Origin of the sequence: Paenibacillus sp. LBL, assembly GCF_029893715.1 — a bacterium.
Lineage (GTDB): Bacteria > Bacillota > Bacilli > Paenibacillales > Paenibacillaceae > Paenibacillus_AQ > Paenibacillus_AQ glucanolyticus.
Genome location: NZ_JARXYU010000005.1, coordinates 1 through 57,671, shown reverse-complemented (window position 1 = coordinate 57,671; position 57,671 = coordinate 1). Strand labels below are relative to the sequence as shown.

The 57,671-nt window shown below is 48.9% G+C and carries 45 protein-coding genes and 1 other annotated feature (1 of these 46 running past the window's edge); of the genes, 38 read left to right on the top strand and 7 right to left on the bottom strand.

The genetic code is table 11. From position 1 onward, the window contains the following. From M2277_RS13610 to aac(2')-IIb, 10 genes are all read left to right on the top strand, one after another. Window positions 1–1,709 carry the 3' portion of a glycoside hydrolase family 2 TIM barrel-domain containing protein gene (locus tag M2277_RS13610; RefSeq protein WP_280754956.1) on the top strand. Its footprint begins 1,762 nt before the window's first position, so 1,709 of the gene's 3,471 nt are visible here — the last part of the coding sequence; the start codon falls outside the window, past its left edge; the stop codon is at window positions 1,707–1,709. Window positions 1,710–1,856: 147 nt separating this feature from the next. Further along, window positions 1,857–2,624, top strand: coding sequence for an alpha/beta hydrolase (locus tag M2277_RS13605; RefSeq protein ID WP_280754955.1), 768 nt, complete (start codon window positions 1,857–1,859; stop codon window positions 2,622–2,624). Between the two features lie 107 nt (window positions 2,625–2,731). Further along, window positions 2,732–5,116, top strand: a complete 2,385-nt coding sequence (locus tag M2277_RS13600) for a polyprenyl synthetase family protein (protein WP_280754954.1) — start codon at window positions 2,732–2,734, stop codon at window positions 5,114–5,116. Window positions 5,117–5,214: 98 nt separating this feature from the next. Further along, window positions 5,215–5,421: a hypothetical protein gene (locus M2277_RS13595; RefSeq protein ID WP_348537776.1), complete on the top strand. Its 207-nt coding sequence runs from the start codon at window positions 5,215–5,217 to the stop codon at window positions 5,419–5,421. A gap of 243 nt (window positions 5,422–5,664) precedes the next feature. Beyond that, window positions 5,665–6,900, top strand: coding sequence for an RICIN domain-containing protein (locus M2277_RS13590; RefSeq protein WP_376167044.1), 1,236 nt, complete (start codon window positions 5,665–5,667; stop codon window positions 6,898–6,900). 125 nt (window positions 6,901–7,025) lie between these two features. Then, a complete protein-coding gene (locus M2277_RS13585) occupies window positions 7,026–8,624 on the top strand; it encodes an amidohydrolase (protein WP_036642689.1) in 1,599 nt (532 codons plus the stop codon). Window positions 8,625–8,761: 137 nt separating this feature from the next. Then, the gene (locus M2277_RS13580; protein ID WP_036642687.1) at window positions 8,762–9,415 is read left to right on the top strand and encodes a phosphatase PAP2 family protein; all 654 of its coding nucleotides are present in this window, start codon (window positions 8,762–8,764) and stop codon (window positions 9,413–9,415) included. A 208-nt stretch (window positions 9,416–9,623) separates the two neighbouring features. Further along, window positions 9,624–9,887: a binding site (T-box leader), on the top strand. Between the two features lie 192 nt (window positions 9,888–10,079). Next, a complete protein-coding gene (gene asd, locus M2277_RS13575; RefSeq protein ID WP_006210037.1) occupies window positions 10,080–11,165 on the top strand; it encodes an aspartate-semialdehyde dehydrogenase in 1,086 nt (361 codons plus the stop codon). 274 nt (window positions 11,166–11,439) lie between these two features. Beyond that, window positions 11,440–12,816: a Na+/H+ antiporter NhaC gene (nhaC, locus tag M2277_RS13570; protein ID WP_280754953.1), complete on the top strand. Its 1,377-nt coding sequence runs from the start codon at window positions 11,440–11,442 to the stop codon at window positions 12,814–12,816. Window positions 12,817–12,978: 162 nt separating this feature from the next. Further along, entirely contained in the window at window positions 12,979–13,698 is a 720-nt protein-coding gene (aac(2')-IIb, locus tag M2277_RS13565; RefSeq protein ID WP_148247447.1) for a kasugamycin N-acetyltransferase AAC(2')-IIb, read from the top strand. Between the two features lie 2 nt (window positions 13,699–13,700). On the opposite strand, the gene M2277_RS13560 is transcribed toward aac(2')-IIb, so the two are convergent. After that, window positions 13,701–13,922, bottom strand: coding sequence for a hypothetical protein (locus M2277_RS13560; protein ID WP_036642683.1), 222 nt, complete (start codon window positions 13,920–13,922; stop codon window positions 13,701–13,703). Window positions 13,923–14,080: 158 nt separating this feature from the next. Beyond that, window positions 14,081–14,935: a protein kinase domain-containing protein gene (locus M2277_RS13555; RefSeq protein ID WP_280754952.1), complete on the bottom strand. Its 855-nt coding sequence runs from the start codon at window positions 14,933–14,935 to the stop codon at window positions 14,081–14,083. A gap of 154 nt (window positions 14,936–15,089) precedes the next feature. On the opposite strand from M2277_RS13555, the gene M2277_RS13550 reads away from it, so the two are divergent. Further along, window positions 15,090–15,281 (top strand): hypothetical protein, encoded by a 192-nt coding sequence (locus M2277_RS13550; protein ID WP_006210042.1) that lies wholly within the window; start codon window positions 15,090–15,092, stop codon window positions 15,279–15,281. Window positions 15,282–15,362: 81 nt separating this feature from the next. Here M2277_RS13550 and M2277_RS13545 read toward each other — a convergent pair whose 3' ends face one another. Beyond that, window positions 15,363–16,826 (bottom strand): 4-hydroxyphenylacetate 3-hydroxylase family protein, encoded by a 1,464-nt coding sequence (locus M2277_RS13545; RefSeq protein ID WP_148247445.1) that lies wholly within the window; start codon window positions 16,824–16,826, stop codon window positions 15,363–15,365. 194 nt (window positions 16,827–17,020) lie between these two features. After that, window positions 17,021–17,812, bottom strand: coding sequence for a M15 family metallopeptidase (locus M2277_RS13540; protein ID WP_172963954.1), 792 nt, complete (start codon window positions 17,810–17,812; stop codon window positions 17,021–17,023). Window positions 17,813–18,012: 200 nt separating this feature from the next. Here M2277_RS13540 and M2277_RS13535 point away from each other — a divergent pair, with 200 nt between their 5' ends. The 16 genes from M2277_RS13535 (at window position 18,013) to nikC (ending at window position 43,465) form a co-directional block, all read left to right on the top strand. After that, complete coding sequence (locus M2277_RS13535; protein ID WP_280754951.1) at window positions 18,013–18,987, top strand: phosphotransferase enzyme family protein; 975 nt, start codon at window positions 18,013–18,015, stop codon at window positions 18,985–18,987. A gap of 268 nt (window positions 18,988–19,255) precedes the next feature. Beyond that, window positions 19,256–20,476: an amidohydrolase gene (locus tag M2277_RS13530; protein WP_280754950.1), complete on the top strand. Its 1,221-nt coding sequence runs from the start codon at window positions 19,256–19,258 to the stop codon at window positions 20,474–20,476. Window positions 20,477–20,551: 75 nt separating this feature from the next. Further along, window positions 20,552–22,012: a sensor histidine kinase gene (locus M2277_RS13525; protein ID WP_036642678.1), complete on the top strand. Its 1,461-nt coding sequence runs from the start codon at window positions 20,552–20,554 to the stop codon at window positions 22,010–22,012. Window positions 22,013–22,021: 9 nt separating this feature from the next. Next, entirely contained in the window at window positions 22,022–22,717 is a 696-nt protein-coding gene (locus M2277_RS13520; RefSeq protein ID WP_063479414.1) for a response regulator transcription factor, read from the top strand. 134 nt (window positions 22,718–22,851) lie between these two features. Continuing rightward, the gene (locus M2277_RS13515; RefSeq protein ID WP_280754949.1) at window positions 22,852–24,342 is read left to right on the top strand and encodes an S-layer homology domain-containing protein; all 1,491 of its coding nucleotides are present in this window, start codon (window positions 22,852–22,854) and stop codon (window positions 24,340–24,342) included. 745 nt (window positions 24,343–25,087) lie between these two features. Continuing rightward, window positions 25,088–30,556 carry a S8 family serine peptidase gene (locus M2277_RS13510; RefSeq protein ID WP_280754948.1) on the top strand — a complete coding sequence of 1,823 codons (5,469 nt, stop codon included), beginning with the start codon at window positions 25,088–25,090 and terminating at the stop codon, window positions 30,554–30,556. A 243-nt stretch (window positions 30,557–30,799) separates the two neighbouring features. Continuing rightward, window positions 30,800–32,512 carry an alpha,alpha-phosphotrehalase gene (gene treC / locus M2277_RS13505; protein ID WP_280754947.1) on the top strand — a complete coding sequence of 571 codons (1,713 nt, stop codon included), beginning with the start codon at window positions 30,800–30,802 and terminating at the stop codon, window positions 32,510–32,512. Window positions 32,513–32,538: 26 nt separating this feature from the next. Then, window positions 32,539–34,560: a PTS system trehalose-specific EIIBC component gene (gene treP / locus M2277_RS13500; RefSeq protein WP_148247437.1), complete on the top strand. Its 2,022-nt coding sequence runs from the start codon at window positions 32,539–32,541 to the stop codon at window positions 34,558–34,560. Window positions 34,561–34,622: 62 nt separating this feature from the next. Then, window positions 34,623–35,360, top strand: a complete 738-nt coding sequence (gene treR, locus M2277_RS13495) for a trehalose operon repressor (RefSeq protein WP_006210055.1) — start codon at window positions 34,623–34,625, stop codon at window positions 35,358–35,360. 139 nt (window positions 35,361–35,499) lie between these two features. Continuing rightward, on the top strand, window positions 35,500–36,282 hold the full coding sequence (locus M2277_RS13490; protein WP_280754946.1) for an SDR family NAD(P)-dependent oxidoreductase: 783 nt from the start codon (window positions 35,500–35,502) through the stop codon (window positions 36,280–36,282). A 34-nt stretch (window positions 36,283–36,316) separates the two neighbouring features. Then, complete coding sequence (locus M2277_RS13485) at window positions 36,317–37,294, top strand: N-acetylglucosamine kinase (RefSeq protein ID WP_280754945.1); 978 nt, start codon at window positions 36,317–36,319, stop codon at window positions 37,292–37,294. 440 nt (window positions 37,295–37,734) lie between these two features. Then, complete coding sequence (locus M2277_RS13480; RefSeq protein ID WP_280754944.1) at window positions 37,735–38,724, top strand: ABC transporter ATP-binding protein; 990 nt, start codon at window positions 37,735–37,737, stop codon at window positions 38,722–38,724. Continuing rightward, on the top strand, window positions 38,721–39,719 hold the full coding sequence (locus M2277_RS13475; protein WP_280754943.1) for an ABC transporter ATP-binding protein: 999 nt from the start codon (window positions 38,721–38,723) through the stop codon (window positions 39,717–39,719). Before M2277_RS13480 ends, M2277_RS13475 begins: the two co-directional genes overlap by 4 nt. Before the next feature lie 131 nt (window positions 39,720–39,850). Next, complete coding sequence (locus M2277_RS13470) at window positions 39,851–41,515, top strand: ABC transporter substrate-binding protein (protein WP_280754942.1); 1,665 nt, start codon at window positions 39,851–39,853, stop codon at window positions 41,513–41,515. Between the two features lie 38 nt (window positions 41,516–41,553). Next, complete coding sequence (locus M2277_RS13465) at window positions 41,554–42,558, top strand: ABC transporter permease (protein ID WP_280754941.1); 1,005 nt, start codon at window positions 41,554–41,556, stop codon at window positions 42,556–42,558. 10 nt (window positions 42,559–42,568) lie between these two features. Next, the gene (gene nikC, locus M2277_RS13460; RefSeq protein WP_063479423.1) at window positions 42,569–43,465 is read left to right on the top strand and encodes a nickel transporter permease; all 897 of its coding nucleotides are present in this window, start codon (window positions 42,569–42,571) and stop codon (window positions 43,463–43,465) included. 118 nt (window positions 43,466–43,583) lie between these two features. Here nikC and M2277_RS13455 read toward each other — a convergent pair whose 3' ends face one another. Continuing rightward, window positions 43,584–44,024 carry a hypothetical protein gene (locus M2277_RS13455; RefSeq protein ID WP_280754940.1) on the bottom strand — a complete coding sequence of 147 codons (441 nt, stop codon included), beginning with the start codon at window positions 44,022–44,024 and terminating at the stop codon, window positions 43,584–43,586. A 255-nt stretch (window positions 44,025–44,279) separates the two neighbouring features. Between M2277_RS13455 and M2277_RS13450 the strand changes: the two genes are divergently transcribed. The 3 genes from M2277_RS13450 (at window position 44,280) to M2277_RS31735 (ending at window position 46,538) form a co-directional block, all read left to right on the top strand. Continuing rightward, the gene (locus M2277_RS13450; protein ID WP_280754939.1) at window positions 44,280–45,362 is read left to right on the top strand and encodes a Gfo/Idh/MocA family protein; all 1,083 of its coding nucleotides are present in this window, start codon (window positions 44,280–44,282) and stop codon (window positions 45,360–45,362) included. A gap of 156 nt (window positions 45,363–45,518) precedes the next feature. After that, on the top strand, window positions 45,519–46,034 hold the full coding sequence (locus tag M2277_RS13445) for a DUF3189 family protein (protein ID WP_280754938.1): 516 nt from the start codon (window positions 45,519–45,521) through the stop codon (window positions 46,032–46,034). Window positions 46,035–46,340: 306 nt separating this feature from the next. After that, window positions 46,341–46,538: a GNAT family N-acetyltransferase gene (locus M2277_RS31735; protein WP_338842212.1), complete on the top strand. Its 198-nt coding sequence runs from the start codon at window positions 46,341–46,343 to the stop codon at window positions 46,536–46,538. Between the two features lie 100 nt (window positions 46,539–46,638). Here the strand turns inward: M2277_RS31735 and M2277_RS13435 are convergent, their stop codons facing one another. Further along, window positions 46,639–47,535, bottom strand: coding sequence for an AraC family transcriptional regulator (locus M2277_RS13435; RefSeq protein ID WP_063479424.1), 897 nt, complete (start codon window positions 47,533–47,535; stop codon window positions 46,639–46,641). A 92-nt stretch (window positions 47,536–47,627) separates the two neighbouring features. Between M2277_RS13435 and M2277_RS13430 the strand changes: the two genes are divergently transcribed. Then, window positions 47,628–48,947, top strand: coding sequence for an ADP-ribosylglycohydrolase family protein (locus M2277_RS13430; RefSeq protein ID WP_280754937.1), 1,320 nt, complete (start codon window positions 47,628–47,630; stop codon window positions 48,945–48,947). Between the two features lie 121 nt (window positions 48,948–49,068). Here M2277_RS13430 and M2277_RS13425 read toward each other — a convergent pair whose 3' ends face one another. Further along, complete coding sequence (locus M2277_RS13425) at window positions 49,069–49,875, bottom strand: phytanoyl-CoA dioxygenase family protein (RefSeq protein ID WP_006210071.1); 807 nt, start codon at window positions 49,873–49,875, stop codon at window positions 49,069–49,071. Window positions 49,876–50,008: 133 nt separating this feature from the next. Between M2277_RS13425 and M2277_RS13420 the strand changes: the two genes are divergently transcribed. The 7 genes from M2277_RS13420 to M2277_RS13390 all read left to right on the top strand — a co-directional run bounded on the left by M2277_RS13420 (window position 50,009) and on the right by M2277_RS13390 (window position 57,584). Beyond that, the gene (locus M2277_RS13420) at window positions 50,009–50,818 is read left to right on the top strand and encodes a helix-turn-helix domain-containing protein (RefSeq protein ID WP_006210072.1); all 810 of its coding nucleotides are present in this window, start codon (window positions 50,009–50,011) and stop codon (window positions 50,816–50,818) included. A gap of 212 nt (window positions 50,819–51,030) precedes the next feature. After that, complete coding sequence (locus M2277_RS13415) at window positions 51,031–51,936, top strand: DMT family transporter (protein WP_006210073.1); 906 nt, start codon at window positions 51,031–51,033, stop codon at window positions 51,934–51,936. A 474-nt stretch (window positions 51,937–52,410) separates the two neighbouring features. Further along, window positions 52,411–53,370: an ABC transporter permease gene (locus M2277_RS13410; protein WP_006210074.1), complete on the top strand. Its 960-nt coding sequence runs from the start codon at window positions 52,411–52,413 to the stop codon at window positions 53,368–53,370. Between the two features lie 35 nt (window positions 53,371–53,405). Then, a complete protein-coding gene (locus tag M2277_RS13405) occupies window positions 53,406–54,302 on the top strand; it encodes a carbohydrate ABC transporter permease (RefSeq protein WP_280754936.1) in 897 nt (298 codons plus the stop codon). 74 nt (window positions 54,303–54,376) lie between these two features. After that, window positions 54,377–55,972, top strand: a complete 1,596-nt coding sequence (locus M2277_RS13400; RefSeq protein WP_280754935.1) for a type 2 periplasmic-binding domain-containing protein — start codon at window positions 54,377–54,379, stop codon at window positions 55,970–55,972. A 187-nt stretch (window positions 55,973–56,159) separates the two neighbouring features. Further along, the gene (locus tag M2277_RS13395) at window positions 56,160–57,287 is read left to right on the top strand and encodes a GntR family transcriptional regulator (RefSeq protein ID WP_006210076.1); all 1,128 of its coding nucleotides are present in this window, start codon (window positions 56,160–56,162) and stop codon (window positions 57,285–57,287) included. 69 nt (window positions 57,288–57,356) lie between these two features. Then, on the top strand, window positions 57,357–57,584 hold the full coding sequence (locus M2277_RS13390) for an RNA ligase family protein (protein WP_481857772.1): 228 nt from the start codon (window positions 57,357–57,359) through the stop codon (window positions 57,582–57,584). The last annotated feature ends 87 nt before the right edge of the window (window positions 57,585–57,671 follow it).

The window sequence follows — 57,671 nt, the reverse complement described above, 5'->3', positions numbered from 1 at the left end:
AAATGATCGATGTTCGCATTTGCTCAAACGCGCCGAGAGTTGAATTACAGCTCAATGGCATAACCATGGGGACCCATGATATTGACCATGAACACGGAAGGGAGTTATTGGGTTGGTGGAAGATCCCTTATGTCGAAGGGGAGCTGAAAGCGATAGCTTACGACGAAGCGGGTCGCATCATTGCTACGGATGTTCGAACCTCATTCGGTGATGCCAGGAGGATTGTTCTGAACCCGGATAAAGAAAATCTGATCGCGAACGGTACAGACCTTGTGTTCGTCGAAATTGCGATGGAAGATGAGGCTGGCCACGTTGTCGAGAACGCTAATAACCGGGTACAGGTACATGTGACGGGTGCGGGGCGCTTGCTCGGTCTGGACAACGGGGACAGCACGGATTACGATCCGTACAAGGGTCAGAGCAGAAGACTGTTCAGCGGCAAGCTGATGGCGATCATCGGCTCCACCTTGGAGCAGGGCCAGATCCGGATTGAAGTGTCTTCCATGGGTCTGGACAGCCAATCTCTTACCTTGAAATCCACAGCCGCACAGAATGAAGGAACGGAAGGGATTGCGGCCAGCACGAAGAATGAGAACCTGCCAAGCTTAACAGGGTGTGTGGAAGAGCTGCCGCTTCGGAAGATTGAGCTGATCAGCGAAAGGGGGCAATCGTTTGATTCGTCCAATCGTGAGAAGGTGGTACGTGCCAGACTGCATCCGCCAGAAACCTCTTATCAGGAGGTCCAATGGGCTGTCGTGAACGATGCGGGGATCGAATCCAATATTGCAAGGGTAGAAGCCGATGGGCATGAAGCCAAGGTAACGGCTTTGGGTGACGGCGAATTTCGTCTTCGGTGTACAAGCCGAAACGGTACGGATAAAATCAAGCTTATATCCCAGCTGGAATTCAAAGTCGACGGTTTGGGGGCCGCTTACAAAGACCCGTACTCTTTCATATCTGCCGGACTTTATGATTACAGCCAAGGCGAAGTAGGGAACGGGAATGAAAGAGGTGTTGCTACCAGCAGAGACGGCGAGACGCAAGTCGGATTTCGGGACATCGACTTTGGTCCTCACGGCTCCGATACCATCACGATCCCGATATTTGCCCTCTCAAGCGAGGAGTACTCTTTGCAAATCTGGGAAGGCATGCCTGGTGAAGAAGGCAGCTCACAAATAGCCGATTGTATTTACCAAAAAGAGTCCAAGTGGAATGTCTATCAGGAAGAAACCTATCGGTTGTCGAAGAAGCTGCGGGGCGTTACTTCGATTTGTTTTATCCTTCATCAGAAGGTGCATATCAAGGGTTTCTATTTTCATGAAGGGAATAGAGCATTTGAGCAGAATTTTGCAGCGGATTGCGACCGAATTTATGGGGATACCTTTACCATTGTGGACAACAAGGCCGTTGAAGGGATAGGAAATAATGTTTCCCTGGAGTTTGAACAGATGGATTTTGCAGAAGCAGGCTCATCGAAATTGATCGTTAACGGCAGCTCTGCGATTGACAAGAATACGATTCATATCCGCTTTGAGAGTCCAGAAGGAGAGAGCAATCAGCTGGTAGAATTTACGCAGACCAAAGGGTACGAAGAGCAGGTATTTGATCTGGAACCTATCGCCGGTTGTTACAAGGTGACATTCATCTTTCTTCCGGGAAGTCAGTTTGATTTTGGTTGGTTCCGGTTTGTGCGGGTCGATGGATCATGAACGGGTTTACGAGGTTGCTGAGAAAATCGGCAGCCTTTTTTTATATACATGAGTAAATGCTTCCGTGCGGAGGTTCAATAGAAAATTAATTAACCCTGCGGTATAATTCGCTCACGAGTAAATGGACCCGAAGGGATCGTGAAGAGCATGAAGAAGTTCATTAACCAGGGGAACAAGAGCTGGCGGAGGATAACGATATGGACTGTAACTATCCTGTCCCTTGCTGTTATCGCATGCCTTCTCATTCTGGATTCACTTACGTACAAGCCGCTGGATGAAGCTGAAGCCGTGTTTCATAGCAACACGGAAATCGGTGTCGAACAGCTGACAGACGGTTACCGCTTCGAGCCCGTGACCGGGGATAGCCTTCCACCCGACATCATCTTCTATCCGGGCGGTTTAGTGGAACCTAAGAGTTATGCGCCTTTTTCCAGGAAAATGGCTGAGAAAGGATACCGGGTGTACATTGCTGCCATGCCCTTGAATCTGGCCGTGTTCGGACAAAATAAAGCCGACTCTTTCATTGAGGAATACCCAGACAACCGATATGTGATCGGAGGACACTCCTTGGGTGGTGTGTTCGCTTCTAGGTATGCGGCTGAACATTCAGATGCCATTGACGGTGTTTTTTTCTTGGCATCTTACGCTGACGATAAAGGGGCGCTGAACGGTTTGAACATGTCCGTGCTTCAAATTACCGGCACACAAGATGGGGTATTGGATAGATCGAAATGGGAGACTGCCAGGACGAATTTGCCTGACGATACCATGTATGTAGATATTGCAGGGGCTAACCATGGGCAGTTCGGTTCTTACGGTTTCCAAAAAGGTGACAGGGAAGCCTACTTAACCGCAGAGGAGCAGTTGCAAGAAGTAACGGAAGCGTTAGACCATTGGATTCAGGAAATGGATTAGATTTCAGCTATCTTAACGAGAATGTAACCCGATTGAAACTTCTGCGTATAAAGGTTATAAACATGGGTACATGTTTAACACCAATAGAAGTTGAGGGATTCCATCATATGAATGTTGCGTATACAGATCAAGCCGATACGGGATATCGGCTGGCTGAGCAGAAGGCGGCTCAGTATTTTGCATCACTTTATGTACAGGTTAAGGAAAAGACATATGTGCCGATCCTGACAGAAGACATTCTAATGTGGAAAAGGAAGCATGTTCGTCGTGATTCATGGCTATCCTTTTTTTCCTCGGGAAAGAGAAAACCTGATACCCGGGACTATCATAGATATATCGGGTGGCTCCATTATACAGGTAAACTGGATGGCTACTTGGATCGAAGCATTTCCTATATTTATATGAGGGATCTGGGCAAGGCCCTGGACTCGCCAGACACGAAAGCCAGCATTCATCGCATGGTTGCGGATATAAAAAAACATCTTCTTCAATCCACCAAATCGGATGGAGGAGGTACGCCGGATGGTATGAGTTTAGCCGGGTTATACCGGTGGGGCCAGAAGGAAGGCATCGAGAATGCCGTGATATGGGTCATCCATAAGCTGAAGCAAGTAGCAGGCCATATTCCGAAGGAGATGAATGCAGAGCATGCCCAGCGCAAATTAATGAAGATCATTGTGGGCGTTGTTCTGCATGTCATTGAAGATATGGATGATTCGGTATTGCCTGCGGAACGTTCAGCTCGTCTCGATGATGCCATCAGGCTCGGTTACTCCTATGGTCTAACCTATCCCTTTATCGACGATTTACTGGACTCGGGCGTCTTAAATGAGCAGGAAAAAGAACAGTATTCCCATATGATACGCACTGCGCTGCTTACCGGAACGGTACCGAAGCCAGGTGATTGGGGCGGTAATAACGTGGAGCTGATCCGTTTCGTGCACGCGGAGCTCCGTGATGCCTTTGAGTATATTAAGGGACACCAGCGTCCGGAAACGCAGGAGACGTTTTTCGAGCAAGCCAACGTGTTTTTTCATTCGCAGCATATCGATCGTATCAAGGATCTTTCCAATGCCCGATACACCAATGAAGAGTTATATTTGCCGATCATTCTAAAATCGTCATCTTCCCGCTTGATTGTGCGGTCAGTTCTAAGCGCTCAAGCGGATGAAGGCTTTGATGAACGGACCTTCTTTTACGGCATCTACAATCAGTTGGCCGATGATTTTGCGGATATGTTTGATGACATGGAGGACGAGGCCGTCACCCCTTACACCTATTATCTGAAATATCGCGGTCAACGCGCCGATCTGATCAACCCCTTCGAATTATACTGGGCCGTCATTTCCCATCTGATCCACAATGTATATGACTCGGATGCCAAGACGCGGGACGTGATTCTGGATCGGGCCATTAATGGTTTGAAGCGCTGTAAAGCACGGATCGGGATTGAGAAATATAACGAAATCATGGAGATATTCTCCTCGGGGAACCCTGACTTCAATCGACTGATTCAGAAGATGGTGCGGAAAGCAGATCATGTGGATTTTTTTGATAAGTTGCTGCGGGATCAGATCATCACGGTGTTAAGGAACAACCGCCAAGAGAAGGAATGCTTTTCGAACACCTTTGCAACTGTCCGCGATGAGATCAACAGCCAATTGCAGATCAAGCAGCCAAGCGATACACCGCCCATGCAAGTGTCGCTGATTGACACGGCCAACTACACGCTTGAGGGAGATGGCAAGCGTTTAAGGCCGATTTTAACTTGGGTCATGGGGGTAAATGAATACGGATTGGAGCCTTCCGCGATTGTGCCGCTCCTCCGATCCCTGGAATATATGCATACCGCATCCTTGATTTTCGACGATCTGCCCTCACAGGATAACGCATCTACGCGCCGCGGGAGGCCAACCCTGCATCAGGTCCATAACAGCGCCACGGCAGAAATAACGGGTCTGTATTTAATTCAGAAGGCGATCGAGGAGCAGTCGTCGCTTGTGGGATTTGATGCTAGCTCTGTCGTTTCCTTAATCCAGTATTCGTCTAAACGGGCTGGTGAGATGTGCATGGGGCAAGCGATGGATTTGGATTCCAAAGGGAAGAGGCTGACCCTGGAGCAGTTGAATATGATCTGCTTTTACAAAACCGGTATTGCATTCGAGGCCTCATTGGTCATGCCTGCCATTCTGGCTCAGGTAAATGAGGCAGAAATCGCCTTGTTGAAGAAGTTTGCTTATCATGCAGGCATAGCCTTTCAGATTAAGGATGACTTGCTTGATGTGCAGGGAGACCTGGAGCGGCTCGGCAAGCCCACCGGTCAGGATGCGGAGAACAACACGTCAAACTTTGTGACGATCCTGGGTCAGGAAGGCGCCAGCCAAGAGATGTGGGAACATTACTGCCAGGCTGTGGAGGCCTTGCAAGAGATGCCGCGGAACACTGCTTTTCTAAAGCATTTATTAAACTATATGGTTAATCGGGATAGTTAGTTCATTAATTTGTATAGGTTCAAGAAGGTCAACCAGACTCAACGGGTTGGCCTGTTTTTGTGGCTTGATTGTCCTGTTGCAGGAGGCAATACACTTGAGTGCTGGGAATAGCGGAGGCGGAATGCGATATTCTGAACGGACATTTATGTCCTCTGCCCATGCAAGGTACAGGGGTAATAGTGGATACGATGCCGAAGTGGGGAGGGGAGCGATCGGAAGGTGCTCCGTCTATTGATACACCGGCATTTATGCTGCTCGTAAAGCACGTGGGAAGATGTGAATTTAAAGAAGAAACGAAGATGTAAAATAATATAAATATAGGTTGATAGTGGTATATGTTAGGCATATAATGAAAATGTAAGCGCATTAATATATGTAAGTTTTTATTAAGCAACAAGTGAATGTTCATCATAGATCGGTTTTTGGGCAATGAATCATGAACAGGAGGAGAGGTGATTTCAGCTTCAGTGGACCGTCCGCTGGAAGAACAGCTGTGTATGTACACTAGGTATCTATGAAACCTTGATCCGAAAATAATAGGAGGGAACATGATGCTAAGAAAAGGAATATGTGCAGTGATACTGTTCAGTCTTCTGGTCGTTCTATTGCCTGGCAACACAACAAACGCGGCGCCGAACTGGAATCTGGTATGGAGCGACGAGTTCAACGGAACTTCGCTTAACAGGGCGAATTGGACTCCTGAAATCGGTACTGGCAGCGGCGGATGGGGAAATAATGAACTGCAATATTATACCGACCGTGCGCAGAACGTGCAGGTTACCGGCGGCAATCTGGTGATTACGGCGCAAAAGGAATCCTACGGCGGGATGAATTACACCTCTGCCCGGATCAAAACGCAAGATTTAAAAACCTTTACTTACGGGAAGGTAGAGGCCCGAATCAAGCTGCCATCGGGTCAAGGGCTTTGGCCTGCATTTTGGATGCTTGGAAGCAACATCACCTCGGTGGGTTGGCCGAAGAGCGGAGAGATTGACATTATGGAGCGGGTGAATAATAACCCTTACGTGAATGGAACCGTACACTGGGACGCAGGAGGACACGCGGAATACGGACGGGTATCGGGCAATCTGGATTTCTCGCAGTTCCATGTTTACAGCATGGAGTGGGACTCTAAATATATTCGCTGGTTTGTGGACGGTGTGCAGTTCAATGAATTTTATATTGAAAATGGGACCGGCAATACCGAGGAGTTCCAGCGCCCGTTCTTTATTCTTCTGAATCTCGCAGTCGGCGGGAATTGGCCTGGCAGTCCGAATAACGCAACGCCGTTCCCGTCACAGATGCTGGTGGATTATGTACGTGTTTATCAGGACAATGGGGCATCGAACGTGATTAGTGACGGCATCTATACGATAGCTGCCAAGGCAAGCGGCAAGGTAATGGATGTTGTGGATGTATCCACGGCAAGCGGAGCTAAAATCCAGCAGTGGACCAACTACGTTGCCAATAATCAGAGATTCAGGGTTGAGAGCACGGGAGACGGATATTACAAGCTCACAGCTGTACACAGTGGAAAAGTGCTCGACGTACCGAACTCATCTACTGCGACTGGTGTCCAGCTGCAGCAGTGGGATGACAATGGGTCGAATGCACAGCGATGGAGGATTGTAGATGTGGGTGGCGGTTACTACAAAATCATATCCAAAACCAATGGGCTGGTCGTTGACGTTGCCAGCGCCTCTACAGCAGACGGGGCTGCTATTCAGCAGTGGAGTGATAACGGCTCCGATGCGCAGAAGTGGGCATTTACCAAAATCAACTGATCATAACAGGCAGTCCCTCCGGGGGCTGCTTGTTTCATTTTTTTCGAAGTATCCTTACATTGGCACAGGCTGACGCGTGACGGCATGTTTGGTATAATAATGAAAAAATCAGGAGGAGTTCGGATATGCAGCCTGTTCTATTCACTAACGGCCAGCTTTTTTTACCTCATGCCGCTTCACCTGCGGATTCCGTATACGTGGAGGATGGAGTCATACGTGCCATTGGAAAAACTGCCGAGCTGCGGCTGCAGCTGGCGGGCAGGGACTATCGAACGGTGGATTGGGACGGAGGCTGCGTGCTGCCCGGCCTGGTCGACGCCCATATGCATCTCGGCATGCATGGAATGAAGCTGGGCATGCTTGATTTTACCGAAGCGGCTTCCAAGGAAGAGATGCTGGCCATGCTGCGGGCGCGGGCAGCCGTTACGCCGCCCGGAGAGTGGATTCTGGGACTCAACTGGAACGAGAACAACTTTCCTGACGGGAAGATTCCACACCTGCTGGAGCTGGATGAAATCACAACGGAGCATCCGGTGTATCTGACCAGAACCTGCTTCCATGCTTATCTTGGGAACTCGGAGGCTTTCCGCAGAGCGGGTGTCACAGCCGATACGCCTGATCCGGAGTCAGGGGCATTTGGCCGCGGTGCGGATGGCCGGCTAAACGGCTGTATCTACGAGAACGCTTCGGCCCCTTTTGCCGATGTCCAGCCAGTGCCTGATCCGTCCATGCTGAAAACGGTGATGTTTCAGGCCTGTCAGGATGCGCTTCGGCTCGGCCTTACTGGAGCACATACCGAGGATCTTCGTTTGCTGGGCAGTGTTGAAGCTATGCTTCGCATCCATCGCGAGCTCAAAGAGGAGGGCCTTTACTTCCGAACGCATCAGCTGATGTATCATGGCTTTCTGGATGAGATGGAGGCACTTGGTATCCAGGCAGGCAGCGGAAGTAACTGGAACCGTATCGGTGCCGTCAAGCTTTTTGCTGATGGTGCGATCGGAGGCAGAACAGCGCTGCTTAAGGAAGCCTATTATGATGCTCCGTATACCCGAGGCCTGGCCATGCATTCTCCGGAGGAGCTAAGGGAAATTGTCGGCAGAGCACGCAAGCTTGGTTATCCTGTTGCATTCCATGCAATTGGAGACGGTGCGGCTGAAATGATGACAGAGGTGCTGGAGCAACTTCCGCTGAGTAGGGAAGCCGGGCTGCCGGACCGCTTCATCCATGCTCAAGTTGTACACCCGGATACGGTGAAGCGAATGAGCAAGCTGAATTTAGCCGTTGACCTGCAGCCTCGTTTCGTAGCCAGCGATTTTCCATGGGTGCTGGAGCGTGTTGGCCCTGATCGGACAAGCTGGCTGTATGCATGGAAAAAATGGCTGCTTACCGGGCTGCCTTGTTCAGGCGGCAGCGATGCACCCATTGAGCCGCTGAACCCGCTGCTCGGAATTCACGCCGCCGTCACGAGACGCAAGCCGGAAGAGAGTCATGAGGGGTATATGCCGGAAGAGAAGCTGAGCATAACGGAAGCGATCCAGCTGTTTACAAGCGGCAGCGCGGGCGCCGCAGGAGAAGCGGGTCAGCGGGGAAGTATTGAACTCGGCAAATACGCGGATTTTACGGTTGTGGATCGTAACTTGGCTGATGGAATGGACCCGGATGACCTGCTTCGCACAAGTGTCAGGATGACGATTGTCAACGGGAAAATCGGTTATACGGCTTAAGAATTAACGACAAGCAAGCAGCGAGCAGTCCGTTATCGGGCTGCTTTTTGTATTTTGAGATGGCAAACAGGTGTGTAGACGTGTCTCTGCTTCATATAATGGTATCGACCGAAAGTGCCGAGGAAGGGGGAAAGTCTGTGAACCGGAAATGGAAAACCTATCTCCCGATGTTGTGGATTCTCATGATTCCTGCGCTCAACATTTTTTATGGTATCCTGAATCAGGCGCATACGCCGGTGTACAGTCTGATGACGGATCTGGATGCCGCCATTCCATTTATGCCGATTTTTATTATTCCCTATCTGATATGGTACCCATTTATAATTATTATGCTGTTTCTGTTCTGTGCCAGAGATCGAAGTGTGTATTATCGGACGCTGCTGTCGCAGTGCATCGGTTTAATCGCTTGTTACATCACGTTTTTCTTGTTCCAGACAACGGTTGATCGGCCACTGATCATGGAGGCGGGGATTCTTGACTGGCTAGTGAACCTGGTGTACAGCACGGATAATCCTTACAACTGCTTTCCAAGCATTCATGTGCTGACCAGTTATTTGATGATCAAGGGTGCGGTCACCAGTGCCGGTTTTTCCAACAGGGAACGGACTGCAGTGAAAATATGTGCGTGGTTCATCATTGGATCTACCTTGTTCGTGAAGCAGCATGTTCTGCTGGACGTAGCGGGTGCAATCGCGGTGGTGGAGGTTCTGTGGTATTGGGTTGGAAGAGGGTTCCACGGACAACGTTCTGAGCCAACAGCGGAATTCGTCCGCGAGGAGAACTTATCTTGAGGCTCCGTCAATATTAAAAGTCAATCAGAGACAGATCAGGCTGAGGGCCCCGGGCGGCTCCGCAGCTGGTTTGCTTGCAAGCAAAGTGTTCAAAACCGAATCGTAGTGAACATCGTAACTGAAATAAGATACCCTCAATGGATCATCCTTTCCGAAAATTTTATAAATAAGGTTTACCTGCGATATGGTTTTATATATAATGATTCTAATAAATGCGATGAAGAGACGAGTAAATAAATGAATTCTTGCACAGAGAGCTCCGGCAGTTGAGAAGGAGTGAAGCGTTCTTTATTGAAAAAAGACTCAGAGCAGCACATGGAAACCTCATGAGAGGTGGATGATGTGCCAGGAGCTCCTGTTACAGAGCTAGGGTATATGCATTACGTTGTAATGCCGTACTCGACGAGGCGAATATGGCGACATATTTGCAAATTTGGGGTGGTACCGCGAGTGTAACAATCTCGTCCCTGAGACTACGGTCTTGGGGGTGGGATTTTTTGTTATATCAGAAGAAAAACGAAGGCTCAAGGTAGGAATCCTACACCAATTCAGACGAGTTGAATAGTTATCTAAGAAGAAGCTTATTGCATGCCATTATCCGTACTCTAGATTAGAACCGATGTATGGGGAACATGACGCCACTATGGAAGGATATGAGCAACGAATGTCAGAAAAACTTAAAGTTGGTATTGTTGGTGGAACAGGTATGGTTGGTCAACGTTTTGTACAATTGCTGGATGGACATCCATGGTTCCAGGTAACCTCTATTGCGGCAAGCAAGAGCTCTGCTGGCAAAACCTATGAAGAATCCGTGCAAGGCCGCTGGAAGCTGGCTACCCCTATCCCGGATCCTGTGAAAAGCATTGTCGTACAGGATGCTTCACAAGTGGAGAAGGTTGCTGCAGAGGTCGATTTCGTATTTTGCGCAGTGGATATGAAGAAGAATGAAATACAAGCACTGGAAGAGGCTTATGCCAAGACAGGCACGCCGGTCATTTCCAACAACTCGGCACATCGCTGGACTCCGGATGTACCGATGGTCATTCCAGAAATTAACCCGGGTCATATGGATGTCATTGCTGCACAGAGAAAACGGCTGGGGACTTCGAGCGGGTTCATTGCGGTTAAGCCTAACTGCTCCATTCAGAGCTATGTCCCGGCACTTCATGCCTTACTCGATTATAAGCCTACCCACGTGGTTGCCTCGACGTATCAAGCGATTTCCGGAGCCGGCAAGAACTTTACCGATTGGCCGGATATGCTGGATAACGTGATTCCGTACATCGGCGGCGAGGAAGAGAAGAGCGAGCAGGAGCCGCTGCGCATCTGGGGAAGCGTGGCAGATGGCGAAATCGTTAAAGCAAGCTCACCTCTGATTACGACGCAATGTATTCGTGTCCCTGTAACGGACGGCCACTTAGCTACTGTGTTTGCATCGTTCGAGAACAAGCCGGCGAAGGATGAAATCCTGGACCGGTGGCGGCAATTCAAGGGTAGACCGCAAGAATTGCGTCTCCCGAGTGCGCCAGAGCAGTTCATCACGTATTTTGAGGAAGATAACAGACCTCAGACCAAGCTGGACCGTGACATCGAGCGTGGTATGGGCGTCTCGGTAGGAAGATTGCGCGAGGATTCGATCTACGACTATAAATTTGTCGGACTCTCGCACAATACACTGCGCGGCGCTGCAGGCGGCGCTGTTCTGATCGCTGAGCTGTTGAAAGCGGAAGGATATATTCAAGCTAAATAACGCATAGGGATTTCCAAAGGGCGGCTGCTTGTGCAGCCGTCTTTTTTGGTCATTTCACAATCCATACTGATGCTGGTTAAAGTGTCCTCTCCCGGCGGATCATGACGTTGACTAAGTCCACACTATCGTTTATAGTGAATTTCTGTGCTTCAATGCCAAAAAGCAAAAAAGCGCAAAAGCGAGAAAGTAAAACATATTTAACCATCAAAACAAACGCTGCAGGGTATCAAATCAAATCTCCCTCCCATATTAATGTACAAGGAGTCTCATCATCATGGAACGTCAGCTCAGTTTCTCCAAAAGCATCATCCTCATCGTATTTATTCTGGCACTGCTGTTTGTCTCCATCTTTCTTCTCAAAGCGGAGCCGCATCTGCCGCTGCTTGCAACCACCGTTGGCACAGCCGCGCTGCTGCGTTTATTCGGTTTCTCCTGGAAGAAGCTCGAATCTGCCATCATCCAGGGAATTCAAACGGCCATTATGCCGATTCTCATTCTATCGCTCATCGGAATTCTGATCGCTGTATGGATGATGAGCGGCACGGTGCCAACGATTTTATACTATGGCATGGATTATATAGAGCCGCATTATTTTGCGGTAAGCGCGTTATATGTGACCATCGTGGTCTCTATGTTCACCGGAAGCTCATTTACGACTGTCAGCACGGTTGGCGTTGCCTTTATGGGAATTGCCGCAACAACGGGCGTTTCTCCAACCCTGGCAGCCGGAGCGGTGATCTGCGGTGCTTGTTTCGGCGATAAGATGTCTCCGTTATCCGACACAACGAATTTTGCTCCCGCGGTAGCGGGAATATCACTCTTCACTCATATTGGCAACATGGTTTACACTACGGTACCGGCACTTATTGTTACAACGGTCTTTTTCCTGTTCGCTCCAACGACGGACTCCCTGGATTTGTCTTCAATCGAGCAAATGAAGGTAGCTCTGAATGATGGGTTCCAACTTCATTGGCTGACATTGATATCGCCGCTCGCCGTTATTGCTTGCTCCATCAAGCGGCTTCCGATCCTCCCAACACTGATTGTGGGTATTGTTACCGGACTTATGGTAACGGCATTCGTTCAGCAGCAGACGGCCATCGATGTCTGGTTCAGTGTCATGCAAAGTGGTTACAAGAGCACAATCACGAACGAAATCGTGGCTTCCATAGTCAACCGTGGTGGATTGCAGTCGATGATGTGGTCCGTGTCCCTGATCTTGATTGCTTTATCGTTAGGAGGATTGCTTCAGCATTGCGGTATCATTGAAGCCTTTTTCCATAAAATCATTCAACCCTTGAAGCGAAAGAGCAGCATTGTCCTCATGACGGGCGCTTCTTCAATCGCGGTAAACGGTATGACGGGCGAGCAATACTTGTCCATTCTTTTGCCAGGACAAATGTTCAAGGAGGAATACGCCCGCCGTGGAATTCCAGCGAAGACGCTCTCCCGTACATTGGAGGACTGCGGCACGCTTGTGAATCCGTTAATCCCTTGGGGTGTCAGCGGGGCCTTCTTCGCGGCTACCCTTGGCGTTCCGGTTGTGGAATATGCACCTTATGCCGTATTCTTATGGTTAAGTCCGCTGTTCACATTTGCCTATGCATTCATACCAAGGTTGCAGCGAAACTCGCTTGGACGAGAAATATGAATTTTGAGATCCATGGATGATAAACAGCCCCGTCTCCAGATGTTCAGGAAACGGGGCTGTTTATTTGTTTATAATGATTTAAACCCGAGCCATAACGGGATGGATTTGGTACGATGATAAGGAGCACAGTAAACATCTTTTATTTGAAAAGGGGATGAGAGCTTGAATCATTGCAGGGATAACGAGCCCACGGCCGAAGAGCTGATGGAGCTGCACGTAGAGGCGATGTTCACGCATGATCCAAACGGGCGGATCCGCGCAATCCACGAGCCATGGCCGGGTGAGGATCCAGCCCCGCGTTTTTTCCTGGGTCGGACGATAGACGGGACGGCACTTTGCAGGTTTCGCCATGATGTTCCAGATAGTCTTGCTCTTCTATTGAAAGAACTGGTCGAGGACGAGCCGATTATGAGAGATTTCCAAGCGAAGCCCAAACATTTCGGGTCGTATATGAAGCTTCTCCAGAGCGGACATCACGCGACGGGACCCTGTTATTGTATTCCAGTTCAAACGACGTCGACCATCCAGGTGGTACGCATCACCCGAGAACATATGAGCGATCATTCGCTTGCCGGTTTCGAATGCCTTGCCTCTGAAATAGAATACGTACAGCCTTGCGTGGCACTTGTACATGACCGCAGGATAGTATCGGTCTGCCGCAGCGTTCGGGTGACAGCAAAAGCACACGAAGCCGGGCTTGAGACGTTGGGCGAGTTTCGCGGCAGGGGATACGCCGCGGCAGTTGTTGCGGGTTGGGCGATGGCCGTGCGAGAGATGGGGGCATTGCCGCTCTACAGTACTTCATGGGAGAATCTCTCCTCCCAGCGGGTAGCCGGAAAGCTGGGATTGTCCTTGTATGGAGTCAATTTCACCATCAAATGAAATCATTGCTGCAGTATGACATTCCTCGCAAAAAATCCCCTCAACCATGTGAGGGGAGAAGTGCTTGGTTCCATATCGTCAGCTTGAGCTGCCTCTTCTATTTTTATAATAGCCATGCCCTTGATTTCCATGCCTGCGCTTGTAATCTGAAGAAGAGCCTTTACGACGTGAATACCCATGGCTGCTGCTGTATTTTCTTCCGTAATTCTTAGCAGAGCTGCCATGATGCCTTCGACTATCACTATGAGATGAGGAGTGAAGAAGCTTATTGATTATTTTCTTAAACATTTCGGTCTTCCTCCTTTCTAGTTCATCTTATTCCAGTCTACGTAATCGGATCGTACCACAGAGTAAGCCCCATAATCAACTTCAGTGCCTCCCATCATATGGATGGGAAGTTTTTGGCGTTAACCAGCCAGCGCAGCTCTTTCATAAACTCTGAAGATCCAGAATATGGATCTCGCAGCTGGAGTAAGCGTTCAATCATCATTTTCAACTCACTGGAGAGCTGCAATTCTTCCTGCCAGCTTCGCTCGGCGATAACGCTTTGGCTGCTCTCGGGCTCATAGACCGAATACAGCATAAACAGCATAAAATGGCCGATGTCCTGCAGATCCTCGCTTTCCTGCGATATTTTATGGTGTTCAGAAGATATCTTTCTGCCATGACGGAACCATGGCCGTGTTGGCTTCCGAAGCGGAGGTGGCTCGCCAATTCTGCGTGCCAACCCAAAATCGATGAGATTCAATTCTCCATTCTTAAACAGCACGTTGGGAATTCGCAGATCGAGATGAACAAAACCTTGTTTATGAAGGTACAGCACCAGCTCCATAAGCTGCATCGTAATAGACACGCAATGTTCTTCCTGATATTTTTGGTTTTGTTCAAAAATCAAGTCTTCCAGCGTATCTCCATTCATATAGGACATTACCAGATAGATATGGCGATGGTCCGTAAAAAGATCCAGGTAAGCCGGAATATGCGAATGCTGAAGAGATTTTAATATGGCAGCCTCCCGATTCAGCAAGTGTTCTGCGTAGCTGCCTTTGCTGGGTCTTGCTTGTTTGACGGCTACAATCTGACCACTTTTCCGATCCATGCACTTATATATTAAGCCGTAACTGCCTTCGCCAATCATGTTTTGAACAATATAGCGATTTCCCAGAACCGTATTCTTCTCGGCCGGATAATCCCGCCAAGCGTTGATGAAGGAGCTCAAGGATGAAATAAGACGCATATCGACTCCAACTCTCCTTTTTGGTAAATCCAAATATCTCAGACCGCTATCAACGTACATTATATGCTTTATGATGGGATTATACGAGTAGCGGAAGGTGCAAGAACCAGCTCGACTCTATCTTTCTTCGAAACTCAAGCGCTGATATGCCGGTATGATGACGAAACAGCTTAATAAAGCAACTGAAACAGGTGTAACGAATGAGGATGCGAGCCAGCAGAGCTATATCATGAATAACCTGGGATATACTGCAGCATTGTCGCTGCTTCGCACGGCTAGGGAGCAGGCTGTTCCCATTGAAATCTCTATGCTGGAGGAGCTCTTCAAAGCAAGGATTGTTATGTAAGGTCAACTCTACAAGACCTCTCCCATACCTTACAGGCATGAGAGAGGTTATGATATGAGTTTCGTTCCGCCTCATATTGTGCTAAGATGCACTGTTGTTTTTGGCTATAAAATCGTTGATCAATTGCCGGAGCTGTTCGTGATCCTCATAACTGTTGTACATGCGATAAGCGACCGTATGTGCATTGCCGAAGAAGAATCGTTCGAACTGGGTTTGCCGGCCACCGAATGAGCTTGCCCCAAGCTCCCAGGCGAGCCTGAACAAGGCGATGCGGTCGTAGGCCTCTGAGGTTGTGCCTTTTAAATATTGATCGAGGTAGTGTCCTGTATCCGAATCGAAATCCAGCTCGGAGGGAATCATGATCAGGCCGCTGGAACCCAGAATTTGAATCATCTCAACCATCTCAGGATAGAACTTGGGGAACAGGATGCTGGAAGCCAGGAGCGGGCTGGTGGCAGGAACGAGATATCCGAATTTATCATGGAGTGCGCCTTGCTCAGAAGCCAGTCTTAAGGCTTTAAAGGTCTCGAGGAATGTAATAATCTTGGAAACGTTCAAAACCATTTGCGGCTCAAGCCCTACATTTTGCTCATCTGCCAATGACTCTAGCAAACCGAGTAAAAACTCGGTTTTTACAATATAACGAGTGGTGATTTGATGGGCCATATGGGTATGGAAGTGACTCTCGCCAAACAATCGCCCCGCATAGGCTTCATCCCCGTAATAAAATATGCGATCATGCGGCACAAGAACACGATCAAATATAACGAGTGTATCCATCTCTTCGTACCTTGCGCTCAAGGGGTGATCATAGGTGGAGCTGGCTCCGTAACTCTCGCGGCAGATAAAAGCCATCCCTGGCAGATCATTGGGTACCGCAAAGGCAAAGGCAGATGGATTCACATTATTGAATATCGTGGGTGACGGAGTCGGAAAGACTAACATCTCCTCACAAGTAGCACCTTGCGTAGCCATCATAAAAGCTCCGCTTATGACCATCCCGTTGTCGTTAATTTCTACGACTTTAGCAGCGATGGAATCCTCTACATCGTCATTCTGACCGGATAGCTTGCTCGCGTAGGGCTGGATGAACGCATGGGACAAGGTAATATCATGCTCCCGGCAGTAAGCATAATATCGCCTGAGGTTGTCGGCATATTGCGGATTATGCTCTTCAAGAATATCAGCGGCCGTGAATAGAGCCATGATCGCGGTGTTCATGTAATCGGGAGAGCGTCCTAAGAATCCATGGTGCCTGTTCGCCCAGAGCTCCATCATGATTCTGCGTTTTTGTAAATCCTCGGCATTCCTTGGCGGGAGAAAAGATAAACCAACAAGCTCTCCCGTATCAGGTGAAGGATAGGTCATCCGGTCTAAATAGCACGCATCACATTGCATATCATAGAGATCGGCTTGGGTTTCAATAAGACCTTGAAATGCAGGATGCTGTGATAAAGGACCTTCGATACGTTCTCCTTTATACCAAATGTTGATATTTTGCTTATCAATCCGCTCGATATACTCTTTCCCCGATTTAATAGGCACTGTTTTCACCTCTTTGCGAAAATCATACTGTGCTAACTAACCTGTCTGCTGCTGTTAATGTACGTGTTTAGGCTATCTGGAGTACTTTGTCCCCATGTTGTGTTGCAAAATATGCGGTTGTACCTGCAAGCAAATTCAAGAGGAAATTAGGCGAAAAAAATGGGCCCGCAATGGCCCAAAAACGTTTCGTGTTATTATTGTTTTTTTTCCAGATATTGCTCGAGGGTCAGGTTTTGTCTCGTAATTTCTCCGGCAATGAATACCCCTACATAACGAACATGCCAAGGCTCGTAGGAATAGCCAGTCCCTTTCTCCTGACCTTTACCGTAACGAATAATGAATCCGTATTTAGGGGCGTTGACTTTCAGCCATTTGCCTTCCTTGGTATTTCCAAAGCTCTGCTCCAGCGCATAACCTACGGAAGCACTCGATATATCCATGCTCAGACCGGTCTGATGCTCGCTTTGTCCTGGTCTTGCACTGGTCTTGTTGGCAGCAGCCTCGCCCTTAATGCTTGCATTGCGTTCGAATATGGATTTTTGGGTTGCGTAGGAGCGGTAGCCCGACACAGCTTTGAGATCAATTCCGTCTTTCTTGGCGGCAGCGAACAGTTTTTCCAGCGAGGTTGCAGCTATTTTTCTCATCTGTTTTTTGGGACTAGGCCCCGAGAAGCTGAACGGAATTTGGGGTATAACCAAATCTTGCGGTACATAATGGGAAGGCAGGTTTCTCTTTTTATTGACCAGCACAACGGTACTTGATAGATTTGTGACCGTGGTAACGCCGTTAACATACTTCAGCGTCCGGCCAGGTGCGTTGTTTGCCAAAAACGCAGTGAAGGTGGAACTGGAGGAAGATGCCGCAGCCGCTTCCACTTGGTTCATTCCTGAAACGGTATCGAAACCGTTCATCATTAAACTTGCAACCACCAAACCGATCATGACGGCTGGTAGAATGGATTTGTATTTAACCCCATTCATTCTCATATGATGTCCCTCCTCGTTAGCTGTTTACTCAGTATATAGGAGAGTTATATCGATAGAGTCTCTAATATGTTTCTGAAATGTAAACAAAACGAGCTTGAGGTGACTCGCTTTTTTGGGGAGGATGAAATGACATGCAGATCGAGTTATTATTTAATATGGAGCACCCGAAAGTCCTATACTGATCGTAAGGAGAAATACATATGAGGGATGAAGAACTTCAGGATGTTTTAAGAGGTTATGGCATTGAGGAATCCGAGACTACCTTTATACGACATAACGAGAATAGAACCTACAAAGTGGATGAGGTGAACGGCAGCTCCTATTTGCTGCGCATTCATCAACCGGTCAAAGACAGCATGGCCGGCTTACAGCATACCTATGAGGGTCTGCAAGCAGAGCTGAACATGCTGGAAGGCCTGTCAAGCTGGAACAATCTTCATGTTCAGAAGCCACTCCGTAATCGGGATGGCGAACTGATTACGATCATACAGCACGAAGGGAAGACGTGGAACAGTTCCGTACTTACCTGGCTGGAAGGCAGGGATCTGCAAAAGGATGACGTGAAGGACCCGGCAGTGGTTGAGCGGCTGGGGGCTCATATTGCGGAGCTGCACCGTTTCTACAGCCAGCATCAGCAGGAAGGCTTGGATAAGCGTCCCAGTCAAGGAACCGCCTATCATGAATACATGATTGAGGTCATCAAGCGGGGTTTAGAGAAGGGGTTGTTTACATCTTCCGATGTTTCCATCATAGAGACAACGCTAAGATGGGTTAACACGAGGCTTGAAGACAGAGGGAGTGAGGGTGCCTGGGGGCTCATTCACGGTGACCTGAGTTTAGGAAACATCATTATGACGCCGGAAGGTGAATTTAGTTTTATTGATTTTGGTTTTTTCGGACCGGGGTATTATTATACGGACGTAGCTATGGGGGCTACGATGATTCCTTCGGAACATCGTGATCTATTCCTTAGAGGATATTATGGCGACAATATAACCGGTCAGAATGAGCTCGTGCTGCTCGAAGGGTTCATGCTCGTGGCCATTATCGGATATTATGTCTTCCAGATGGAGAACGAGTCCGTGCATGCCTGGATGCGTGAGCGGATGCCAAAATTGTGCGCGGATTACTGCATTCCTTATTTATCAGGAGAACGCATATTTTATATTGTATAGTCCGTGTACGGGGAGGCATATCTCGCTGGTTCACATGGGAAGCAGACGCTGTTTTTAACATTGCGTACATCGCGGTGTTTTGTTTTTTGAACGTTATTATCGTAAAAACTATATGAACCATCTTATTGTGAACCATCCTAGCGGGTGGTTTTTCTCTTTCTTCTATATGAAAAACCTAAGTGAATCTTATTTAATACATATTATCCATATAGTTGATCCTATGTTAGCATAATCGTAAACCAGTTTAGGAGAGAGGGGATCGATGGATATGAAGTCATCTTATTGGTTGACAAACGCCCGGCTGGAGAGCGGCTATAATATTCAACATGGTGTCATTACAGGCACCAGGACGGAAAGTTGTCATCTGTTTATAGAGGATGGAAAAATCGCGAAGGTGGTTTCTTGCGACACAAACATCCCGGACCAAGCCGTTCAACAGGATGTGAAAGGGCTGCTGCTGCTTCCGTCTTTTGTTGAAAAGCATTGTCATCTGGATAAAACGCTGCTAGGTGACCGTTGGCGTTCCGTAACGCCAGTCTCCACTATATTTGAACGCTTGGATATTGAGAAGAAAACACTGCCTTCGCTTGATACTCGTATTCAGGACCGCGCGGAAAAACTGCTCAACCTCTATGTAGACTCCGGAGTAACACATGTACGTACACATGTGGATATATATCCGGAGGCTGGATTAGACCATTTGGAAGCTGTTCAGCAAGCCTTGCACAGCTTTGAGGGCAAGCTGTCACACGAAATCGTTGCCTTTCCGCAGCATGGTTTATTGCGGTCACAGGCAAAGGAATGGGTGCGGGAAGCTCTTCGCAGAGGAGCCGGCTTGGTCGGAGGCGTTGATCCGGCTACGGTTGATGGCGATATCGAGGCCTCCCTGCAGCAAATGGTGGAGCTCGCAGTCGAAGGTAACGCAGGAATCGATTTGCATTTGCATGATGCCGACCACCAGGGGATATACACCTTGAAGAGACTGGCGCAGCTAACCCAGGAAGCAGGGCTGCAGGGGAAGGTTGCGATTAGTCATGCATTTGGTCTGGGCGATATATCACCGTCCGAAGCAGAGGAGATGGGGGATTTATTAGCCGATGCAGGAATTGCTATTATAACCAGCGTGCCGATTGGCCGAACGTTCCCTCCCGTTGGTCTGCTGCACATGCGTGGAGTAGAGGTGGCAGTTGGATGCGATAACATTTTTGATGTATGGTCGCCCTTTGGCAATGGGGATGTGTTGGAACGTGCAGGTCGTTTAGCGGAAATATCCAGATGGGTGGATGAACGCTCACTGGCGCACACACTCCGCTATATAACCGGTGGCATAACACCGCTTAATGACAAGGGGGAGCAGGTATGGCCGCGAGTCGGAGACGAAGCAAGCATCGTGTTCGTTGAAGCCTCATGCTCCGCCGAAGCCATTGCAAGAAGACCCAGGCGAGTCGTTACGATGTTCAAAGGGGATATCGTTTCGGGTTCATTTTAATTCATCCCTGTAAGGGGTGATGCAGTGGGAATCACGAAATCAGGCGACGATCCTCTGCCAAAGCGAGGTAAATAGATGTCCATCCGAATTAAATTGTTATTATCCTATACCGGCATGCTTGTCCTCAGCTTGTTGGTATTTGTGTTGATTGCCGGATTGTTTACCATCGCAGCAACCGGCGACATTCGCGACATTCGGGATTTTTATAAAGTGCATTATCAGGTCAACCCGCTAACAGAGCAAGAGGAGTCCATCTTTCTTGAATTGAAATACCTGGCTAAGAATGAACCGGACGAGCTCCAAAACCAAGAGCTGCTGAAGGAATATGATTTCAAGCTGAGAACGGTGAGAGCCGGGCTCTATGTCCGCCGGGAAAAAGATCAGGTGTTTGAATCCCATACATTCAATCAGCCCGAGCTGGAACGGAGTCTGCCTCATTATGACTTGAACAATAATCAGATCCGCCATACGTTTAACATTGGCGAACGATTCTATGCTTATGCCAAGTATGATTTCCGTTATTCGGATGGTGCGAAAGGAAGTGTCTTTGTCATACGGGAGCGTAGTCCCTTTGGTGAAGTGACACGCAAGCTGCTGCCTGTCCTCGTTCTGATTCTGATCGGCATCATTGTGATAACGAATGTACTGTTATACCGCTGGATTACCCGCAGCGTTGTCAAACCGCTTGATTTGCTCCGGAATTCGGCTGAGCACATCAAGGAGGGAAATCTCCAATTCTCGCTTGATTTGCAGACGAAAGACGAAATCGGACAATTGAACGAGGCCTTTGAGGATATGCGAAAGCGGCTGCAGGCCTCGATTCAGCTCCGGCTTCAGGATGAAGAGAACCGGAAGGAGCTGATCTCCAATATATCGCATGATTTGCGTACACCTATTACAAGTATCAAAGGATACATCGAAGGGATTCGCGACGGAGTTGCCGATACACCGGAGAAGATGGATAAGTACGTGAACATCATTTATGCCAAAGCGGTTGATCTCGATAAACTTGTGGGTGAGTTGTTCCTGTACTCCAAGCTTGATTCGAAGCAAGTGCCATTCATGTTCGAGCCTGTAGATATCATCGGCTTTCTAGACGACTGCATTGATGAACTTCAGTTCATTCTGGATGAAAAGGGGATTCAACTGGAGTGGATGGAGCGTACGGCGGATCGAGTTGAGGTCATAGCCGATCTGGAAAAATTGAAGCGAACAGTGCTCAATATTATTGGAAATGCCCAAAATTTTATGGATAAGCAACCCAAAACCATTCGTGTCTCGACCCGAATATCTCCCGAATGGGTGACGGTTGAAATCCAAGATAATGGGATGGGCATCCCGCGCGACGCGATCCCGCATATATTCGAACGGTTCTACCGCGTTGAACCATCTCGCAATTCTTCTACGGGTGGCAGCGGGCTTGGGCTGGCAATTGCAAGCCAGATTATAGAAGGGCATGGGGGTACCATCTGGGCGGAAAGCGAGCTGGGAGTCGGTACAAGCCTGTTCTTTACACTCAAAAGGGCGATCAATTAAGGAGGATCCATGACCACACGCATACTCATCATTGAAGATGAGACTACAATTGCTCAGCTGGAGCGGGATTATTTTGAACTGAATGGATTTTTCGCAGATTTATGCCATACGGGCAATGAGGGATTACATCTGGCACTTAACGAGGACTACAGTCTCATCGTTGTCGACCTGCAGCTCCCCGGGATGAACGGCTTTGAATTATGTCGCCAGATCAGGAAGAACAAGGAGGTCCCGATTCTGATCGTTTCGGCCAAGAATGAAGAGATTGATAAAATCCGAGCCTTTAATCTCGGCGCCGACGATTATATTACCAAGCCGTTCAGCCCAAGCGAATTAGTTGCAAGAGCCAAGGCACATCTGATGAGATACAAGAGACTGATGGGCAAACAAGAGACGGTTCAAAATGCAGAGATTCATATACGCGGCCTGGTCATTGATAAATCCGCTCGAAGAGTGTACGTGCGCAATCAGGAAGTTGTGTTTACGACCCGAGAGTTTAACCTGCTCGAATTTTTGGCAAGCCACCCTAACCGCGTATTCAGCAAAAATGAACTGTTTGAACGAATTTGGGGTATGGATTCCAGTGGGGATATAGCAACCGTAACGGTGCATGTCCGCAAGCTGCGCGAAAAATTGGAGCTGGATTCTTCCAATCCACAGTATATTGAGACGGTTTGGGGAGCAGGCTATCGCTTTTCTGTCTGATGGGGTTTATAAAAAGTTAATATATTGTTTCGAATTTATTAATCCCAGCTTTCTTGGTAGTTTAAGACTCTCCTCTATGATGGAGTTATGACGATCAGCTAATGATACGCATAGATTCTAAGGAGGGTTAACACATGAACAAGAACAAGCATGCTACTAAATGGGCTGCCCTGATGTTGGCAGCTGCACTGGGAACGGCATCTCTACCGTTCAATGTGCTGCAAGCTAAAGCAGCAGAAGTCATGATAGCACCCGAAGATATTCAGCAAGCGATCCAGGAGTTGTCCGGGCTTCGCGTGATGCAGGGTTACCAGGATGGAACGATGGGAATCACGAATCCCATTACAAGAGCCGAGTTGGCCAAAATGGTAGTCCTTACATTTGGGCTGGAGGGAGCAGCCGAGAATCAGGCAGGCTTAACGGATGTCAATCCAAATGCCTGGTATTCCGATTATGCAGCTGAGCTGGCGGCACTGGATATCATCACAACGACGGATGGACGTTTTAATCCAAAGGGAACCGTCACTCGCGACGAGCTGGTTATTATCGTATCGCAGGCATTGAAACGCGACGTGAAATCCGTGGCTTACTGGGCGGAACGTTTACGTGAAGGCGCAGGTCATGTCACTCGGGGAGAAGCTGCATACCTGCTGAACACGGCACACCAAGCGATCCCTTCGGCAGAAGCCAAAATTACGAGTGTCCGCGCATTGAATACCATTACGTTGATGATTACCTTAGATGCTCCCTTGACAGCAGACAATGAGGTATTTGCACAGGCTAAAGAAGATTTTGTATTTAGCGATGGACTTGCGCTAACCAACATGCCGCGTCTGAAAACGGGCTCGATATCCACTTATATTGTTCCGACATCCGTACAAAATCAGGATACCGACTATACGCTTACCTACAAAGGGCAGAAAGCAGGTACATTTGCAGGCAGCGCCACAAAGCTGGACATGACAGAGGCAAGGCAGGTCGCCAAGGATACGTTTGAACTGGAGGCGCTTAAGTCTAATGGGGTTGTAGACTATGGCTACGTTATTTCTGCATATAGCAGCGGCAGGGGAGAAAACGCATTCGTACTGGATGAGAACAACCGAGCTGATGGGAAAGCTTATCAAGTCATTTCCTCCGGTCAGGGCAGAGAAGTAACCATCACTCCGGAGGGCGGACAGCCCATGGTGGCAAAATACGTTCCATTCACGCAATCGACCGATGGCAAGCAAGAACCAAAATTCCGTTTACCTGAAGGTCAGCAGCTGACCCCCGGTGTTACGTATACCGTCACCTCTGATTGGGCACAGATTGCAAGCCGGACATTCGTTGCTAAAGAATTCATCCCGCTGGAAATGGTGGGAGCCGAGGCTATCGGTGAAACTTCGGTTGCCGTTACATTATCCGAGGATCCGGGAGATGAGTTGTTCTCCGGCCGCAGCGTGGAATTGATCGACGCAGAGGGTCATAAGCAGGTGGCCGTATATAAATATTCTAGCCGCAAAGGTGCGGTAGGCGTGTTTGATCTCACGGAGGGCGACGATAAACTAAGAGCAGGCACGACCTATACCGTAACTCCGGTAGGAGAATGGGCAAAAGGTACTTCCACGGGCCTGACATTAAATTAATCTCATTCTATCCGGATGAATTAGGACAGATGGTGCTGTTTAACCGAAGTAAAACAAACGAAGGCAGCTCAGCGCCCGTTAAGTGAAGCAAGAAAATAATGACTCTTACAGCCAGGCTGTAAGAGTCTATTTAGCGTGCTCGTCTTGCTAGGAACATATCTCTTACTTTGCTCTACGGATAATGACTTAATGCAGGCCATGAGCCAAGTCATAGAATGACTTGCGTAATTGCGCATTGAAGCTGACATGTAGAGAGTCATTGGATAGATAGGAGAGACTTAAAAAGGCTTATTTTCTATTATTTAGAAGATAAATGCTTGAACTTCATATATGATGACTTTATACTACTTCTTAAAAAACAAATAAATACTATTTTTATATTATATGTAATATTAATAGCTTTGCATATCACGAATGACACCCCGGATTGCCAGGAGTTACAGACTAGTTGGCCTATGCGTTTCTACTAGCGCAATCGATTACCCTCCAAAGCAAATGTTCTGCAAACTTCAGTGTCTTACCGGAACATCCTTCTTCCCTCAATCCTTATTTTTCCGCAATGCTGCTATCCATTACGCAATGATAATCAAATCGATGATGAACTTGTTCTGAAAAGGAGGTGAGGCTTCATGTAAATTTCACTGGACATGCGGGTTCGCTCAGGCTAAGGCGATTCACTGTTTCATGAATCGGAATGGGTCCAACCATTCACAGATTAAAAACCGGGTAAAAGGAGTGGAAAAGTTTGATAAAGTTAAATCGGTTACGCAAGCCTCTCTCCATGGGTCTGTCGCTTCTCCTGGCAGCATCATTCATTCATCCGGTTTCAGCAGACAACACCTCCTCTCAGAAGATTGACATGAAATCCAGCTTGGCCCAGATTGCAACGGACAAGGTCAGCAACAAGCTGAGCAAGCAGTTTGAGAAAGACGATTATGTCACCTATCTGGTAAAGATGAAGGAACAAGTGGACACCGCTTCGGTCTCTAAGCAGGCTATGGAGAAGGCAACGCTGGAGAAGCAGACCCCCTCGGCAACCAAGCTCTCCGTCAGGACTTCCGTTGTAAGTTCATTGCGGGAGACGGCATCGCGAACCCAATACACACTGGAACGTTATCTGGATAAGGCACTTGATCTCGGCAAGGTCAAAGAATATAAAAGCTATTTTATTGTTAATGCGCTGGCAGTGACCAGTACCCAGGAAGTTATGGAGGAGATTGCGCTCCTGCCCGAAGTGGATAAAATTTTGCCAAATGAAGAGCGTTTCCTTCAGAAGGCTGAGGTCAACACGAAGGACGCAAGCACGGAAAAGGAATCGAGTACTCCGAAGACATCCGTACAGGAGCCAGGCGTATCGGTCATTCAGCCTGCGGTTCCCAAGGGAGCCCGTGATGAAGCCACAAACGCTCCTCAACCGCAAACGGAAAATGTGGAATGGAACATTGACTACGTCAATGCCCCGGAAGTTTGGGAGAGGGGCATTGACGGGACGGGAATCGTGGTAGCCAATCTGGATAGCGGCGTGGACTACACCCATCCTGCCCTGAATCGAAAATGGAGAGGTTATGACGCTTCGGGTAATATCGTTGATCCCGAGCTGAGCTGGTATGATCCGCACAGCGGTTCTTCCCTTCCTGCCGATGGAGATGGTCACGGTACCCATACGATGGGCACCATGGTCGGCTCTGAGGAGGATGGGAGCAACCAGATTGGTGTTGCTCCGGGAGCAACCTGGATAGCCGTACGGATATTCAATCCGGGAACGACAGATGCCATCATCCTTGACGGCGGACAATGGCTTATTGCACCCGTGGACGCGGAAGGCAATCTGCATCCAGAGCTGGCCCCTGATGTGGTTAACAATTCATGGGGCGGAGGCGCCGGATTGGACGAATGGTTCCGGCCTATGGTCCAGGCCTGGCGTGATGCACAGATCTTCCCCGAGTTCTCCGCAGGCAATGTGCGGCCGACGAACCCGGGCGGACCGGGTTCCGTTGCCAACCCTGCCAACTATCCGGAGAGTTTCGCCACCGGGGCAACCGATATTAACGGCAACCTAGCCTCTTTCTCCTTACGTGGTCCTTCGCCCTATGATGAGATCAAACCTGAGGTTTCAGCACCGGGGGTAAATATCCGATCCTCTGTGCCAGGTGGTGCTTATGAAGGAGGATGGGACGGCACTTCAATGGCAGGGCCGCATACAACCGCGCTGGCAGCTCTGCTGCTTCAGGCTAATCACTCTCTAAACGTCGATCAGCTGGAGCAGATTATCATGGAGACGGCCACGCCTCGAACGGACAGTCAGTATCCGACTTCACCCAACAATGGGTATGGTCACGGAATCATTAATGCATTGGATGCTGTAGGTTCGGTGGTAGAAGGCATCGGCACCGTATCGGGCAGGGTTGTAACCGCAGGCGATGATCTGGAAGAGCCGGTGCTTGAGCATACACAAGTGAGCTCGGCTTTTACGGGGATTGACGTTCCGCTTACTGCGCGCGTAACCGATAATGTGGGCGTCACCGCTGTAGAGGCCTTTGCAAGAACAGCGGGCACAAGCCAGTACGTCTATCTGCCGATGAATCGCATAGCCGGGGATAGCAAGGATGGAACGTACACGGCGGTCATTCCCGCTTTTCTGATCGAATCGCAAGGGCTGGAATACTATATTCGGGTCAATGATTACGGCAATAACGGATTTGAGAGCAGCGTCTATAAAGTTGAGGTCTCGGACGGTGTGCAGCCTGGATATATCCAGGATTTTGAAGAGAATAATTTGGGCTTTACCGCAGGCGGGACAGGAAGCGCCTGGGCTTGGGGATCACCAACAAGCGGTCCAGGAGGTGCATATTCCGGAGACAAGCTGATCGCGACTAACCTCGAGGGCACGTACGGTGCGAACAGCAACGCCTATTTGCTTGCACCTCCAATCGACCTGACAGACAGTCCGGAGGGTGGCCTGTTAACCTTCAAGCATTGGTATGACCTGGAACGAAATATTGATTGGGGCAAAGTATACATTGCCGCCGAGGAGAATGATTTTGCTTTTCAGGAGGTACTGAGCTTTACGGGGACCAGTGGAGGCTGGGTAACACAATATGTGGATTTACGGGCCTACGCCGGACAGCAGGTGTTCGTCCAGTTCAATCTGACGAGTGATGCTTCGGTTCAGAAGGCAGGGTGGTACATCGACGATTTTGAAATTCAGGCACCGGATGACATTGCTCCGGGAGCGCCAAGCGGGCTGGCCGTTTCAGCCGATATATTGGGCAATGCAACCTTAAACTGGACCGGTCCGGATGCTGAGGATCTGAAGTCTTACACCGTATATCGATCCACCGCTTCGGGTACAGGCTATGAAGCGATTGGAAATACGGCGGCAACAACGTACACGGATACAACAACTGTCACCGGTTCTACTTATTATTATACCGTGGCGGCTGTCGATTACAGCGGCAATGAAAGCGAGAAGTCGAGCGAGGTGTCCATTGACATCGTGGTGCCGGAGGACATCTATACCGATCATTTTGATGGCAGCAGCGACAACGGCTGGACGCATTCCGGCGTCAAAGATGAGTGGGAACGCGGTGTTCCGGTTTCGGGACCTGGCCATGCATTCTCTGTACCCAATGCGTGGGCGACTGATCTGGACAATACCTATGAAAGTGGTTCGAATTATTCCCTGGTATCCCCGGTTGTGGATTTGACCCAGGTTACCGAAGCAACATTGACCTTTAATCATTGGTATGAAATTGAGGGAGGATACGATTACGGTTATGTTGAGGCCTCTTCCGATGGAGGAAACACATGGTCCGAGCTCGGGAAATTCTCTCACAATACCAACGGCAAGCAATGGACACCGGTATTTTATGATCTTGATGCATGGAAAGGAAACGAGGTCCAATTCCGATTCAGGCTGACCTCGGATAACAGTGTGGTGAAAACGGGCTGGTACATCGACGACTTCCGGATTCTTGGCGTTGCTCCTGGAGCGGTCACCAAGGATACTGCGGAAGTACTGCATAGTGACAAGCCGAAACCGGCCTATGATAATCCTTGGTACAAAATTAGCAGAACCGACAAGTATGAATTCAATCAAAGCAAGCAGCCGCAGCCGGAAGCTGGGAAACCGGGAACCGGAGAGGTGACACCGCAAAGCCTGCCTGCAAGCGCAACGGTTACGGTGCTGGAGACCGGGCGTTCGGTGAAGACTGATCCGGCAACTGGCAAATACAGTTTCTCTCATGTTGCAGGTGATTACACGCTGAAGGCCGAGGCCTACGGATACTATCCGAGAACCGAAGTCGTTACGATTACTGATGGCGGATCGGCAAAAGCCAATTTCAATCTGGAAGCCATCCCGCATGGACAGATTGAAGGTGTTGTAACCGACGAACGTACAGGAGAACCGGTCAGTGGGGCTAGCATAGCAGTTCTGGAAGATCCACGGGTCGGTGATGTGCGCACAGGGGAAGACGGCAGGTTCACCCTGGATGTCCTGGAAGGCACCTATACGTTATCGATTCTGGCTGCGGATTATTATGGTGAAACGGTTGGAATTACGGTTCCTGGCAACGGAACAGCTGAGGCCAATGTGACCCTTAAACCGTTTATCGGATTCCCTGGCGAAATTGCGTATGACGATGGCATACCTGAAAATGCCAGAGCCTTCGTAGCAGCGGGCAATGCCTGGGCGGTACGGATGACGCCGGAACACGAGGCCGCGCAGCTTACGGGCGCATCGCTCCGCTTCTGGAACACCGAATGGCCGCAACCAGGCGGCACCGCGTTCCAATATGCAGTGTATGACGTTTCGGGCGAGAATGGAGCGCCGGGTCGTTTGCTGGCAGGTCCTTTTGACGGAACCGCACTGCGCAACGATCAATGGACCACAGTTGAATTCCCAGAGCCCGTTGTTGTGCAAGGCGATTTCTACATCGTGTACGTTCAGACGGAGGCAGGAAACAATGCCCCTGGGCTTGCAACCGATGAATCGGGCGAAAATGCCTTAAGAAGCTGGCAGCGTGTAAGTGGTGCCTGGAGTCAGGCTCCCGCAGAAGAGGGCAATTACATGATCCGCGCAGTGGTGCGTTATCCAGTTAATGCACCCATCATTACGTCACCTGTCAATCATGCGTACACGAATGAACAAACGGTGACCCTAACAGGCACTTCTCCGGCATCGGGTGCAGAGATCCGGATCTACAACGGCGAGGAAGCGGCAGGGACCACCGTTGTTGAGAATGGGCAGTTTACGCTGAATGTGGAGCTGACACCGGGAACCAACTCGCTCACTGCCGAGGCTGTAGTCAACGGAAAGGCTACAGATCGCTCGCTGCCGGTAGTTGTAACGCTGGATCAGACTGCCCCGGAATTAACGATTGTGACTCCTGAGGAAGGCAGCCACACCAATACGGAGGTGGTCCATGTTACCGGCAGCGCCCTTGATGAATTCATTGACACGCTGACCGTGAACGAACAGCAGGTACAGCTCGGTGAGGACGGAAGTTTTACGCATCGCGTACTGGTCAACGAAGGCGAGAACACGATAGCCGTAAAAGCCAAAGACCTTGCAGGCAATGAGTCGACGGTAACTCGTACCGTCTATGTAGATACCGCATTGCCGGAAATAAGCAATATCTCACCAGCAGAGGATGTTCGAATTACAGCGGGGGAGACTGTAACGGTCTCCTTCGACAGTGTTCCGAATCTTCAAGCCTCTTTCCGAATTGAGCTTCCTTTGGATCTGAGTGCGCAGGGACGAGGCGAAATTCCATTGACCGAGACGGAATCCGGTCACTACTCGGGGACCTACACAACACCGTCCAGCCTGGTGCTGGATGGTGGAATCATAGTGATCCGGGTGCGGGATGCGGCCGGCAATACATCCGAGGCTGAAGCTGGCGGAAGGCTGTATGTATCTTCCGGCCAAGGAGAGAACCCTGAACCGCCGACCAATCAGGACCCCGTGGCCGTGATTCAGGCTCCGTCTAATGCAAAGAAGAAGAAAAATGTTGAATTCGATGCTCGCTCCTCCGTGGATGAAGACGGCGAAATTGTGAGTTATGTTTGGGATTTCGGGGATGGATCAACCGCTTCGAAGGCCAAAGTCAAGCATAAATTCAACAATGCAGGAACGTATACGGTGCGTTTGACCGTTACGGATAATGAAGGAGGCGTGAACAGTGCTGTTCACACCATCATCATTCAGTAAATGTAACCAAATCGCTGATGGTATCGTGATATGTGAAAGGTAGAATGGATAATCGAACAGCCCCGGGTCCTGTTGATTCAACAGGCCTGGGGCTTTGTTTGTCTTGTTTATTTTTGTGAGTGGTCGTCTAATTGTTGCAAAAATGGGTATTTAATTGATAGATGGTTGACAACCTGTATATACATGTTATCATTTCTTCATAGACAACCTGTATATACAAGATGATGAGGAGGACGCCGTTTTATGCATGCCATAGGGAACCCGCTCCAGGATTGGTGGAGAACTTCCACCGTTTATCAGGTATATCCGAAGAGCTTTAATGATACAACTGGCCGTGGTACAGGCGATATCCGCGGACTTATGGAGAAGCTTGATTATATAAAGGGGCTTGGTATCAATATCGTGTGGCTCCAGCCGGTCTACGTTTCTCCGCAAAATGATAACGGTTACGATGTTGCAGAATATTGCAGTATTGATCCCGCTTTCGGTACCATGGAAGATTTCGACGAACTTGTAGCAGAATTGAAAAAGAGAAATATGCACTTGATGATCGATATCGTTGTGAATCACTCATCCACCGAGCATCCATGGTTTAAAGAGGCAAGAACATCCAGGGATAATCGCTATCGCGATTATTACATCTGGCGAGATCCCGGAACCGATGGAGGTCCACCTAATAACTGGAAGTCCAAGTTTGGGGGACCTGCCTGGCAGTATGACGAAGGCACAGGGCAATATTACCTGACTCTTTTTGACAAGACACAGGCGGATCTGAACTGGGAGAACGAGAAGGTCCGAGAGGAAGTCGTTGATATTCTCAGGTTCTGGGCGGACAAGGGCGTAAGCGGATTTCGGATGGATGTCATTAATCTGATATCGAAAGATCCAGATTTCCCGGATGATGACGGCTCCGTGTCTCCCGGAGACGGCCGCAAATTTTATACCGACGGACCGCGGGTGCATGAGTATATCAAGGAACTGAATGAAAAAGTGTTCAAACCGTATAACCTGGTTACGGTCGGGGAAATGTCCTCTACAACCCTTGAACATTGCATCCGTTATTCGAATCCGAAGGAGAACGAATTCTCGATGACCTTCAACTTCCACCATCTGAAGGTGGATTATCCGAACGGGCAAAAATGGGAGCTCAAGCCTTATGATTTTGAGGAGCTGAAAAAGGTGCTATCCGATTGGCAAACCGGCATGCAGCAAGGCGGAGGCTGGAACGCTCTGTTCTGGAACAACCATGATCAGCCGCGCGCGCTTACAAGGTTCACGGATGATAAGGAATACCGGACAGAAAGTGCGAAGCTGCTTGCTACTACACTTCATGGGCTTCAAGGCACTCCTTATGTTTATCAAGGGGAAGAAATCGGGATGCCGGATCCCAAATGGAATGATATGTCCGAATTTCGGGATATCGAATCATTGAATATGTACGAGATTCTTCAGCAGCAGGGCAAAACGCCGGAAGAAGCTGCCCATATTGTGACCGTACGGTCCCGGGATAATTCCAGACTGCCTATGCCGTGGAATGACGGTCATCAGGCCGGTTTTACGACAGGCACGCCATGGATCAAGATCGATGAGCGGTATCCCCTGATCAATGCACAAGCTCAAGTGGAGGATCCGCATTCGATATATCACCATTATCGCCAGCTCATTGAGCTGCGTAAGAACCTTCCTGTTCTAACCGACGGGGAATACGTTCGGCTGGATCAAGGACATCCCGAGGTCTATGCCTATGCCAGAAGAACGCAAGAGCAGACGCTCATAGTAATTTCCAACTTTAGCAGCCGCAGCGTTTCGTACGAACTGCCACCGAATATGTGGGGGAAACCGGACATGGCTTCCGCGCAGCTGCTTATCCGCAATACGACGGAACAACCGGAGCTTGCCGAGGTTGTGAAACTTCAACCATATGCCTCTTATATGTGGCTTATTGAAACCAACTAAATTTATATAGTCAGGAGCGTACAGCTATGGCCATTGATCGCAAAAATGTGGAGCGAATTGTCGAAGCAGTCGGTGGAAAAGACAATATTGAAGCCGCCACGCATTGCGTTACACGATTACGATTTGCCCTTGCGGACGACAGTAAGGTTGATACCAAAGCTCTGGATGAGAACGATCTGGTGAAGGGGCAGTTCTCCTCTCAGGGTCAATTTCAAGTTGTTATCGGACCAGGTCTGGTGGACCAGGTCTACAATGAAATGATGGATATCACCGGTGGAACAAGAGCATCCAAGGATGATGTGAAGACCCTTGCCAGCAAGAAACAAAATCCGATTCAGCGGGCCATTAAGACGCTAGCGGATATTTTCATTCCGATTTTGCCGGCGATTGTCATGGCAGGTTTGCTGCTCGGCATTAATAATCTGCTTACGGGTCCAGGTATCTTCTACGAAGGACAATCCCTGATTCAGGTGCATCCCGAATGGGCGGATGTGGCATCCATTATCAATCTTATCGCAAGTACGGCATTTACTTTTCTTCCCGTCCTGATCGGCTGGTCGGCGGTACGGCAGTTTGGGGGCAACCCGCTGCTTGGGATCGTATTGGGATTGATTCTGGTTAATCCGGATCTTCTGAGTGCCTATCAGTATGCGGACGCCAAACTGGAGGGCACGGTTCCGGTATGGAATTTATTCGGTTTTGACGTTGAGAAAATCGGATATCAGGGTCAGGTGCTGCCTGTTCTGGTCTCCGCTTATATATTAGCCAAGATCGAGAAGTTTCTGGACAAGCGTGTTCATGATTCCATCAAGCTGCTTGTTGTGGCGCCCGTTGCCTTGCTGGTCACCGGCTTCCTCGCATTTATCCTGGTGGGACCTATCACCTTTGCCATTGGCAACGTCCTCACTTCAGGACTGGTCAGCATTTTCGATTCGTTTGCCGCTCTTGGCGGCCTGATATACGGCGGATTGTATGCGCTGCTGGTTATCACGGGAATGCATCATACGTTCCTTGCGGTAGATTTCCAGCTTATCGGCAGTAACGGAGGAACGTTCTTGTGGCCGATGCTGGCCTTGTCCAACATTGCACAGGGTGCGGCCGCGCTTGCCATGATGTTCATTCTGAAGGAACAGAAGGCCAAAGGGCTTGCTGTTACGTCATCGATCTCCGCCTTTCTGGGCGTAACCGAGCCAGCTATCTTCGGGGTAAACATTCGTCATAAATATCCTTTTATATTCGGTATGGTCGGATCCGGAATTGCCGGCGTGCTGCTGGCAGTCAACAACGTTCTGGCTTCTTCGATCGGAGTCGGTGGTATTCCGGGCTTCCTGTCCATATTCCCTAACCAGTGGGGCGTGTTCTTCCTGGGGATGGCGATTGTACTGGTTGTTCCGTTCACGGGAACCTTGTTGTTCGGACGTTATCAGATGTCGAGGCCAATCAGAAACCAAGGGAAGGAAATTCCCCAAGATAACGTTGAAAATGAACGGACGGACGGTGCGACTGCAGCCCCAACCCGTTCTTCCATATCCTCTGTTTCTGAGGCAAGTACTTCAGCAGATGCTTCCAAGAAGGTTATGGTGGATATCGCTGCGCCGATGAACGGTAAAGTCGTGCCTTTGGCTGAAGTTCCGGACCCTGCGTTCGCTGAAAAACAAATGGGGCAAGGTATTGCCATCATTCCGTCGGAAGGGAAAGTCTACGCACCGTTTGACGGTCAGGTCGCTCATCTGATCAAGAAGAGCAAACATGCGATTATTTTGACCGATACTAACGGGGTCCAGATCCTGATCCATGTGGGAATCAACACCGTCTCCTTAAAAGGGGAGGGATTCATCGCCCATGTAGAGACGGGGGATGCCATAACCAAGGGACAATTGCTGCTTGAATTCGATATCCATCGTATTGAACAAGCCGGCTTGCCTGTTATCACGCCGATCATCGTACCGGATGGACAGGAACTCATTCAGGAGGTTGTGGAGTATGAAGGAGAGGCCGTTCAAGGTCAGACCCGCGTGCTTCAAGCCGTTTTGCATTCTGAAATCTGACGGTACCTGTGGAGCATGTAATCATCGCTGGATCATGGTACAATAGCTGATGGTGATAAGGGATGACAAACAATATTTATTGGACGCTTTACAAAGATTATGCCGAACAAATCGATACGGGAATTCTCCAGGCCGGCAGTAAGCTGCCATCGGAGAACGAGCTTGCCGCCACCTATCAGATTACAAGGGAAACGGTTCGCAAAGGACTTAATTTGCTCGCGCAAAACGGGTATATCCACAAGGTTAAAGGCAAAGGCTCCTTTGTTCTGGATACAGGCAGATTGAACTTTCCGGTATCGGGTCTGGTCAGTTATAAAGAGATGGCTGAACGGTTAGGCAGAAGAAGCCGAACCTTTGTGTATGAAACGAAATGCGTCCCTGCAGGGGAGAGCATAGCGAAGGAGCTTCAAATCCGTCCGGACCAGCTCGTGTGGAAGGTGATTCGCGCCAGGGAGATCGAAGGGGAACGCATCATCCTGGATATTGATTGTTTGCTTGCCGACATCGTCACGGGTTTGACGAAGGAAATTACCGGCGATTCTATTTTTCAATATCTTGAGCAAGAATTGCATTTGAAAATCAGTTATGCCAAAAAAATAATTTCTGTTGAACGTGCTACAACCATGGACCACGATTACATGGATCTTGGAAACGATACACATGTCGTCGTAGTCCGGGGTTACGTTCATCTGGAGGATACAACACTCTTTCAATATACGGAATCGAGACACCGGTTAGATAAATTCCAGTTTGTCGATTTTGCCAGAAGAGAATCCAATGTGGAGCATTGGAACAAATAAAAGATAGAAGTGTCAAGCAGCCGCGATGAGATCGCGGCTTTTGCTGTTGCAGCAGCGGAAGGAGGGAAAATCATCTCCTTTGTTGAAGGTATGATAGTGACAACGATTCGGAATATCAAAGTAAAGGAGCCGATCATATATGGACTTAGGACTCAAAGACAAAGTTGTATTGATTACCGGAGGGACCCGGGGCATTGGCCTTGAAACGGCAGTCACGTTTGCTCTTGAAGGCGCAAAGGTGGCTATTTGTGCAAGGGATGAAGAGCAATTAGCTGCTGCGGCTGAACATATTCGAGATTCAAGCGGATTTCAGGCGCTGACGATAACGGCGGACGTGACTCAATCCGAGGAATGCTTGACGGCGGTAAGGGATACCGTTCAACATTTCGGTCGACTCGATATCCTGGTGAACAATGCGGGAACTGCGGCAGCGAAGCCATTCGAGCTGATTGAAGACGAACAATGGGCATCCGATCTGGATCTCAAGCTGTTCGGCGCCATTCGCTTTTCGCGTGCTGCGATTCCGCATATTCGTAAGTCTGGCGGCGGGGCGATTATCAATGTCACAACGTCCTGGGCCAAGACGCCGCCGGCTTCGTCCATGCCGAGCAGTGTCAGCCGGGCAGCCGGACAGGCCATGACCAAGGCCATGAGTCATGATCTGGCATCCGATCAAATCAGAGTAAACACGGTATGCATAGGAATGATCCGCAGTGCACAGTTGGAGGAGCGGTGGAAGCGGGAGGAGCCAGGGCTCTCATGGGAGCAATATGCTCGGGACCCGCGCCACAAGATTCCGCTGGGACGCATTGGAGATACGGATGAAGCCGCAAAAGTCATCGTTTTTTTGGCATCCGACGCGGCCTCCTATGTAACCGGAACTTCCATCAATATCGACGGCGGTTCAGCCCCGTCTTTGTAAGGTGCCAGAATAGGATTTCAGGAGGATCTTGGAGATGAATGATCAGGTAGTGATTGGGATTGACGGAGGCGGGTCGCAAACGCGCGTCATGGTCAGTGACTTGAATGGTAATATCCGGTCATATGCAGTTGGCGGCGCATCCTCGATACATAAGGACAGCAATGCGCACAAAAATGTTCAAGAAACCATTCAATCGTCGCTTTCTATGGCGCGCTGCAGCCTGGACCAAGTCATAGGACTATATGCGGGAATAGCGGGTTACGAGTCCGATCAAGATCTGGATTGGGTGACCCGTTTAACCGATGTGGAGGGGCTGCAATGCCCGAAATGGTATGTCAACGATTCCGTTGTCGCGCACGCAGGTGCATTCATTGGGAAGCCGGGTATCGTGGTTGTATCTGGAACGGGCTCCATGATTTTAGCCATAACGGAACAAGAGACACCGATCAAGAATATCGATTTTCACCATTATGCCGCCAGCGCAGCGAGATTTCTTGCGTATGATGCGGTGTACCAAATACTGGCCGGGAATATTCAACAATCGGATGAAACGCTGGTTCGCAGCGTTCAGAGCTATTGGAATGTTGAGAATATGGAACAGCTTCGCCTCTTGGCGGCCGCAGGATTTATGGAAGAGAGCAAGGAGCGCAACAAGAAGTTTGGAGACATGGCACCAATCATCACGATTGCAGCTGAAGCCGGAAGTCCATTGGCCCAGAATGTGTGTGATGAAGCCATGAAGCAAATCATGGTAGGCGTCGAGATTCTGGGATCGTTCTTTCAATCGGATCACGTATCGGTTACGGGAATTGGCAGTGTCGTGAACAGTCCCTATATGAAATTAAAGTTTAATGAGAGCCTGCGATTTGGGAAAAATAAACAGTATGTTTACAAGGCTCCTGAATTGTCGGCCGCATCCGGAGCTGTGATAAAGGCACTTCAGCATGTGAGTGTACCTGTTGATGCCCGTATGATTGAGTTCATGCGAAGACACCCTCATGCAGCGTGGTAGAGTCCGATGAAACCTGTTGCGAAATCACCTTTAAAGCATTTGATCTTGGATCAGATGCTTTTTTTTGTTTGTTAAATGGAGAGCAGTTGCCGAATTATATTGAATTCATGATATGAAATATTAATTTAATGAATTCTATAGCATGATATTTCCATTGGCTGAATTCTGGCTGTCAGGCTAGTAGCCCATTCTAGTTTTTTTGTAAAATATTTCATGAACATAACATAGAAAATATAGTAAATATTTCTTGTCTAACCTAAAAAAATGATGTAAAGTAACATATCAAATAAACTATATTTGGTTTGATGTCAGAGTTTTTTACATATTAATTGACCTGAGTTCAATTTTATGCTGATTTTCGTCGAAAGGTCACGGGCTATGGAAGGATGAGTCGAAAAAGGCTGCAAAATCTATCTTATCTACAGAAAAGAGGCTGTAATATGAGTCAACCTATTTTGCAGATTCAGGATTTGCACACGCACTTTTTTACGGACCGAGGTGAAATACCCGCCGTGGATGGTGTGAGCCTATATGTTAGGCCGGGAGAAGTGCTTGGAGTTGTTGGCGAATCAGGCTGCGGCAAGAGTGTCACAGCGCTTTCGGTATTAAAGCTGATTCCGCAGCCTCCGGGTAGAATCACTGGCGGTTCGATTTTGTTTAAGGGGAAGGATATCGTCCCGCTCAAAGAGCGTGAGATGCGTACTATTCGCGGCAATGCCGTTTCTATGATTTTTCAGGAGCCGATGACGTCGCTTAATCCGCTCCTTACGGTTGGCCAGCAAATTAGCGAGACCATTCGCCTCCATCGGGGGCTAAGCAGGAAACACGCTCGAGAGCATACGGTTGAGATGCTGAAAAAGGTTGGCATTGCAAGGGCAGTGGAGATCATCGATGAATACCCCCATCGACTATCCGGCGGGATGCGACAGCGGGTCATGATTGCGATGGCGATTTCGTGCAATCCTGAACTGCTCATTGCCGATGAGCCGACTACTGCGCTGGATGTGACGATTCAGGCTCAGATTCTGGATTTGATCCGCCGCTTGAATGAGGAATATCAAACCGCGGTGATGATGATCACGCATGATCTCGGTGTTGTCGCGGAGATGTGTCATCGGGTAGCAGTAATGTATGCCGGGAAGGTGGTTGAGGAAGGGAGTGTGCGGGATATATTCAAAAAACCGCTACATCCGTATACTCAGGGTCTTATCAAGTCGGTACCCAGGATGAATGAGCAGCATCGCCGGTTGTTCTCCATTTCCGGCAACGTGCCGGTCTTGAATACACAGATGAAGGGCTGTCGGTTTGCCGAGCGATGTCAGAACGTGATGCCGCTGTGCTTGGAGAAGCTTCCGGAGTTGAAGGAATATGAAGAGGCACATAGCTGCCGCTGCTGGCTGCACGAAACGCCGAAGGAGGAAGTCGTATGAGCGAACCGTTACTGCACGTGGAGCATCTCAAGAAATACTACCCGCTGGGAAGTCGGTGGTTCGGAAGATCGCAGCAGCAAGTCGTCAAAGCCGTTGACGATATTTCGTTTTCCGTGGAAAAAGGTGAGACGTTTGGATTGGTAGGGGAAAGCGGGTGCGGCAAATCCACTGCGGGCCGTTCACTGCTGCGTCTGATTGAGCCGACGTCCGGCAGGGTTCGGTTTGATGGGCAGGATATCACGGATTTATCCCCGGAAGAGCTCCGGCGGAAGCGCAAAGATATGCAAATCGTGTTTCAGGACCCGTTCTCTTCTCTGGATCCGCGGCATACTGTCCAGCGGATATTGGAGGAACCGCTCATCGTGCATGGAGTAGGGAATGCAAAAGAGCGACAAAACATCATCAGCCGCTTGATCGATGTCGTCGGCTTGACGCATAGCCATCTTCAGCGGTATCCGCACCAATTCTCTGGCGGACAACGTCAGCGAATTGGCATTGCCAGGGCGTTGGCGCTCCAGCCCAAGCTGATCGTTGCGGATGAACCCGTCTCGGCACTGGACGTGTCGATCCAGTCGCAGATTGTTAATTTGCTGCAGGATTTACAGGAGGAATTTGGCCTTACCTATATTTTTATCGCGCACGACCTGAGTGTGGTCAAGCATATCTGTGACCGAATTGCCGTGATGTACCTCGGGCGGATCGTGGAGATTGCCGAGAAAAACACACTCTATTCCTCGCCGCAGCATCCATATACGAAAGCGCTTTTTTCCGCGGTGCCTCAGCCGGACCCGGATATCAAAACCGAACGAATCATTCTGCAGGGAGAGCTGCCAAGCCCCGCAAACTCGCCTGTTGGCTGCGCATTTCACACACGTTGTCCAATGGTGATGGACATTTGCCTGAACGAGCGGCCCGAGCTGAAGGAAACCGAGCCCGCCCATCTGACAGCCTGCCATTTGTATAACGGGGCGAATGCAACCGAAAAAGCGATTTAAGACGTACGTATCGCAACCATTTATTTATAGCTGTCGAAGCACTTTTCTTCTTTCCGGTTTATAGTCTGGACAAGTTGTCCGGCCTCATATAAACAAATGAAATATTCGGTTGAATAGAAGGGAGCCAGAATATGAAAGTGAAAAGATGGAGCAGTCTCGTTATGGTATTGATGTTATGCACCGTTGTTGCCCTTGCGGGTTGCAGCGGCAGTAAGAGCAGCGGCAATAATGGTGCAGCAGGAACGGATACGGGAGAAACAACAGAACCGAATAACCCGTCACAGTCCACACAGGATACGTTGATTGTCGGACGGGGCGGGGATTCCTCATCCCTTGACCCCTCAATTGTAACAGACGGCGAATCCCTCAAAATCACGCACCAAGTGTTCGACTCTTTGCTGGAATATAAGGAAGGAACAACCGAGGTTCAAGGATCGCTCGCCGAAAGCTGGACGGTTTCCGAAGACGGGCTGAAGTATACCTTCAAACTTCGCCAAGGCGTGAAATTTCATGACGGAACCGATTTTAATGCGGATGCCGTGGTATTCAATTTCACCCGCTGGTCCGATCCAAAGAGCGAATACAAGTATGAAGGCGACTCCTTTGACTATTATGACTCGATGTTTGGTACCGATGGAAAACGGGTCATCAAGGAAGTTAAAACAGTGGATGCCAATACCGTTGAATTTACGCTGAATCAGCCGCAAGCACCATTCCTGCAGAACCTGGCGATGACCTCCTTCGGTATTGCCAGCCCTACGGCGATTCAAGAGAAACAAGCCAGCTTCAAGAACGAGCCGGTTGGCACAGGACCTTTTGTGTTCAAAGAGTGGAAACGCAATGATTCGATTACACTGGAGAAGAACCCGAACTATTGGAGAGAAGGACTTCCGAAGCTGAATAAAGTGATCGTTCGCTCCATTCCCGACAACTCTGCACGCTTCAATGCGCTGCAAAGCGGGGAAATCGACCTGATGGAAGATTTGAGCCCGGACGACTTGGCAACACTTGAAAGCAATCCGGATCTGCAGAAGATCGAACGTCCCTCTAACAACGTTGGTTATGTCGGCTTCAACCTCAAGAAAAAGCCGTTTGACGACGTGAAAGTAAGACAAGCCCTGAGTTATGCCGTCAACAAACAAGCGATTATCGATGCCTTCTTCGCTGGACAGGCCGTACCGGCCGTCAATCCATTGCCGCCATCTCTGTGGGGGTATAACGACAGCATTCAGGATTATGAATACGATTTGGAAAAAGCGAAGCAGCTGCTGGCTGAAGCGGGTTACCCGAACGGGTTGCCGGACGAATACACCTTCTACGCGATGCCGGTTCCTCGTCCTTACATGCCGGATGGTAAAAAGGTAGCGGAAGTGATTCAGGCTGATTTCGAGAAAATCGGTGTGAAGGTCAAAATCGAATCACCCGAATGGGCGACGTATCTGGATGATGCGCAAGCTGGAGAAAAAGACGACCTCTTCATGCTCGGTTGGACGGGAGACAACGGAGACCCGGACAATTTCCTGTACACATTGCTTGACAAAGATGCCATCCCATCCAATAACTACAGCTATTATGCCAGTGACAAGCTCCATGAAATTTTGATTGCCGCTCAAAAGGAAACCGAACAGACCAAACGCGAGGAGCTGTATAAAGAAGCTCAAGTCATCATTAAAGAGGATGCACCATGGGTACCCCTCGTGCATACGACACCTCTCCTTGCAGCCAAAGCAAATGTGAAGGGATACGTACCGGCTCCTACAGGAACGGAATACTACTATAACGTTTATTTTGAATAACGGGCTGTACCACAACGCCTTTGGCAGGTGAATCTATCTTGAAATCCTATATATTGAAGCGAATATTCATCATGATTCCGGTTCTGATCGGGATGACCATCATCGTGTTTTCTATCATTCATGCCATTCCGGGCGATCCCGCTGAGACCATTCTGGGACAAAAGGCGACGGAACAGTCCAAGGAGGCTCTTCGTGAGCAGCTGGGGCTTCATAATCCGTGGTATCAGCAGTATTTCTCCTATATCGGAGATTTGCTGCAAGGCGATCTTGGACAATCCATCCGTACCAGGGTGCCGATTGCCGAAGAAATCACACCGTATTTGGCAGCAACCGCTGAATTAACGTTTGCTGCCATGGCCTTTGCCATCTTTTTCGGCGTCAATGCGGGAATCATCAGCGCCTGGAAGCACAATTCATGGTTTGATTACATTAGTATGCTGGTCGCATTAATCGGGGTTTCGATGCCCATCTTTTGGCTTGGGTTAATGGAGCAGTGGATATTTTCCTTGGAACTGCACTGGCTGCCTTCGATCGGTCGGATGAATCAGCGTGACCCGGTAGAAGCCGTAACGAATTTGTACCTGCTTGACAGCATCATTGCCGGACGCTTCGATCAATTGTGGACGGTAGTCAAACATCTGATACTGCCCAGCGTGGCACTGGGCACCATCCCGATGGCGGTTATCGCCAGGATGACGCGATCGAGCATGCTGGAGGTCATGAATTCCGATTTTGTCCGCACGGCTAAAGCCAAAGGACTGTCCCAATTTTTCGTTGTTTACAAGCATGCGCTCAAGAATGCCTTCATCCCTGTGCTTACGGTTATCGGCCTGCAGACGGGCGCCTTGCTTGGAGGAGCGGTATTAACGGAGACCATCTTCGCATGGCCTGGTATCGGCCGCTATATTTATGAAGCGATTAGCTCACGGGATTACCCGGTTATTCAGTCCGGAATTCTGATCATCGCTTTTATATTCGTTGTCATCAATCTGATTGTGGATTTGCTGTATGCAGCAGTCGATCCGCGTATCCGCTACCGGTAGGAGGGAAGCTATGCCACAGATTACAACACACCTGAACGACAGCTCTGCCATTCCTTCCGAGAAGGTTTCCGGACCTTGGCGTAATGCGTGGAGAGCTTTCCGCAAGAACAAAATCGCGATGGCTGGACTGTTCATGATTATGTTCTTCATTGTCATCGCACTGCTCGCGCCATTAATCGCGCCCTATGATTATAAAGCGCAGGAGCTTGCCGACCGGTTAAAACCTCCGTCAGCTGAGCATTGGTTTGGAACCGATGATTTGGGACGGGATTTGCTCAGCCGGGTGCTGCATGGAACGCGCATCTCATTGTGGGTCGGTACATTTTCCGTGCTTGGCTCCATCATTCTGGGAACGCTGCTCGGTATTCTGGCAGGCTTTTACGGCAAGTGGATAGATATGATCATCTCGCGTTTCTTTGATATTTTGTTGGCGTTTCCGAGTATCTTGCTGGCGATAGCCATCGTAGCCATCCTGGGCCCTTCGCTGCAAAATGCGTTATATGCCATTGCCATCGTCAACATACCGACCTATGGCCGATTGGTTCGCGCTAAAGTCCTCAGCTTGAAGAACGAGGAGTACATCAGCGCTGCGCAGGCTATAGGGATGAAGAACAGTGGAATTCTGAGACATCATATTCTGCCGAATAGTCTGACTCCAATCATCGTGCAAGGAACGCTGGGCATCGCGACGGCCATTATTGAAGCGGCTGCGCTCGGATTTTTGGGCCTTGGCGCCCAGCCTCCCGCTCCGGAATGGGGAAAGATGCTGTCTGATTCGCGTCAGTTTATCGCAACGGCCCCATGGACGGTGATTTTTCCCGGAGTTTCGATCATGCTGACGGTACTCGCCTTCAACCTGATGGGGGACGGTCTGCGCGATGCTCTGGATCCGCGAATGAAAAGTTAATATACGATAGCAATACGACTGAATCACAGGAATGACGCTTTCGTCACGTTTATATGAAGAATCAAGGCAGCCGATGATCGGCTGCCTTTTTCAATGCAACTTCTATAGGAAGCATGCTCTAATCCGTATATACGGAAGCATTAAAGCATTCTGCTCCTGTTCTGCCCATATCCAGCACAAGTGCAGTCACATACATGGTATATACCAGAAGACCGGTTGGGGGAGGGGTTACATTATAGTCTGCAGCGACAAAGGAGACACTTTGGCTTTGAACCTGGGAAGGCTGATATTGTACATAAGTGGTATGGATAACTGGATCCGTTGTTAAATAGCCTCGCATGACATCAATTTGAATAATCGGAGCAAATATATCTTCACTTAGTATATAGAAGCCAACTTGCCCAAGAAGCTGAGTACGGAGGATACCGGTTGTATCGGCAGGCACACTCAAACCCACTTGACCGACCATGACGGGGGTGTCCACCACAAAACGTTCCATGGAGCCTGGGAATGCTATGGGCCAGTGATTGGAGGTGCGTGCATCTAAAAATTTTGTCAAGGCTAGCTTCACCACCTGTTCTATTAAGTCTGTCCATTGCTAGTAGTATATGATGTTTTGTATGATGGCTTGGACGAACATTTTGTATAGGAGATGGATGTCGTGATTTTATATATGAATTGTCGCATAGTTATACTAAAAAAAATGGTCAGATATGATACCTTATATGTGGAGTCAAGACCTCATTAAATGTATGGGGCAGGGCTCTATAATTATGCTTCTTATAAAAACTCATGAAAGTGATGGTGATGATACATGTCAAAAGTTTATCGCATTGGTATTATCGGCTGTGGCGGAATCGCAAACGGAAAACATCTGCCCAGCTTAAGCAGATTGAATAGTGTGGAGCTTGCAGCGTTTTGCGATATCGTCAAAGATCGGGCTGAAGAGGCTGCTGGCAAATATGGCAGCGAGGAAGCAAAAGTATATAGCGATTACACGGAGCTGCTAAAGGATTCTACCCTTGATATCATTCATGTGCTTACCCCTAATGATTCACATGCGGAAATTTCCATTGCTGCGCTTGAGGCCGGAAAGCATGTTATGTGCGAGAAGCCGATGGCCAAAACGGCTGCGGATGCCAAACTGATGATGGAAACAGCTCAGCGTACGGGCAAGAAACTGACGATCGGATACAACAATCGGTTCCGTGAAGACAGTCTTTATCTTAAAGAGGTGTGCGAAGCCGGAGAGCTCGGTCATATTTATTATGCCAAGGCACATGCGGTACGGAGAAGAGCTGTTCCGACCTGGGGCGTATTTTTGGATGAGGAAAAACAAGGCGGAGGGCCGCTGATCGATATCGGTACGCACGCGCTGGATTTGACGCTCTGGATGATGGATAATTACAAGCCGAAAATCGTACTCGGTACTACATATCATGAATTGTCCCGTAAGGATAATGCGGCAAATGCTTGGGGACCGTGGGATCCCGAGAAATTTACGGTCGAAGATTCCGCTTTCGGCATGATTGTAATGGAGAACGGAGCAACCATCATCCTGGAATCAAGCTGGGCGTTAAATACGCTTGATATTGACGAAGCCAAATGTACTCTTAGCGGCTCGGAAGGCGGGGCCGATATGAAGAACGGCCTTCGCATTAACGGAGAGAAATTCAGCCGTCTGTACACCAATGAAATTGAGTTGAACTCCGGCGGGGTAGCTTTCTATGACGGTAAGAAGGAACAGGCTCCGGATGTTGAAATGAGAAGATGGATCGAAGCCATTGATCAGGATAAAGACCCTGTCGTTACTCCTGAGCAAGCTTATGTTGTATCACGTATTCTGGAAGCTCTGTACGAATCGGCCCGTCTTGGAAAAGCAGTATACCTGGATTAATCAAGTTTATGAATATTTCCATATAGAGATAAGAAGAAGTCCTGAGGAATCAGGGCTTTTTTCTGTTATCACCTAGCTCGATGCTGAGATTCGGCGAATGAGACAGAGCTTAATGGTAATAATAAGCACATTACTCTATGATTGGAGACGGGATGTATGATCTTTATTTACAATGATTACGGGGGGACCCACACAACGTCGTTGGCGGCAGCGTATCATCTAAATAAATTGCCTACGAATCGACAGCTTACAAAAGAAGAAATTCTGGCGGTTGATTATTTCAACAAACTGAAAACCTCGGATATGGGCAAGCTCATTTTTCACGGCCTGGATGAGAACGGGAATCCGGTTTACTCGGTTGGGCGGGGATCCTCCAAGGTGGTAGTGGAAGCATTGAAGAACTTGAGCTTAATCCTGCAAGACAAATACCAGAACGATGAGCCTATCATATATTCCAACACGTCGCCAACGGTACCATTCTCCATGACGATGGGCGGACTGTTATCCAGAAGGTTGAAACTGGACTCTCTAGGGGTGCCGTTATTGGTCATGGGTGCGAAGAAATCCTGCAGCAATATTCATGAATTGGTCATCCATACCAAGAAGACCGCAGCTGCGAGATCAGGGACTGAACCCGTCATCGTCATTGACAATAAAGAGTATTCCGTTTAGTTATTTTCGATGGAGAAGCTCTTTATTTTGAATGTATTTGTATAAAATTCTTAGAAGATGACTTTGCTATAATTGGGTCATCTTCTTTTTTTGTCCCCAGGGCCCAATCGTCAGATTACGAGATGATAATTTCTGTTATAAACAATTGGTGGAACGGTCGTCTAATGGCAGATATGCTGCCGAAGCTGTTTTTGATCATTTTCAAGATACGGGTTTTATAGTTGAAGAGAATGGAGCAATGCTAGGTTTCCTTATTGGATTTTTATCCCAAATCCGAAATGAAGAGGCTTATATTCATTTGTTGGCATCCATCCTGCGCATCGGCAGCGTGGCATCGGACGTCAGCTTTACGAAACGTATTTTAATGAAGTGAATAAACGGGGTTTAGAAATTGTTCGCTGTATCACGTCTCCAATCCATACAAGCTCCATCGCTTACCATACCAGAATGGGATTTGTTATTGAAAAAGGAGATAAACCGCGTGGAGGGTATCGAAATACATAGCATTGGTTCAATCCAACCGTCTGATAACAGACGGTTTCTTTGTATGTTGGAGAGCGCATGGGAATGGATGGTATTCTGCGATCAAGATACGAACCTCTTCTCACGGTTTCATGGGTTGTTTGCCCTGTTTTTTTATCGCGCGCCATTTGGAGGGAGCTATTCCCGTCCAATGTTTGAAGTGGCGGTTGAAGCTGGATATTGTTGCATAGCCTACCTCTTGGGAGATTGACAGTATGCTGCTATCGGTATGGGATAGTAATGCAGAGGCCATCTGCATTCGCACATTGTGCAAGTAATCGAGCGGAGCCATTCCCATGCAAACGCGGAACGTTCGACGAAAATGCGTGACGCTTAAGCTGCAAACTGCCGCCAATTCATGAATATGAATCGGTTCCATGTAATGCTGTGAGATGTACTCCAGCGATTTGGAAATTGTGTTCATGGAATTTCGATCGGCAGCTCCAACTACTGGTGTATCGTCAGCCATCTGATCGATGATTCGGGTAATGAGGGTCATCAGCGTCCAAAGGCACCCTTTGACGGCCGATTCGTAGCCTGATAATTGCTGACTTAGTTCTTTCATGAGATATTCCGTCATTAATGTGATGTCGGGAGCATCGCCCGGACTGATGATATTAGCGAATCCCGCTGGAGCAGGGGCGTTCCACGATCGGGGATGGGCCGTGCCAAGCAGCGCATTCGGATCTAAGAAGCAAAAATCCCATCGGCTCACCTGACTTTTAACACTTTGCGCAAGGTGAAGCTGCCCCGGAAAAATAATGCTCACATCGCCTTTTGAGTAAGGCAGGATCTTGTCCTCTACAAAAAACACGCCTGAGCCCTCGTGACAGTATCCGATTTCAAGACAATTGTGATAATGAAGATACGTAATATCGGCATCGTTTTGGACATGGTTTCCGATCCAATCCACGGGAAACGTGGGAGGGAGCAAATACGGCTGACCGATAATCTCATAGGAAGATGGTTGTTTCTGCATAGTTTTCAGTCCTTATTGAGCAGAATTGTTATCTTTCATATTATAAACTAGATATGAAATCGATTACATATGAAGCGAGAGGAGAAAGTGACATGGCTTATCCTATAGAACCGAAATTGGCTGAGTTATCCGAAAAAATTATGGAGTACGGGCGATTAGCCCATGAATATGGTGCAGATGGCGTTTCCGGCATTTGGCAGGATATTGAACGGGCAATGCAGGAAGCCGCGGAGAAATTGCAAGGTCTGCCTGTTGATGGGAAACTGGCTTCCCAAGAGCCGAATGATCTGCGTGGGATTCAGCAGCTTCGTACGAATGGTCCTCGAAGAATGTGGAAAACATTCAATCAGTCCGAGTATAAAGATAAGCTGGAGGGCGCTATGCTCGCCCGATTCGCCGGATGTACGCTGGGAGCTCCCGTCGAACTATGGGAAGTGGATGAAATGAAGAGTTGGGCCGAGTACATTGGGGATGCCTTTCCACCGCGCAGCTATTGGACCCGGATTAAGAATCCGAACCATCGGCGATATGGGAAGAGCACATTTTATGAATATACGCTTGAAGGCATGAGCGGAGTTCCCGTCGACGATGATATTACGTATACGATTCTGGGGCTGCTGATCGCGGAGGAGCATGGGATTCATTTTACGACGGAGGACGTGGGGAAGAGCTGGGTGAAATATTTGCCGCTTGCATGTACGGCTGAAGAGGTTGCCCTTCGTAACTTGAGAGCAGGCAAGACGGCTATGGAAGCAGCAAGCTTAGAGAATCCGTATTGTCAATGGATCGGTGCAGATATTCGATCCGATCCGTGGGCATACATTGCACCGGGGTTCCCGTCGAAAGCGGCAGAGTACGCGTATCGAGACGCTTATTTGAGCCATCGAAGGAACGGAATTTATGGCGAAATGTTTTTTAGTGCGGCTCAAGCAGCCGCCTTTGCCGTCGATCATCCGGTGGACGCCCTTCGCACTGGACTGACAGAAATTCCTAGCGAATGCAGCCTATATAAGGATATCGAATGGGCGCTCGCCATAGGTGGAGATATCCGGAATTACGCAGAAGCGCGAGAAGCCGTGAACAAGCGCTTTCAAGGTATGTCTCCCGTTCATACGAACAACAATGCATGTTTGACCGTATTCGGTTTAATGATCGGAGGGACGGATGTGTCCAAGGTCATTTCCGAGACGGTGGCAATGGGGCTGGACAATGATTGCACAGCGGCTACCGCAGGGAGCATCGTCGGGGCAATCGTTGGCAAGGAGGGCGTTCCTGCCCATTGGCATGCGCCGTTTCATGATACGGTAAAGACTTTTATGATTGGTGCGGAGAATTTCAAAATCAGTGATCTCGTGGAGCGATTTACCATCGTGGCAGAGCAGACCTATATCGATTCCAAGCAAGAGATATAAATGGGGAGCCTGCTCCGATATAAAATTGCAGAGTGGTTCAATGCATGCTAAAAACTCCTATTCAATGAAAGTTAACATAGGGCGACCAGTGCCATGAAAATGTGCGCTGGTCGTCTGAAATCTAATGGGGATACGGCGTTTCGAACTCGACGCCGCAAGGGCCGCCATTCGGATTACTGTCCAGATGGACCTCCGTGCCGTCTTCCCGGAACAACGGCCGGTAGAAAGCACCGATCTTGGTTGCCGACGCGTTGGCATAGTGGCAGATAAAGGCACGGCGAAAACGGTTCGATTTGTTGCGGTAAGAGCCATGGATGAGGTTGCCGTTAAAAAAGAGCACATCGCCTTTGTCCATTATGGCGGGGAGGACCGTTTGATCTTTTGGCGGTTTCACGAAATGGGTGGTAAACGACTCGCGCGAATCGGCTTCCTCCGGGCACACAAGGGCATAATTACTTGTTTTCGGAACGACGAGCAAGCCGCCGTTCTCTTCATCAGCCGCGTCGATCGCCGTCCACGCCGCGATACAGTTGCCCGGCTCCACCTGCAGGTAGAAATTATCCTGGTGCAGCGCTTGACCGCGGGAACCGGGAGGTTTGTAATAAAACATGCTTTGAGCTGCGAGCGCAGGCTCGCTGTACAAATCAGCCAATACGTCCATGACAGGCTTGTGCAGCATGTATTTTTTTGCGATTGCATCAAAACGGTGCGGATGCATAACACGCGGATAGCGTTTCAGCGGTTCGACAGCTGTATCATTGAAGACCGGCTCGAAGTGGCCGGGTACGGTCTTTTGGCTGATCTCCTCAAACGTTGCTTCAATTTCAGCCAGTTCCTCCTGCCGGAAGAGCCCTTTTACAATTAAATATCCCTCTGTTTCGAACTTGTGCAGCTGCTCCTCGGTCAATACGTTTAACTTCTCTCGCATCGTAGTCCCTCCGATCAGATGATGGTTTTTCCTGTTGACAATAGAATAAGGTCTGCTTATCTTGAGAGGAAGTATGATATCTGCTTAAAAGTACCGGGATTCTGCTATTTGAGGAATCGGGGAGGAGAGGTTCATGCGAAACGAACGGGCTGTCATATCGTTGGAAAGTACCGGAACGATATTCGGCGACCATTTTGAACAAGACGATGCTTATCGCCTGCGTCGACCTCAAGGGATGCAGGACTGGCTGCTTGTTTATACGCTCCATGGAGAGGGCTACTTTCGCACGCCTGCCGGGGAGAAACGCTGCGGATCCGGGCAACTTGGACTGCTGCGCGCCGGCATCACTCATGAATACGGGACAGTATCAGGGAAGCGCTGGAACTTTCTCTGGATCCATTATCCTGGACTTCCGGAAAACTGGATGCTAAGAAACCAGGAGTTTCTGGTCGAAACCCTGCCCGATGAACGTGTCCGAGGCCGTGTCGAGCAAGCGTTCCGGAATGTGCTGCAAGATTCACTGGACCGCTTAGATTTGTGGGAGGCGCTGTGTGAGAACGCGCTGCGTGAGATTTTGCTTCTGCTTGCACAGCGCACAAATAAAAGAATGGACCCTAGAGTCGAGCAAACGCTGGGCTTGTTGTCCCGTTCGCTAAAGGAAGATATTCGAATTGACGCCATATCGCGAGAGGTCGGAGTCTCGGGGTCCAGGCTGGCACATTTGTTCAAACAAGAAACAGGGTACACCATCGTAGAGCATCTGAATCAAATGAGGGTTCGCCATGCCGCTTTATTGATGACTCATTCCGGCCGGACCGCAAGCGAGGCTGCTCAGGATGTCGGCTTTAACAGTTACAATCATTTTGCGGATCAGTTTCGTAAACAATACGGGGTTTCGCCGAGGCAGTATCGTCAGGATTACAAGCCGACATCCATGCTGTAAGCTGAAGTGCAATGCATGAAACGGCTATGCTTATTCGTATGGATGTTACATCGCGAGAGGTCGGAAACTTGGGTTTCACCGGGAGTACTTGCTCAAATAAGGAAAAGGCTGTCTCCTGCCTGCATGAGGGCTGTAGAAAAACGCTCTGTACAACTTCCCTTACGAGATGTTAAATTATAAGGATGTCCTACAAATAGAAAGAAGGTATTACGTTGGCACGATCCTTGTATATTGCGCTCATCCTCCTAAGTCTCATATGGGGAGGTTCGTTCTTTTTCATTAAAAGTTTACTGCACGATTTCGGTCCATGGGGGATTGCATTTCTGCGTTCTACCTGCGGATTTCTATTTATTTCGATTATCATGCTGATAATGCGAAAGCCGTTCGACCTGCGAAGAATTAAATGGCTTCCAACCTTCGTAGTCGCCATGATTAATATGGCTCTGCCATGGACCTTAATCGGGTTTAGCGAGACTAAGCTAGCCAGCAGCATGGCTTCGGTATTGAATGCAACGACGCCGATATGGACGATGCTTGTAGGGTTACTATTCTTCGGCTCCGTATTCCGGCGGATACAGTGGGTCGGCATGGGAATTGCGCTTGTCGGTCTGATCATTCTGCTGGGCATTCGCCCAGGCTCTTTCATGACCGTCGATTTCATTGGTTTTGCTGCGATGATCGGGGCCACTATGTGTTATGCCGTGGGTTCACAGTTATCCAAGCGATTGCTGGGTGGACTCACGATGTATCAGTTAACGTTCGGAACTCTGCTTGGCGCGATGGTAGGGAGCGGCATCCTTGCCTTTACGACGGAGAGGGTTGACGTGACAAAGATCTTAGAACCTGCCAACATGGGCGCTCTGGTCGGTCTTGGCATCTTCGGGTCAGGTGTCGCATACATCCTGTTCAATTATATGGTGTTAAAAGGAAGTCCGGAATTCGCCACCTCCGTCACTTACCTGGTTCCTGCAACGGCGATGATCTGGGGGTATACGCTGCTGGATGAACCTATCGGATGGAACCTTATCATCGGCCTTATTCTCATACTATCCGGGGTGTTCATTACCAACCGCGGGGGGAGCCGATCGAAGGGGAAAGCAGCCGGGATTCCTGGATAAGTAACATCGGTTGATGGGAATACGCAAAAAAGAGCAGATGATCTGCTCTTTTTTTTCTGCCCAGCTATGTTGCGAAAAAGGACTTGCAGCGTCCAGGTGTAACCGAGTGCAATCTCATAACTCATTGAAAAAAAGCCAACAGCCACGATATTTACGCGGCTGTTTTATTTATTTCACAAGCTAAGAAATTTACTGTTTCACACCTTCGTCGAAATTTGTCATAACAAATTCAGGCCTAATACAACTAAAGTCACAATTTTTCGATGCTATATTGACTGGAAAATAAATCCTCACTAAAATGTGTTATAACAAATAATCATATACATAAAAAATGTTAGAACAAATTATAAGGAGGGAGGTGATGAATTTCTGAACTGGGAGAATTCAATTGCATCGAGATTCTCTAGATCTGCTGAGATTGCATTAATCTCCCGAATCTCTGATCTGCAGCAAAAAAGGAGGTCATGACAAAGTATGGACGCCCGATTAAACTCGGCATCCCCACATCCCGTTCCCAAGCCGAGCAAATGGAAACATGTCAAGAGGCAGCTAAAGCGAAATATCGGGCTGTACATCATCATCTCCCCAGCGGTGCTGTACTTCCTGATCTGGCATTACTGGCCGATGTACGGTGTGCAGATTGCTTTTAAGGATTTTATGCCCGGACTTGGCATCTGGAACAGCCCATGGGTCGGTTTCGAGCATTTCGAAAGGCTGTTTGACGCGTATTACTTCTGGACGATTCTCAAGAATACGATTGGCATCAGCTTATACGGCCTGCTGATCGGTATTCCCGCTCCCATCCTGCTAGCGCTCCTGTTCAATGAGATTCGGAGTCGTAAACTCCGCTCATTCGCACAAAGCGTCTCTTATGCTCCGCACTTTATCTCGGTCGTGGTCGCGGTTGGCATTCTGTTCTTTTTCATCTCACCTACGAACGGCGTTTTTAACTCCGTTCTTACATCTTTAGGAAGGGAACCGGTAGATTACCTGGCAGAGCCTTCTAATTTCTGGCATCTGTATGTCTGGTCCGGCATCTGGCAAGGAGTCGGTTGGTCGTCACTCATATACAGCGCAGCCATATCGGGCATCTCCCCAGACCTGTATGAGGCGGCTTACATGGACGGTGCCAGCAAATTTCGGAGAATCTGGCATATCACCATCCCCGGTATTGTGCCAACGATTATGATTCTGTCGATTCTGAGTGCAGGAAGCATCATGAGTGTAGGTTTCGAGAAGATCCTCTTGATGCAAAATCCAATGAATTTGGAAACGTCCGAGGTCATTTCCACTTACATGTACAAAAGCGGGCTTTTGAATACGCAATACAGCTTTTCCGCGGCAGTGGGACTGTTCAATAACGTGATCAACTTTATCATTCTGATCATCGTCAACGCCGTTGCCCGCAAAGCAGGGGAGACCAGCCTATGGTAGGGAAAGATCACCGTGCAAAGAAGGGAGTTTAAGCCGTGCTGCTGAACATCAAACGAACGACAGGGGAAAAGCTGGCGGATATCATCATTCTTATTATGTCGATCATGGTGACCATCGTTATTCTATACCCGCTTATTTTCGTCCTGTTGGCTTCATTCTCCGATCCACGCCAGATTTGGGACAAGCCGCTGCTACTATATCCGGCAGGTTTCAATCTGGACAGTTATGCCAAAGTGTTCGAGAACAGTGAAATATGGAGGGGATACGCCAATACCATCCTCTACGCATTCGCAGGTACAGCCATCAATATTATGATGACGGTGCTGGGTGCCTATCCTCTGTCGAGAAAGCGTTTTTACGGTAAGGGATTGTTCACGCTGTTGTTCGCTTTTACGATGTTTTTCGGTGGCGGCCTGATTCCTCTGTACCTGGTGAACAAGGAGCTGGGCCTGCTGAATACGATGTGGGCGCTGGTGCTGCCTGGAGCGATTAGTGCTTACAACATGATTATCATGAGGACCTACTTTCAGACCCGTATTCCGGTCGAGCTGGAGGAGAGCGCTTATGTGGACGGATGTAATGACTTTCATATGCTGTATAAAATTGTGCTCCCTTTATCCATGCCGATCATCGCCGTCATGATCCTGTTCTACGGCGTTGGCCATTGGAATTCCTATTTTGACGCCATGATTTATTTGACGGATCGGGACAAATTTCCGCTTCAGCTCATTTTAAGAGAAATTTTAGTTCGGAACGATTTCAAGGAAATGGCCGGAATATCGGTTGGTGCTGAGTACGCAGATCAGATGATGGTGAAGGAAGGTTTGAAATACGCCATCGTTGTTTTGTCCGCCCTGCCGCTGCTTCTGCTGTATCCATTGCTGTCCCGTTTTTTTGAGAAAGGCATCATGGTGGGAGCTATCAAAGGGTAAGGCCGGTACTGAAGCGGGAAAAGCAGTTGGTTTTCCGTCAGGACCTCATAATCGTGGAAAGAGGGTTTGTGGATATGAGAAAAGGGCTGTATCTTCTGCTTGTCATAACAATGATGTTCTCTCTGGTGCTTTCCGCCTGCGGCGGCGGTTCAGGAGGAGAGGCAACACCGGAGCCTGCCGGAACGGACGGCGATCCGGGAAGCATTACGTTAAAGATTGTGAAACGCGGATATACCGATGTACATCCTCCAGCCGATCAATTGTGGATGTGGCAAAAATATGAGGAGATTTCCGGAATTCACGTTGAGTTTGAGGAGCTGGCCGGGTCTGCCGTGACGGAAAGGAAAAATGTGATGCTCGGGTCCAATGACCTGCCAGATGCGTTTTATCGCATTGCATTCGGCACGGACGAGCTGATGAAATACGGCAAGCAGGGTTTGTTTATTCCTCTGGAGGAACTGATTGAGGAGCACGCGCCCAATTTGAACAAGCTGCTCAAGGACAATCCGGACATCAAGGGAGCCATCACCATGTCGGACGGACATATCTATGCGCTGCCTTACGTCGATTTCTCCAAAGCGTTCAATTCCGTTCGCCTGTATATTAACAAAAGCTGGCTCGATGAAGCAGGGCTGGAAGTTCCGGAGACAACCGCTGAGTTCCGCGAGGCATTGATGAAGATTCGGGAGAAGGACAGCAAACGTCTGGGCTGGGTGCTCGAATCCCAATACTGGACGTTCCTGGAGAGCTTTTTGGCAGGCAGCTTCGGCATGGGAGAAGGCGGAGCCAAAGCGTTCGGCCAATACCTCTACAAGGACGCGGACGGCGCGGTTAAAACAACTTTCAATGATCCGAAGTACAGGGAGCTTTTGCGTTATATGAATGATCTGTATAAGGACGGCTCGCTTGCTCAGCAAAATTTTACGACCGGTTATGATTATGCCAAGTGGTCAACGGACGGCTCTAACAACTTGATTGGCTCCTTCGTGTGGGAAGGGCCGGGTTACATCGGTAAGGATGCAGCAGAAAACTATGTGGGAATCCATGCGCTGGAAGGTCCGAACGGTGATAAGCTGGCAGGCGTGCTCGGCCCTCCGGCCAAGGGTATCTTCGGTTTTGTAATCACGAACAAAAACAAGTATCCCGTTGAAACAATCAAATGGATTGATTATTTCTATGGAGAGGAGGGCATCAATTTTGGCACATTTGGCCTGGAAGGCGAAACCTACGACCTGGTTGATGGCAAACCGAAATACAAGGATGAGATCTTGAACTACAAGGGCGGCGTCCAGCTAGGTGCTTTCCAATATGTTGACAATGTATATGGAGCCTATTATCCATATGTTGAGCCGGACGACAGCTTGCGAATGGCAGCGAGGGGAACGACGGTTGCGGATGAGATCAAGGCGGATCCGGCAGAGCTGGATGTTTTGGCGCCCAAAGAGCTGTGGCCGGATTTTGTACCCACGGATGACGAAGCGAATCAAACAAGCGCGATCCTGACCGACATTAATAAATATATTGAGGAAATGCGGGTAAAGTTTGTCACGGGCAAAGCCAGTCTGGATACCGATTGGGATCATTACGTGAAGACGCTCGACAAGATGGGAGCCCAGAGCTATCTGGATATCAAAAAGGCACAGTATGAACGCTACTCAAACGTAAAATAAAATGAGGTAAGCCGCCCATCCGGAAAGGCTGAATTTCCATGATGTTAAGGGAGTCGCTTGACCGGATTGGGGAAAGTGGGATAGGACTGATCCTAAGGGCGGTTTACATGCTATTGATGCAAACGATATAATTTGAGTGCGACTAGTCCACAACTGGAAAAAAGATAAAGATGGGATGAGAACCAAGTTGAGCAAAGACAATAAACCGCTGTACAGCGTCATTATGGACGAGCTTAAATCGCAAATTTCATCGGGGCGTTACCTTCCGGAAGCCCAGCTTCCGACAGAGGCTGAACTTAGCACCACCTTCGGCGTGAGCCGTATTACAACAAGAAGAGCGCTCGAGGAGCTGGAGCGGGACGGGTTCATCTACCGAATTAAGGGAAGCGGGAGCTTTGTAAAGTCTCGAACCCGGGGCCCTGAGCAGCGTTCCGATGGAACAGAGAAAATGATCTCGCTTATCCTGCCTTCCGAGGACGACCGTGGTACGATGGGTTATATTCGCGGAGCTTCGGACTGGCTAAACGCGAACGGCTATTATTTGAGCATTCACCAAAGCGATTACGACTCCCAGAAAGAACGCGATCTGCTGGAGATGCTGACCCGGAAGGGCATTGCGGCCATCATTCTGTATCCGAGAAACGATCAGACGAACTACGATATTCTGCATCGGCTGTGCCTTGAAGACTATCCGATCATCACCATTGACAAGTATTTCGACAGCCTTCCCTTAGGAGCGGTTGTATCGGACAATTTCAACGGCTCCTACCAAGCCGTATCCAAATTGATTGAGCTTGGACATCGAAAAATCGCCTTTCTGACCGCGGTCAGCATCGAATCCACCTCTTCCGTGCGCGACCGATATTTCGGATACTGCCAAGCGCTTAAAGACCATGGAATTCCCGTAGACAGCAGATACATCAAGCTGAATATGAAGGGATACCGGGAAAAGATTGGCGTCGAACGATTTTATAATGAGCTGCTGGACTCTTACCGGATGGAAGGAGTGTCTGCGGTTCAGACAGAGAACGATCTGATTGCAGCTAATTTGCTGAATCTTTGTATGGAGAGAGGCATCCGCATTCCGGAGGATATTTCGATTATAGGTTTTGATAACAATCCGGTGACGGAGCATGTCATCATTCCGTTGACCACGGTAGAACAGAATTTTTACGAGATTGGTCGTCAAGCGGCTGAAAACGTGGTGAATTGGCTGGAACGAGGGAAGCAGACGCCGAGCAGGATGCTGGTACCGGTCAAGTTAGTGGAGAGAGGAACAACCGCAGTCGCTCCAAAAGGCAACTCGGTTCAGTAGACGGAAGTTTCACAGCTGATTGCTTGGCGGGATGCGGTCCTGTCAGCAGTCAGTTTTTTTTATGTGCGTATGATTAAATATCGGATCCCGGAAGGATATCGCATATGCGCGGAAAACGTATATGCCAAGCATTCCCTTTTGTACTCAGCGCTGCCTTCCTATTTCTTGCTGTTCTCGGTGTGGAACGAACATAACGTATGCCTCTCATGGGATGAGACAGAGGATTGGGCGGATCGTTTGGGGTTTGCAGCGGTTCCCGTTTTATACAAGGGGATATGGAATGAAGATGACGAGTGACTTGTTCTGCTATAACCGGTTTATAAAGGGAAAGGCGGAGACTTAATGAATTAAGTCTAACTCTGTGACCGAGGATTGGAATGAGGG

Coding starts and splice junctions, on each gene's coding strand:
- M2277_RS13555 (WP_280754952.1), bottom strand. CDS start 14,935: ATGCGTCTTATTTCATCCTTGAGCTCCTTCATCAACGCTTGGCGGGAT.
- M2277_RS13425 (WP_006210071.1), bottom strand. CDS start 49,875: ATGCGAGAGAAGTTAAACGTATTGACCGAGGAGCAGCTGCACAAGTTC.
- M2277_RS13560 (WP_036642683.1), bottom strand. CDS start 13,922: ATGGCAGCTCTGCTAAGAATTACGGAAGAAAATACAGCAGCAGCCATG.
- treR (WP_006210055.1), top strand. CDS start 34,623: ATGACAAACAATATTTATTGGACGCTTTACAAAGATTATGCCGAACAA.
- M2277_RS13520 (WP_063479414.1), top strand. CDS start 22,022: ATGACCACACGCATACTCATCATTGAAGATGAGACTACAATTGCTCAG.
- treC (WP_280754947.1), top strand. CDS start 30,800: ATGCATGCCATAGGGAACCCGCTCCAGGATTGGTGGAGAACTTCCACC.
- M2277_RS13480 (WP_280754944.1), top strand. CDS start 37,735: ATGAGTCAACCTATTTTGCAGATTCAGGATTTGCACACGCACTTTTTT.
- M2277_RS13530 (WP_280754950.1), top strand. CDS start 19,256: ATGAAGTCATCTTATTGGTTGACAAACGCCCGGCTGGAGAGCGGCTAT.
- M2277_RS13490 (WP_280754946.1), top strand. CDS start 35,500: ATGGACTTAGGACTCAAAGACAAAGTTGTATTGATTACCGGAGGGACC.
- M2277_RS13550 (WP_006210042.1), top strand. CDS start 15,090: ATGATGACGAAACAGCTTAATAAAGCAACTGAAACAGGTGTAACGAAT.
- M2277_RS13525 (WP_036642678.1), top strand. CDS start 20,552: ATGTCCATCCGAATTAAATTGTTATTATCCTATACCGGCATGCTTGTC.
- M2277_RS13445 (WP_280754938.1), top strand. CDS start 45,519: ATGATCTTTATTTACAATGATTACGGGGGGACCCACACAACGTCGTTG.
- nikC (WP_063479423.1), top strand. CDS start 42,569: ATGCCACAGATTACAACACACCTGAACGACAGCTCTGCCATTCCTTCC.
- treP (WP_148247437.1), top strand. CDS start 32,539: ATGGCCATTGATCGCAAAAATGTGGAGCGAATTGTCGAAGCAGTCGGT.
- M2277_RS13540 (WP_172963954.1), bottom strand. CDS start 17,812: ATGAGAATGAATGGGGTTAAATACAAATCCATTCTACCAGCCGTCATG.
- M2277_RS13590 (WP_376167044.1), top strand. CDS start 5,665: ATGATGCTAAGAAAAGGAATATGTGCAGTGATACTGTTCAGTCTTCTG.
- M2277_RS13435 (WP_063479424.1), bottom strand. CDS start 47,535: ATGCAGAAACAACCATCTTCCTATGAGATTATCGGTCAGCCGTATTTG.
- M2277_RS13485 (WP_280754945.1), top strand. CDS start 36,317: ATGAATGATCAGGTAGTGATTGGGATTGACGGAGGCGGGTCGCAAACG.
- M2277_RS13585 (WP_036642689.1), top strand. CDS start 7,026: ATGCAGCCTGTTCTATTCACTAACGGCCAGCTTTTTTTACCTCATGCC.
- M2277_RS13450 (WP_280754939.1), top strand. CDS start 44,280: ATGTCAAAAGTTTATCGCATTGGTATTATCGGCTGTGGCGGAATCGCA.
- nhaC (WP_280754953.1), top strand. CDS start 11,440: ATGGAACGTCAGCTCAGTTTCTCCAAAAGCATCATCCTCATCGTATTT.
- M2277_RS13605 (WP_280754955.1), top strand. CDS start 1,857: ATGAAGAAGTTCATTAACCAGGGGAACAAGAGCTGGCGGAGGATAACG.
- M2277_RS13470 (WP_280754942.1), top strand. CDS start 39,851: ATGAAAGTGAAAAGATGGAGCAGTCTCGTTATGGTATTGATGTTATGC.
- M2277_RS13535 (WP_280754951.1), top strand. CDS start 18,013: ATGAGGGATGAAGAACTTCAGGATGTTTTAAGAGGTTATGGCATTGAG.
- M2277_RS13390 (WP_481857772.1), top strand. CDS start 57,357: ATGATTAAATATCGGATCCCGGAAGGATATCGCATATGCGCGGAAAAC.
- asd (WP_006210037.1), top strand. CDS start 10,080: ATGTCAGAAAAACTTAAAGTTGGTATTGTTGGTGGAACAGGTATGGTT.
- M2277_RS13420 (WP_006210072.1), top strand. CDS start 50,009: ATGCGAAACGAACGGGCTGTCATATCGTTGGAAAGTACCGGAACGATA.
- M2277_RS13400 (WP_280754935.1), top strand. CDS start 54,377: ATGAGAAAAGGGCTGTATCTTCTGCTTGTCATAACAATGATGTTCTCT.
- M2277_RS13600 (WP_280754954.1), top strand. CDS start 2,732: ATGAATGTTGCGTATACAGATCAAGCCGATACGGGATATCGGCTGGCT.
- M2277_RS13430 (WP_280754937.1), top strand. CDS start 47,628: ATGGCTTATCCTATAGAACCGAAATTGGCTGAGTTATCCGAAAAAATT.
- M2277_RS13410 (WP_006210074.1), top strand. CDS start 52,411: ATGGACGCCCGATTAAACTCGGCATCCCCACATCCCGTTCCCAAGCCG.
- M2277_RS13515 (WP_280754949.1), top strand. CDS start 22,852: ATGAACAAGAACAAGCATGCTACTAAATGGGCTGCCCTGATGTTGGCA.
- M2277_RS13475 (WP_280754943.1), top strand. CDS start 38,721: ATGAGCGAACCGTTACTGCACGTGGAGCATCTCAAGAAATACTACCCG.